Annotated in this window: 47 protein-coding genes, 1 pseudogene and 1 riboswitch (1 of these 49 only partly in view); of the genes and pseudogenes, 30 read left to right on the top strand and 18 right to left on the bottom strand. The window is 61.5% G+C overall.

Annotated features, from left to right (window positions below; all coding sequences use genetic code 11):
• Positions 1 to 407: 407 nt before the first annotated feature.
• Together Q7F16_RS11405 and Q7F16_RS11400 are read right to left on the bottom strand one after the other, a co-directional pair.
• Positions 408 to 1,511 carry a GlxA family transcriptional regulator gene (locus Q7F16_RS11405; RefSeq protein WP_013694424.1) on the bottom strand — a complete coding sequence of 368 codons (1,104 nt, stop codon included), beginning with the start codon at positions 1,509 to 1,511 and terminating at the stop codon, positions 408 to 410.
• A gap of 516 nt (positions 1,512 to 2,027) precedes the next feature.
• Positions 2,028 to 3,404, bottom strand: coding sequence for an L-serine ammonia-lyase (locus Q7F16_RS11400; protein ID WP_409555800.1), 1,377 nt, complete (start codon positions 3,402 to 3,404; stop codon positions 2,028 to 2,030).
• A gap of 423 nt (positions 3,405 to 3,827) precedes the next feature.
• On the opposite strand from Q7F16_RS11400, the gene Q7F16_RS11395 reads away from it, so the two are divergent.
• The 12 genes from Q7F16_RS11395 to yccS all read left to right on the top strand — a co-directional run bounded on the left by Q7F16_RS11395 (position 3,828) and on the right by yccS (position 21,073).
• A complete protein-coding gene (locus tag Q7F16_RS11395; protein ID WP_018612347.1) occupies positions 3,828 to 4,775 on the top strand; it encodes a choline ABC transporter substrate-binding protein in 948 nt (315 codons plus the stop codon).
• A gap of 70 nt (positions 4,776 to 4,845) precedes the next feature.
• On the top strand, positions 4,846 to 5,691 hold the full coding sequence (choW, locus tag Q7F16_RS11390; protein ID WP_014340605.1) for a choline ABC transporter permease subunit: 846 nt from the start codon (positions 4,846 to 4,848) through the stop codon (positions 5,689 to 5,691).
• Entirely contained in the window at positions 5,688 to 6,866 is a 1,179-nt protein-coding gene (gene choV, locus Q7F16_RS11385; protein WP_409555799.1) for a choline ABC transporter ATP-binding protein, read from the top strand. The genes choW and choV overlap by 4 nt, the downstream gene beginning before the upstream one ends.
• A gap of 269 nt (positions 6,867 to 7,135) precedes the next feature.
• Entirely contained in the window at positions 7,136 to 7,756 is a 621-nt protein-coding gene (gene betI, locus Q7F16_RS11380) for a transcriptional regulator BetI (RefSeq protein ID WP_014340607.1), read from the top strand.
• Positions 7,757 to 7,836: 80 nt separating this feature from the next.
• On the top strand, positions 7,837 to 9,309 hold the full coding sequence (gene betB / locus Q7F16_RS11375) for a betaine-aldehyde dehydrogenase (protein WP_204127293.1): 1,473 nt from the start codon (positions 7,837 to 7,839) through the stop codon (positions 9,307 to 9,309).
• A 148-nt stretch (positions 9,310 to 9,457) separates the two neighbouring features.
• Positions 9,458 to 11,161, top strand: coding sequence for a choline dehydrogenase (gene betA / locus Q7F16_RS11370; RefSeq protein ID WP_409555798.1), 1,704 nt, complete (start codon positions 9,458 to 9,460; stop codon positions 11,159 to 11,161).
• A gap of 160 nt (positions 11,162 to 11,321) precedes the next feature.
• Positions 11,322 to 12,764, top strand: coding sequence for a TldD/PmbA family protein (locus Q7F16_RS11365; RefSeq protein ID WP_409555797.1), 1,443 nt, complete (start codon positions 11,322 to 11,324; stop codon positions 12,762 to 12,764).
• A 1-nt stretch (position 12,765) separates the two neighbouring features.
• On the top strand, positions 12,766 to 14,103 hold the full coding sequence (locus Q7F16_RS11360) for a TldD/PmbA family protein (RefSeq protein WP_409555796.1): 1,338 nt from the start codon (positions 12,766 to 12,768) through the stop codon (positions 14,101 to 14,103).
• Positions 14,104 to 14,173: 70 nt separating this feature from the next.
• The gene (gene mdtD / locus Q7F16_RS11355) at positions 14,174 to 15,640 is read left to right on the top strand and encodes a multidrug transporter subunit MdtD (RefSeq protein ID WP_148272481.1); all 1,467 of its coding nucleotides are present in this window, start codon (positions 14,174 to 14,176) and stop codon (positions 15,638 to 15,640) included.
• A gap of 318 nt (positions 15,641 to 15,958) precedes the next feature.
• A complete protein-coding gene (gene dbpA, locus Q7F16_RS11350) occupies positions 15,959 to 17,296 on the top strand; it encodes an ATP-dependent RNA helicase DbpA (RefSeq protein ID WP_233903712.1) in 1,338 nt (445 codons plus the stop codon).
• A gap of 179 nt (positions 17,297 to 17,475) precedes the next feature.
• Positions 17,476 to 18,654 carry an NAD(P)/FAD-dependent oxidoreductase gene (locus Q7F16_RS11345; RefSeq protein WP_046063282.1) on the top strand — a complete coding sequence of 393 codons (1,179 nt, stop codon included), beginning with the start codon at positions 17,476 to 17,478 and terminating at the stop codon, positions 18,652 to 18,654.
• Between the two features lie 235 nt (positions 18,655 to 18,889).
• The gene (gene yccS, locus Q7F16_RS11340) at positions 18,890 to 21,073 is read left to right on the top strand and encodes a YccS family putative transporter (RefSeq protein ID WP_046063281.1); all 2,184 of its coding nucleotides are present in this window, start codon (positions 18,890 to 18,892) and stop codon (positions 21,071 to 21,073) included.
• Positions 21,074 to 21,208: 135 nt separating this feature from the next.
• Here the strand turns inward: yccS and Q7F16_RS11335 are convergent, their stop codons facing one another.
• Positions 21,209 to 21,946: a substrate-binding periplasmic protein gene (locus tag Q7F16_RS11335; RefSeq protein WP_409555795.1), complete on the bottom strand. Its 738-nt coding sequence runs from the start codon at positions 21,944 to 21,946 to the stop codon at positions 21,209 to 21,211.
• Between the two features lie 261 nt (positions 21,947 to 22,207).
• On the opposite strand from Q7F16_RS11335, the gene Q7F16_RS11330 reads away from it, so the two are divergent.
• Positions 22,208 to 22,660: a GNAT family N-acetyltransferase gene (locus Q7F16_RS11330; protein WP_014340616.1), complete on the top strand. Its 453-nt coding sequence runs from the start codon at positions 22,208 to 22,210 to the stop codon at positions 22,658 to 22,660.
• Positions 22,661 to 22,765: 105 nt separating this feature from the next.
• Here the strand turns inward: Q7F16_RS11330 and Q7F16_RS11325 are convergent, their stop codons facing one another.
• The 3 genes from Q7F16_RS11325 to Q7F16_RS11315 are packed head-to-tail and all read right to left on the bottom strand — an operon-like array spanning position 22,766 to position 25,736.
• Positions 22,766 to 23,062: a winged helix-turn-helix domain-containing protein gene (locus tag Q7F16_RS11325; protein ID WP_046063279.1), complete on the bottom strand. Its 297-nt coding sequence runs from the start codon at positions 23,060 to 23,062 to the stop codon at positions 22,766 to 22,768.
• A gap of 4 nt (positions 23,063 to 23,066) precedes the next feature.
• Positions 23,067 to 23,570: a M48 metallopeptidase family protein gene (locus tag Q7F16_RS11320; protein ID WP_024619094.1), complete on the bottom strand. Its 504-nt coding sequence runs from the start codon at positions 23,568 to 23,570 to the stop codon at positions 23,067 to 23,069.
• Between the two features lie 42 nt (positions 23,571 to 23,612).
• Positions 23,613 to 25,736, bottom strand: a complete 2,124-nt coding sequence (locus Q7F16_RS11315) for a putative bifunctional diguanylate cyclase/phosphodiesterase (RefSeq protein ID WP_014340618.1) — start codon at positions 25,734 to 25,736, stop codon at positions 23,613 to 23,615.
• Between the two features lie 323 nt (positions 25,737 to 26,059).
• Here Q7F16_RS11315 and Q7F16_RS11310 point away from each other — a divergent pair, with 323 nt between their 5' ends.
• The 4 genes from Q7F16_RS11310 (at position 26,060) to Q7F16_RS11295 (ending at position 29,427) form a co-directional block, all read left to right on the top strand.
• A complete protein-coding gene (locus tag Q7F16_RS11310) occupies positions 26,060 to 26,725 on the top strand; it encodes a polysaccharide lyase family 7 protein (RefSeq protein ID WP_046063278.1) in 666 nt (221 codons plus the stop codon).
• Between the two features lie 283 nt (positions 26,726 to 27,008).
• On the top strand, positions 27,009 to 27,680 hold the full coding sequence (locus Q7F16_RS11305) for a polysaccharide lyase family 7 protein (protein WP_046063277.1): 672 nt from the start codon (positions 27,009 to 27,011) through the stop codon (positions 27,678 to 27,680).
• 331 nt (positions 27,681 to 28,011) lie between these two features.
• On the top strand, positions 28,012 to 28,680 hold the full coding sequence (locus Q7F16_RS11300) for a polysaccharide lyase family 7 protein (protein ID WP_046063276.1): 669 nt from the start codon (positions 28,012 to 28,014) through the stop codon (positions 28,678 to 28,680).
• Between the two features lie 462 nt (positions 28,681 to 29,142).
• On the top strand, positions 29,143 to 29,427 hold the full coding sequence (locus Q7F16_RS11295) for a hypothetical protein (protein WP_046063275.1): 285 nt from the start codon (positions 29,143 to 29,145) through the stop codon (positions 29,425 to 29,427).
• Positions 29,428 to 30,533: 1,106 nt separating this feature from the next.
• On the opposite strand, the gene fba is transcribed toward Q7F16_RS11295, so the two are convergent.
• From fba to tkt, 6 genes are all read right to left on the bottom strand, one after another.
• Positions 30,534 to 31,598 (bottom strand): class II fructose-bisphosphate aldolase, encoded by a 1,065-nt coding sequence (gene fba, locus Q7F16_RS11290; protein WP_003177554.1) that lies wholly within the window; start codon positions 31,596 to 31,598, stop codon positions 30,534 to 30,536.
• 269 nt (positions 31,599 to 31,867) lie between these two features.
• Positions 31,868 to 32,200: an MliC family protein gene (locus Q7F16_RS11285; protein WP_046063274.1), complete on the bottom strand. Its 333-nt coding sequence runs from the start codon at positions 32,198 to 32,200 to the stop codon at positions 31,868 to 31,870.
• A gap of 56 nt (positions 32,201 to 32,256) precedes the next feature.
• The gene (locus Q7F16_RS11280) at positions 32,257 to 32,481 is read right to left on the bottom strand and encodes a hypothetical protein (protein ID WP_046063273.1); all 225 of its coding nucleotides are present in this window, start codon (positions 32,479 to 32,481) and stop codon (positions 32,257 to 32,259) included.
• Positions 32,482 to 32,512: 31 nt separating this feature from the next.
• Positions 32,513 to 33,676 (bottom strand): phosphoglycerate kinase, encoded by a 1,164-nt coding sequence (locus Q7F16_RS11275; RefSeq protein WP_079302943.1) that lies wholly within the window; start codon positions 33,674 to 33,676, stop codon positions 32,513 to 32,515.
• A gap of 24 nt (positions 33,677 to 33,700) precedes the next feature.
• Positions 33,701 to 34,756 carry an erythrose-4-phosphate dehydrogenase gene (gene epd, locus Q7F16_RS11270; RefSeq protein WP_014340625.1) on the bottom strand — a complete coding sequence of 352 codons (1,056 nt, stop codon included), beginning with the start codon at positions 34,754 to 34,756 and terminating at the stop codon, positions 33,701 to 33,703.
• A gap of 146 nt (positions 34,757 to 34,902) precedes the next feature.
• Positions 34,903 to 36,900: a transketolase gene (tkt, locus tag Q7F16_RS11265; RefSeq protein ID WP_046063270.1), complete on the bottom strand. Its 1,998-nt coding sequence runs from the start codon at positions 36,898 to 36,900 to the stop codon at positions 34,903 to 34,905.
• Positions 36,901 to 36,930: 30 nt separating this feature from the next.
• On the opposite strand from tkt, the gene Q7F16_RS11260 reads away from it, so the two are divergent.
• Genes Q7F16_RS11260 through metK form a run of 3 tightly spaced genes read left to right on the top strand, consistent with a single transcriptional unit; the run spans position 36,931 to position 39,377 of the window.
• Positions 36,931 to 37,161 carry a hypothetical protein gene (locus Q7F16_RS11260; RefSeq protein WP_141248989.1) on the top strand — a complete coding sequence of 77 codons (231 nt, stop codon included), beginning with the start codon at positions 36,931 to 36,933 and terminating at the stop codon, positions 37,159 to 37,161.
• A gap of 10 nt (positions 37,162 to 37,171) precedes the next feature.
• The gene (locus tag Q7F16_RS11255) at positions 37,172 to 38,167 is read left to right on the top strand and encodes an ArsR/SmtB family transcription factor (protein ID WP_046063269.1); all 996 of its coding nucleotides are present in this window, start codon (positions 37,172 to 37,174) and stop codon (positions 38,165 to 38,167) included.
• Between the two features lie 19 nt (positions 38,168 to 38,186).
• Positions 38,187 to 39,377: a methionine adenosyltransferase gene (metK, locus tag Q7F16_RS11250; protein ID WP_014340628.1), complete on the top strand. Its 1,191-nt coding sequence runs from the start codon at positions 38,187 to 38,189 to the stop codon at positions 39,375 to 39,377.
• Positions 39,378 to 39,567: 190 nt separating this feature from the next.
• On the opposite strand, the gene Q7F16_RS11245 is transcribed toward metK, so the two are convergent.
• A complete protein-coding gene (locus Q7F16_RS11245) occupies positions 39,568 to 40,188 on the bottom strand; it encodes a LysE family translocator (RefSeq protein WP_046063268.1) in 621 nt (206 codons plus the stop codon).
• Between the two features lie 206 nt (positions 40,189 to 40,394).
• On the opposite strand from Q7F16_RS11245, the gene ligB reads away from it, so the two are divergent.
• Together ligB and Q7F16_RS11235 are read left to right on the top strand one after the other, a co-directional pair.
• Positions 40,395 to 42,068 (top strand): NAD-dependent DNA ligase LigB, encoded by a 1,674-nt coding sequence (gene ligB / locus Q7F16_RS11240; protein ID WP_046063267.1) that lies wholly within the window; start codon positions 40,395 to 40,397, stop codon positions 42,066 to 42,068.
• 90 nt (positions 42,069 to 42,158) lie between these two features.
• Positions 42,159 to 42,554, top strand: coding sequence for a DUF1090 domain-containing protein (locus tag Q7F16_RS11235; protein ID WP_014340631.1), 396 nt, complete (start codon positions 42,159 to 42,161; stop codon positions 42,552 to 42,554).
• Positions 42,555 to 42,639: 85 nt separating this feature from the next.
• On the opposite strand, the gene Q7F16_RS11230 is transcribed toward Q7F16_RS11235, so the two are convergent.
• Entirely contained in the window at positions 42,640 to 43,089 is a 450-nt protein-coding gene (locus Q7F16_RS11230) for a c-type cytochrome (protein WP_046063265.1), read from the bottom strand.
• A 125-nt stretch (positions 43,090 to 43,214) separates the two neighbouring features.
• Here Q7F16_RS11230 and mltA point away from each other — a divergent pair, with 125 nt between their 5' ends.
• A complete protein-coding gene (gene mltA / locus Q7F16_RS11225) occupies positions 43,215 to 44,402 on the top strand; it encodes a murein transglycosylase A (protein ID WP_046063264.1) in 1,188 nt (395 codons plus the stop codon).
• Between the two features lie 133 nt (positions 44,403 to 44,535).
• Here mltA and Q7F16_RS11220 read toward each other — a convergent pair whose 3' ends face one another.
• Both Q7F16_RS11220 and Q7F16_RS11215 read right to left on the bottom strand, forming a co-directional pair.
• Positions 44,536 to 44,919, bottom strand: coding sequence for an MAPEG family protein (locus Q7F16_RS11220; protein WP_014340634.1), 384 nt, complete (start codon positions 44,917 to 44,919; stop codon positions 44,536 to 44,538).
• A gap of 52 nt (positions 44,920 to 44,971) precedes the next feature.
• Positions 44,972 to 45,805 carry an EamA family transporter gene (locus Q7F16_RS11215; protein WP_046063263.1) on the bottom strand — a complete coding sequence of 278 codons (834 nt, stop codon included), beginning with the start codon at positions 45,803 to 45,805 and terminating at the stop codon, positions 44,972 to 44,974.
• A gap of 195 nt (positions 45,806 to 46,000) precedes the next feature.
• On the opposite strand from Q7F16_RS11215, the gene Q7F16_RS11210 reads away from it, so the two are divergent.
• Positions 46,001 to 47,161, top strand: a complete 1,161-nt coding sequence (locus Q7F16_RS11210) for an MFS transporter (RefSeq protein ID WP_409555794.1) — start codon at positions 46,001 to 46,003, stop codon at positions 47,159 to 47,161.
• A 405-nt stretch (positions 47,162 to 47,566) separates the two neighbouring features.
• Positions 47,567 to 49,330, top strand: a complete 1,764-nt coding sequence (locus Q7F16_RS11205; RefSeq protein ID WP_409555793.1) for a patatin-like phospholipase family protein — start codon at positions 47,567 to 47,569, stop codon at positions 49,328 to 49,330.
• 38 nt (positions 49,331 to 49,368) lie between these two features.
• On the opposite strand, the gene Q7F16_RS11200 is transcribed toward Q7F16_RS11205, so the two are convergent.
• Together Q7F16_RS11200 and Q7F16_RS11195 are read right to left on the bottom strand one after the other, a co-directional pair.
• Positions 49,369 to 50,250 carry a formate/nitrite transporter family protein gene (locus Q7F16_RS11200; protein WP_046063261.1) on the bottom strand — a complete coding sequence of 294 codons (882 nt, stop codon included), beginning with the start codon at positions 50,248 to 50,250 and terminating at the stop codon, positions 49,369 to 49,371.
• 117 nt (positions 50,251 to 50,367) lie between these two features.
• Positions 50,368 to 50,769, bottom strand: coding sequence for an acyl-CoA thioesterase (locus Q7F16_RS11195; RefSeq protein ID WP_014340639.1), 402 nt, complete (start codon positions 50,767 to 50,769; stop codon positions 50,368 to 50,370).
• Positions 50,770 to 50,958: 189 nt separating this feature from the next.
• A riboswitch (S-adenosyl-L-homocysteine riboswitch) is annotated at positions 50,959 to 51,065 on the top strand.
• Positions 51,066 to 51,088: 23 nt separating this feature from the next.
• Between Q7F16_RS11195 and ahcY the strand changes: the two genes are divergently transcribed.
• The 5 genes and pseudogenes from ahcY to Q7F16_RS11170 all read left to right on the top strand — a co-directional run.
• Positions 51,089 to 52,498, top strand: coding sequence for an adenosylhomocysteinase (ahcY, locus tag Q7F16_RS11190; protein ID WP_014340640.1), 1,410 nt, complete (start codon positions 51,089 to 51,091; stop codon positions 52,496 to 52,498).
• A gap of 184 nt (positions 52,499 to 52,682) precedes the next feature.
• Positions 52,683 to 53,528, top strand: a complete 846-nt coding sequence (gene metF / locus Q7F16_RS11185) for a methylenetetrahydrofolate reductase [NAD(P)H] (RefSeq protein ID WP_046063260.1) — start codon at positions 52,683 to 52,685, stop codon at positions 53,526 to 53,528.
• Between the two features lie 83 nt (positions 53,529 to 53,611).
• Positions 53,612 to 54,694, top strand: coding sequence for a hypothetical protein (locus tag Q7F16_RS11180; protein WP_046063259.1), 1,083 nt, complete (start codon positions 53,612 to 53,614; stop codon positions 54,692 to 54,694).
• An 89-nt stretch (positions 54,695 to 54,783) separates the two neighbouring features.
• Positions 54,784 to 55,594: pseudogene (locus tag Q7F16_RS11175) on the top strand (substrate-binding periplasmic protein); the annotation flags it as partial.
• A gap of 231 nt (positions 55,595 to 55,825) precedes the next feature.
• Positions 55,826 to 57,671 carry the 5' portion of a DEAD/DEAH box helicase gene (locus tag Q7F16_RS11170; protein WP_046063257.1) on the top strand. The gene runs 26 nt beyond the window's last position, so only the first 1,846 of its 1,872 coding nucleotides appear in the window; the start codon lies at positions 55,826 to 55,828; its stop codon lies beyond the right edge, outside the window.

The raw sequence follows: 57,671 nt of genomic DNA, 5'->3' as shown, positions 1-57,671 counted from the left end.
AAAAGCCCGGAAGCCGGCCCAGTCGAAAGTAACCAAAGCGCTTCTGCCCCACCACTCGGTGCCTCGCTTAGGCTCGGCATGCCCGAACGCAGGCATTGTTCCGTGGGCCCGCCGCGAAGGGCCATCCATGGCCCAGCGCGGCTAACCCGGCATCCATGCCGGGTTGCCCACTGCGCAATGCCTGCGTTCGGCCAGCGTGGTTAACGGGGCGCCGAGATCAACGTCCACCGCGAGGCGGCCTAGTAGCCGACCTGGCTCTCCCGGTCGTACACCCATCAGACTTGTTTGAGCAGGTCCTGTGGGAGCAAAGCTTGCTCGCGAGGCGGCCTGACAGCCGACCTGTCTCTCCAGCCAAACCCCAATCCAACTGTGGGAGCGAGCTTGCTCGCGATGAAGGCGCTACGGTCTCAGAGCCTCACACTGGCAAACGTCGACTCATTACGCGCCTGGCTCAACGCCGACAGCGGCCCGGACAATGGCGACAGCACCAGCGCTTGCGGCAGAGGCATCATCGCCACCTGTTGCGTGGTGTTGGAACCGACGCGCTCGTCCCGTGGTGGAATGCCGAAGTATTCGCGGTAGCACTTGGAGAAGTGCGGGGTGGAGACGAAGCCGCACACCGAGGCCACTTCGATGATCGACATCGGCGTCTGCTTGAGCAGTTGCCGTGCACGAATCAGCCGCAGTTTGAGGTAATAGCGCGATGGCGAGCAGTGCAGGTATTTCTGGAACAGCCGCTCCAACTGACGCCGGGACACGGCGACGTACACCGCCAGTTCGTCCAGGTCGATCGGCTCTTCGAGGTTGGCCTCCATCAGCGCGACGATTTCCTGCAGCTTCGGCTGGTTGGTGCCGAGCATGTGCTTGAGCGGTACACGCTGGTGATCCTGTTCGTTGCGGATACGCTCGTAGACAAACATTTCCGAGATCGCCGCCGACAGCTCACGCCCGTGATCGCGACTGATCAGGTGCAGCATCATGTCCAGCGGCGCGGTGCCGCCGGAGCTGGTGAAGCGGTTGCGGTCAAGGGTGAACAAACGGGTGCTCATCGACACCCGTGGGAAAGCTTCCTGCATTGCCGCCAGGCATTCCCAGTGCACGCTGCAATCGAAACCGTCCAGCAGGCCGGCGCAGGCCAGGGCCCAACTGCCGGTGCAGACCGCGCCGAGGCGACGGGATTGGCGGGCCTGGCCTTGCAGCCAAGACACGTGTTCGCGGGTCACGGTGCGCTGGATGCCGATGCCGCCACAAACGATGACAGTATCCAGGGCCGGCGCCTTGTGCATGGAGGCGTCGGGGGTGATCTGCAAGCCGTCGCTGGCCCAGACCTGGCCGCCATCGACTGTAAGGGTCGTCCAGCGATACAGCTCGCGACCGGAGAGTTGGTTGGCCATGCGTAGCGGTTCTACCGCGGACGCCAGGGAAATCAGCGTGAAATTGTCCAGCAGCAAAAAGCCGATGGATTGAGGCGCACGGTTCTGGGGTTGGGCCCCGGAGTTGGACGTCGTCATCGCGGTATCTCCTCACACAAAGCGGGTGATGGCCTCAGGCGGAGGCTCTTTTTATTGGTTATTGCCCTCGTTCTCACAAAGGAGCTGGGCTTTACAGCAATAGAGCAATTGCCATGCCTAAAATTGAATACGCGTTCAATAAATCCTGAAAACGACATCACGACCTGTCTATATAAGGCGTGCATCGACTACGGGTTATGAGCGCCATCAAGGGCGGCAGGCACCTGTCACAGCGGGCCGTGAGCAGTTCGGTAGCACTTGTGGGAACTGGGCTGCGCCGCTTGCGCAACGAGTATCACCACAGGTGCGGATGACGGACGGTCGAGCGTGATTCAGCGGCTGGCTCGACAACAGGGGGCTTGTCTGTTTGCGACGCGCTAAAAGGTGGCGCGTTCGCAGATCGGTGTTCATTTTACGAGCGGTTTTCGCTCTTGTGGATAAAGGGAATCATCTGTGGGAGCAAAGCTTGCTCCCACAGAAAACCCTCTTGCCACAGAGCGTTGTGCAAACAAGGTTTCAGCACTCCACCGCACTGACCGCCAAGCCGCCGCGCGAGGTTTCTTTATATTTGTCATGCATGTCGGCACCGGTATCACGCATGGTGCGGATCACCCGGTCCAGGGAGATGAAATGCTGGCCATCCCCGCGCAAGGCCATTTGGGCGGCGTTGATGGCCTTGACCGCGGCGATCGCGTTGCGCTCGATGCACGGCACCTGCACCAGGCCGCCCACTGGGTCGCACGTCAGGCCGAGGTTGTGTTCCAAGCCGATTTCCGCCGCGTTGCACAGTTGTTCCGGCGTGGCCCCGAGGATCTCCGCCAGACCGGCCGCCGCCATGGCGCAAGCCGATCCCACCTCGCCCTGGCAACCGACTTCGGCGCCGGAAATCGATGCGTTCTTCTTGCACAGGATCCCGACGGCCGCCGCGCCGAGGAAGTAATCCACGACGTTGGCGTCGGTGACCGCTTCGCTGAACTTCATGAAGTAATGCAGCACCGCCGGAATGATCCCCGCCGCGCCATTGGTCGGCGCCGTGACCATGCGCCCGCCGGCGGCGTTCTCTTCGTTGACCGCCAGGGCGAACAGGTTGACCCACTCCATGGCACTGAGGGTCGAGCCGATGACATTGGGTTTGTTCAATTCTTGCAAGCTGCGATGCAACTTGGCCGCCCGCCGACGCACATTCAAACCGCCCGGCAGGATGCCTTCATGCTTGAGCCCCTGCTCGACGCAATCCTGCATGGCCCGCCAGAGCTTCATCAGGCCGCTGCGAATCTCGTCTTCCGAACGCCAGACCTTTTCGTTGGCCATCATCAAGTCGGCCACCCGCAGGTTGTGGCTGCGGCACAACTGGAGCAACTCTTCGGCACTGGAAAAATCGTAAGGCAGTTCGGTGCGATCCAGGTCCACTACACCGCTGGTGGCCTGGGCCTGATCGACAACGAAACCACCGCCGACCGAGTAATAGGTATCACGGTGCAGCTCGCCGTTGGCGGCCTCGGCCACCAGCGTCATTGCATTGGGATGGAACGGCAGGTTCTCGTCGATCAGGCGCATGTCCCGGGACCAGATGAACGGCACCGACAGGCGACCGTCGAGCAGCAGGGCCTGGGTTTCACGCAGCCGCTCGATGCACGGGCCGATCTGCGACGGGTCGATTGCATCCGGCCACTCGCCCATCAAGCCCATGATCACCGCGTTATCGCTGCCATGGCCGATGCCAGTGGCCGAAAGCGACCCGTAGAGCTGAACTTCCACCCGCGCTACTTGTTCCAAAAGTCCTCGCTCACGCAAACCTTGCACGAACAATGCGGCGGCACGCATGGGGCCCACGGTGTGTGAGCTGGACGGGCCGATACCGATTTTGAACAGGTCGAAAACGCTGATTGCCATTGCCGAGAACCTCCAGAACAGGCACATCCGGGCGCAGGAGCGTCCGGTGACGGAGCTGCTACGCTCAACGCCGGGATGGCCGCATCATCCGGTTTTTGTCATGGCGCCCGACGTCTGACACCGACGCAATCATGCCCAGCAGCGCCGCCCCGTCCTGCCCCCGGCTTTGCGGCGTTTTTCTGCGTATCAGGGGCCCATCAGGGGCGGAAAAAATCTGTAAACGACGTCACCAACACTGGATGCGACCCTCCCTGTACTGGATACGACCCACCCTGTAGGCGTCAGATTTGCACTGGTACATGATCGGTTACGGCTCGTTTGCAAGGCCGCGTGTCAGAGAGTGCCCACGCGCCACCAACCGCAACATCCCATAAGCGCGGCGTCCTGACCGGACACCGCCGATAAAACACCAGGAGTCCACCCATGAAAGGTTCCACATCGTTGTTGTTGGCCGCCATGCTGAGTCTTCCGATGCTGGCCAACGCTGCTGAACCCGAACAGTGCAGCACCGTCAACTTCTCCGACGTCGGCTGGACCGACATCACTGTGACCACCGCCACCACCAGCGTGGTGCTCGACGCCCTCGGCTACAAGACCAAGACCACCATGATTTCCGTGCCCGTGACCTACAAGTCCCTGGCCGACGGCAAGAACATGGACGTGTTCCTCGGCAACTGGATGCCGACCATGGAAAACGACATCAAGTCGTACCGCGAAGCCGGCACCGTGGAAACCGTGCGCACCAACCTCAAGGGCGCCAAGTACACCCTCGCCGTCCCCCAGGGTTTGTATGACAAAGGCCTGCACGACTTCGCCGATATCCCCAAATTCAAGAAAGAGCTGGACGGCAAGATCTACGGGATCGAGCCTGGCAACGACGGCAATCGCCTGATCCAGAGCATGATCGAAAAGAACGCCTTCGGCCTGAAGGACGCGGGCTTCAAAGTCGTCGAGTCGAGTGAAGCCGGCATGCTCTCGCAGGTCGACCGCGCCGCCAAGCGCGGCACCGACGTGGTGTTCCTCGGCTGGGCGCCACATCCGATGAACACCCGCTTCAAAATCCAATACCTGACCGGCGGCGACGACTTCTTCGGCCCCGACTTCGGTGCCGCAACCGTGGCGACCAACACCCGCAAGGGCTACAGCCAGGAATGCAGCAACGTTGGCCAGCTGTTGAAAAACCTGGAGTTCACCGTCGATATGGAAAGCACACTGATGGGCAACGTGCTCGACGACAAGATGAAGCCTGAGGCCGCCGCCAAGGCCTGGCTGAAGAAAAACCCACAGGTACTCGATACCTGGCTGGCTGGCGTGACCACCATTGACGGTAAACCTGGCCTGGAAGCCGTGAAAGCCAAGCTCGCGCAATAACTGTTTATGTTATGCCGGGCGGGTTCGCTCGCCCGGGCTGTTTATCCCTTGCATGCGGACGTTCACTACCATGCTCATTGATCAGAAAATACCCTTGGGCCAGTACATCGCGGGCTTTGTCGAATGGTTGACGCAAAACGGCGCCAACACCTTCGACGCAATCGCGCTGTTCCTGGAAACGATGATTCACGGCGTGACGTTTGCGCTGACCTGGTTCAACCCCCTGGCCCTGATCGGCCTCATCGCGCTATTGGCGCACTTCATCCAGCGCAAATGGGGCCTGACCGTATTCGTCATCGCGTCCTTCCTGCTGATTCTCAATTTGGGTTACTGGCAGGAGACCATGGAAACCCTCGCCCAGGTGCTGTTCGCGACCCTGGTCTGTGTTCTGATCGGCGTGCCGCTGGGCATTGTTGCCGCGCACAAGCCGATGTTCTACACAATGATGCGTCCGGTGCTCGATCTGATGCAGACCGTACCGACCTTCGTCTACCTCATTCCTACCCTGACCCTTTTCGGTCTGGGTGTGGTCCCGGGCCTGATCTCCACGGTGGTATTCGCGATTGCCGCGCCCATCCGCCTGACCTACCTGGGCATCCGCGACGTACCGGACGAACTGATGGACGCCGGCAAAGCCTTCGGCTGCTCCCGTCGCCAGCTCCTGTCGCGCATTGAACTGCCCCATGCGATGCCGAGCATCGCCGCCGGTATCACCCAGTGCATCATGCTGTCGTTGTCGATGGTGGTGATCGCCGCGCTGGTGGGTGCCGATGGCCTGGGCAAACCCGTGGTCAACGCACTGAACACCGCCGATATCGCCCTGGGCTTCGAAGCCGGCCTGGCGATCGTCCTGCTGGCAATCATGCTCGACCGAATCTGCAAACAACCCGACGCCAAAGTAGGGGGTGACGCATGAGCATAATTCGTTTTGAAGACGTCGATGTGATCTTCGCCAGGGATCCACGCGAAGCGCTCAAGCTGCTCGACCAGGGCATGACTCGCAACGAAATCCTGAAGAAAACCGGGCAAATCGTCGGCGTGGAAAAAGCCAGCCTGGACATCGAGAAAGGCGAAATCTGTGTCTTGATGGGCCTGTCCGGCTCCGGCAAATCCAGCCTGCTGCGCTGCATCAACGGCCTGAACACCGTCAGCCGCGGCAAGCTGTTCGTCGAACACGAAGGCCGGCAGATCGACATCGCCTCCTGCACCCCCGCCGAACTGAAGATGATGCGCACCAAGCGCATCGCCATGGTGTTCCAGAAGTTCGCCCTGATGCCTTGGCTGACGGTGCGCGAGAACATCAGCTTCGGTCTGGAAATGCAGGGCCGTCCTGAGAAAGAACGCCGCAAGCTGGTGGATGAGAAGCTGGAGCTGGTGGGCCTGACCCAATGGCGCAACAAGAAGCCCGACGAGTTGTCCGGCGGCATGCAGCAACGGGTCGGCCTGGCCCGCGCCCTGGCAATGGACGCCGACATCCTGTTGATGGATGAACCGTTCTCGGCCCTCGACCCGCTGATCCGCCAGGGCCTGCAAGACGAACTGCTGGAACTGCAACGCAAGCTGAGCAAGACCATCGTGTTCGTCAGCCACGACCTCGACGAAGCCCTGAAGCTGGGCAGCCGTATCGCGATCATGAAAGACGGCCGGATCATCCAGTACAGCAAGCCGGAAGAAATCGTGCTGAACCCGGCGGACGACTACGTGCGCACCTTCGTTGCCCACACCAACCCGCTCAACGTCCTGTGCGGTCGCAGCCTGATGCGCACCCTGGACAACTGCAAGCGCATCAACGGTTCTGTGTGCCTGGATCCGGGCGGCGACTCCTGGCTCGACCTGGCCGAAGGCAACACCATCAAGGGCGCCCGGCAGAACGGCACGGCACTGGACCTGCAAAACTGGGTACCGGGGCAAGCCGTCGAAGAGCTGGGCCGGCGTCCGACCCTGGTGGACTCCAACATCGGCATGCGCGACGCGCTGCAGATTCGCTACCAGACCGGCAACAAACTGGTGCTTCACGATAACCAGCAAGTCGTCGGGATCCTGGGCGACAGCGAGCTGTACCACGCACTGCTGGGCAAGAACCTGGGCTAAGCCAACGCCAGCAAAAACGCCGCGAGATGAACGCGGCGTTTTTGTTTGAGTGGTTCTGAACGGTATTCCAGCTATCAAGCGCATTTGGCCTACATGCCAACCGACGAGTGTTATAAAGACATCCCCAAAAGTCCTCGCCCCGGCAAATAGCGACGACTTGTCATAGAACTTATTTTTTGTTGATTGAACGTTCAATCAAAACAAAATAGACTGGCTTTCGTTCCGGCAGACGACATTCGTGCGCCGGATGGCCTAAGGAGATGTGCTAGATGCCCAAGGTCGGTATGCAACCCATCCGCCGCCAACAACTGATCGAAGCCACGTTGCAAGCGGTCGATCAAGTCGGCATGGGGGACGCCAGCATTGCGCTGATCGCCCGTTTGGCCGGTGTCTCCAACGGCATCATCAGTCACTACTTTCAGGACAAGAATGGCCTGATCGCGGCCACGGCCCAGTACCTGATGACTGTCCTGAGCGAGAACGTCACCGCGCGCCGCCAGGCGCTGGAGGACACAAGCCCCCGGGCTCACCTCAAGGTGATCATCGAAGGCAACTTCGACGCCAGCCAGGTCAATGGCCCGGCAATGAAAACCTGGCTGGCCTTCTGGGCCACCAGCATGCACCACCCGTCTTTGCACAGGTTGCAGCGGATCAACGATCACCGTCTGTATTCCAACCTGTGTTGCCAGTTCCGCCGCGTGTTGCCCGTTGATCAGGCGCGCAGCGCAGCACGGGGCCTGGCCGCGCTGATTGACGGTTTGTGGCTGCGCGGAGCGCTGTCGGGAGACGCGTTCGATACCGCCCAGGCGCACCAGATCGCTTACGAATACATGGATTTCCAACTGGCCAAAGCAGGGGCACCAGAGCACACAGAACCGCTCGACTCCTGAACCGCCGCCGAACCGCGTAGTCAGCTATAAACGACACGCTCCGGTGGTCAGCCAACCACTTATGCACTTGCGAGGACTTTATGGCCCGTTTCGAACTGCAAAAACTCTACATCGATGGCGCGTACAGCGATGCCAGCGGCGACGCCACTTTCGAAGCCATCAACCCTGCCAACGGTGAAGTTCTTGCCCAAGTGCAGCGTGCGACGTTCGAGGACGTCGAGCGCGCCGTGGTCAGCGCCGAAAAGGGCCAGAAAGTCTGGGCCGCCATGACCGCCATGCAGCGCTCGCGCATCCTGCGTCGCGCCGTGGACATCCTGCGCGAGCGCAACGATGAGTTGGCCGCCCTGGAAACCCTGGACACCGGCAAGGCCTACTCCGAAACCCGCTACGTCGACATCGTCACCGGTGCCGACGTGCTGGAATACTACGCCGGCCTGGTGCCGGCCATCGAAGGCGAACAGGTTCCGCTGCGCACCACTTCATTCGTCTACACCCGTCGCGAGCCCCTGGGCGTGGTGGCCGGTATCGGCGCGTGGAACTACCCGATCCAGATCGCCCTGTGGAAATCCGCCCCAGCCCTGGCGGCCGGTAACGCGATGATCTTCAAGCCGAGCGAAGTCACCTCGCTGACCACCCTGAAACTGGCCGAGATCTACACCGAGGCCGGTGTTCCAGCGGGTGTGTTCAACGTCCTGACCGGCAGCGGCCGTGAAGTCGGCACCTGGCTGACCGAGCACCCGCGCATCGAGAAAATCTCCTTTACCGGCGGCACCGACACCGGCAAGAAAGTCATGGCCAGCGCCTCGAGCTCTTCGCTCAAGGACGTGACCATGGAGCTGGGCGGCAAGTCGCCGCTGATCATCTTCGACGACGCCGACCTGGATCGCGCCGCCGACACCGCGATGATGGCCAACTTCTACAGCTCCGGCCAGGTCTGCACCAACGGCACTCGGGTGTTCGTGCCGAGCCACCTCAAGGCGGCCTTCGAAGCCAAGATCGCCGAGCGTGTGGCACGCATCCGCATCGGTAATCCTGAGGACGAAAACACCAACTTCGGCCCGCTGGTGAGCTTCGCCCACATGGAAAGCGTGCTGGGCTACATCGCGAAAGGTAAAGCCGAAGGCGCGCGCCTGCTGTGCGGTGGTAGTCGCCTGACCGACGGCGAATTGGCCAAGGGCGCGTTCGTCGCCCCGACCGTGTTCACCGATTGCACCGACGAGATGACCATCGTGCGTGAAGAAATCTTCGGCCCGGTGATGAGCATCCTCACCTATGACACCGAAGAAGAAGTGATCCGCCGCGCCAACGACACCGACTTCGGCCTGGCCGCCGGCGTCGTGACCCGCGACCTGAACCGCGCCCACCGTGTGATCCACCAGCTCGAAGCCGGCATCTGCTGGATCAACGCCTGGGGTGAGTCGGCGGCTGAAATGCCGGTCGGTGGCTACAAGCAATCAGGCGTGGGCCGTGAGAACGGTATCAGCTCGCTGAACAACTTCACCCGCATCAAATCGGTACAGGTCGAGTTGGGCGATTACACGTCGGTGTTCTGATCTGGCATTTGCTTCGCCGGCCAGGCCGCCATCGCGAGCAAGCTCGCTCCCACATTGGGATGAGATCTCCTGTGGGAGCGAGCTTGCTCGCGATCGAGTGCAAAGCACTCGCCAACCCTGAACCCAATTCCAGAAGAGGGTGCATTTCATGTCCCAAGAATTCGATTACATCATCATCGGCGCCGGTTCGGCCGGTAACACCCTGGCCACCCGCCTGACCGAAGACGAAGGCGTCACCGTCCTGCTGCTCGAAGCCGGCGGTCCGGACTATCGCCTGGACTTCCGCACGCAAATGCCTGCCGCCCTGGCGTTCCCGCTGCAAGGCCGGCGCTACAACTGGGCCTACGAAACCGACCCGGAGCCACACATGGATGGCCGCCGCATGGAATGCGGTCGCGGCAAGGGCCTGGGTGGTTCTTCGCTGATCAACGGCATGTGCTACATCCGCGGCAACGCCCTGGACTATGACAACTGGGCCAAGCTGCCGGGCCTGGAAGACTGGACCTACCTCGATTGCCTGCCGTATTTCCGTAAAGCCGAAACCCGCGACATCGGCCCGAACGATTACCACGGTGGCGACGGCCCGGTCAGCGTGACCACGCCCAAGGCCGGCAACAACCCGCTGTTCCACGCCATGGTCGAAGCCGGCGTGCAGGCCGGTTACCCGCGTACAGAAGACCTCAATGGTTACCAGCAGGAAGGTTTCGGCCCGATGGACCGGACCGTCACGCCCAACGGCCGTCGCGCCAGCACCGCGCGCGGTTACCTGGACGTCGCCAAGAAGCGCTCGACCCTGACCATCGTCACCCACGCCCTGACCGACAAGATCCTGTTCGAAGGCAAACGTGCAGTCGGCGTGCGTTACCTGGTGGGCGCCGCCGAAGAGCGCGTCGAAGCCCGGGCACGCAAGGAAGTGCTGCTGTGCTCCGGCGCCATCGCCTCGCCGCAGATCCTCCAGCGTTCCGGTGTCGGCCCAGCCAAGCTGCTGGAAAGCCTCGACATCCCGGTGGTTCACGATCTGCCAGGCGTCGGTGAAAACCTGCAGGACCACTTGGAGCTGTATCTGCAATACGCCTGCACCCAACCGGTTTCCCTGTATCCGTCGCTGCTCTGGTACAACCAGCCGGCCATCGGTGCCGAGTGGCTGTTCAACGGCACCGGGATTGGCGCCAGCAACCAGTTCGAGGCCGGCGGTTTCATCCGCACCCGTCCGGAATTCGATTGGCCGAACATCCAGTATCACTTCCTGCCGGTGGCGATTAACTACAACGGCAGCAACGGTGTGAAGGAACACGGTTTCCAGGCGCACATGGGTTCCATGCGCTCGCCAAGCCGTGGCCGGATCCAGGCCAAGTCCAAGGACCCACGCCAGCACCCGAGCATCCTGTTCAACTACATGGCGACCGAGCAGGACTGGCAGGAATTTCGCGATGGCATCCGCCTGACCCGCGAGATCATGCAGCAGCCGGCGCTCGATCCGTTCCGTGGCCGCGAGATCAGCCCGGGCATCGAGGTGCAGACGGACGAGCAGTTGGACCAGTTCATCCGCGAGCACGCCGAAACCGCGTTCCACCCATCCTGCTCGTGCAAGATGGGCACCGATGACATGGCGGTGGTGGACGGCGAAGGCCGTGTGCACGGCATGCAAGGGTTGCGCGTGGTGGATGCCTCGATCATGCCGATCATCACCACCGGCAACCTGAACGCGCCGACGATCATGATCGCCGAGAAAATCGCCGACAAAATCCGCGGCCGCAACCCCCTGCCACGCAGCACCGCATCGTACTTCGTGGCCGGCGATGCGCCGGTGCGTGGCAAGCCAATGCGTGAAGTGGGGCCTAACGCCCAGTAAGCCTCAGGGCCGCCATCGCGAGCCTGCTCGCGATGGCGGCCAACCTGACACCCCAAAACTCCCATCTGCCTTGATCCCTCCCCCGCCCCAGGCCTACTCTAGAGCCACCGCGTCAACACGCCGCACCTCGCAGCATCGTCACTCCAGACAAGGAGGTTCCATGTTCGACTTCCACCCCCAGCTCAAGCAGCGTTTTGCTGCCTTGCGCACGGGCGCTGAATTCTTTTCCCTGCGTTACGTGCGCGAGTCCGGCCAGCATTTGTCGGTGCGCAAGAATGTCGCCGAACCGCCCAGCCTGGGCCGTGATGAAGGGGCGATGCTCACCGTGCGGGTCAACGGGGTCGAGGCGTATGCCGCTACCAACGACCTGTCCCAGGCCGGCCTGCAAGCGGCACTGGAACGCGCCGAGCAACATGCGCGCGGGCTCAAGCCCCATGCCCTGCTGGACCTGCGCGAGCAAGCGGTGTCCAGCGACCGCGCCGATTACTTCTCGCCGAATTTCGACCAGGCCTTCCCGCCACTGAGCGATTGCTACCAATTGCTCGGCGACGAATCAGCCGCAGTGCCCCAGGACGAGCGCCTGGTGAACTGGCAAGCCAGCATCGGCCTGACCCAGGTCGAGCAGATCTACCTCAACAGTGCCGGCGCTGAACTGCGCCAGGCCCAACGCTTCATCTACCCGGCTCTGGAAGTCACCGCCTTCGACGGCAACGACAGCCAGACCCGTACCCTGGGCCGGGAAAATTTCGGCCAGCAAGGCGGCTTCGATGTAATCAGCCGCAGCGGCCTGATCGGCGCCGGCCGGAAAATCGCCGACCAGGCCCTGCAACTGCTGCTGGCGCCAAACACACCACAAGGCCCCCGCGACCTGCTGCTGATGCCCGACCAGATGATGCTGCAGATCCACGAGTCCATCGGTCATCCGCTGGAACTGGACCGCATCCTCGGGGACGAGCGCAATTACGCCGGCACCAGCTTCGTCAAGGCCAGCGATTTCGGCCACCTGCAATATGGCTCCAGCCTGTTGAACGTGACCTTCGACCCGGACATTCCCGAAGAACTGGCGAGCTACAGCCATGATGACGACGGCAGCGCCGCCAGCAAGCAGTTCCTGATTCGTGAAGGCCTGTTGCTGCGTCCATTGGGCGGCGCGCTGTCACAGTTCCGCGCCGGCCTCGACGGTGTCGCCAACAGCCGCGCCTGCGGCTGGAATCGTCCGCCCATCGACCGCATGGCGAACCTGAACATCGAACCCGGCGACCAGTCCCTGGAACAACTGATCCAAGGCACCGAGCACGGCGTGCTGATGCGCACCAACCGCTCCTGGTCCATTGACGACGCCCGCAACAAATTCCAGTTCGGCTGCGAGTGGGGCCAGTTGATCGAGAACGGCGAGCTCAAGGGCGTGGTGAAGAACCCCAACTACCGGGGTATTTCCGCGCAATTCTGGAAGAGCCTGCGCGCCGTGGGCGATGCCTGTACCTCCCGGGTCCTGGGCACGCCGAACTGTGGCAAGGGCGAACCGAACCAGGTCATCCGCGTCGGCCATGCGTCGCCGGCCTGTGTGTTCAGCAACGTGGATGTGTTTGGGGGGGATGCCTGATATGAGCACCGTCAATAATCAGGCCGAGGCATTCAAGGTGTTGGTCGACTGGCTGCGCGATGCCCTGCATGAGCAGGAACAGTTCACCTTGGGTTATGCCGCCGAGTCCTCGGCCTTCGTGCGTTTCAACCACGCCAAGGTGCGCCAGGCCGGGCAGGTGCAGCAGGCCAATGTCAGTTTCAAATTGATCGACGACGGGCGTCACGCCGACCTGCAGATCACCTTGTCCGGCGACACCGAGACCGACCTGCAACGCCTGTCCGAGGGCCTGCAACAGCTGCGCGAAACCTTGCCGCTGCTGCCTCGCGATCCGTATCTGTTGCTCAACCCCGACCATTGGCAGAGCCATAACGTGCAGGACCATCCGTTGCCTGACACCGAGCAGGCCGTGGCGCAAATCACCCGCGCCGCCGAAGGCCTGGACCTGGTGGGGTTCTATGCGGCCGGGCCCATCAGCCGGGGTTTCGCCAGTTCATCGGGAGGATTCGGCTGGCATCAGGCCAACAGCTTCAACTTCGATTTCAGCCTGTTCCATGAAAACGGCCAGGCGGTAAAAGCCAGCTACGCCGGGCATGCGTGGAGCAGCGAAGGATTTGCCCGGCGCTTCGAGCAGGCCCGCGAGCAACTGGCGTTCCTCGGCCGTCCGCTGCGCACATTGCCGCCCGGCGAATACCGCGCCTACCTGGCGCCGGCCGCTCTGGAAGAGATCATGGGCATGCTCAGTTGGGGTGGGTTCTCGGCCCGGGCGATTGCCAGCAAGCAGAGCCCGTTGCAGAAGTTCTACGCCAACGAAGCAAGCCTGAGCCCCAACGTGTGGCTGAGCGAGCAGGTCAGTGGCTCCTTGAGCCCGGCGTTTTCCGACGAAGGTTATCCCCGCGATGACCTGGCGCTGATCGCCAAAGGCACGGCCAATGCGCAGTTGGTCAACTCCCGCAGCGCAGCCGAATACGGCCTCGCCGCCAACGGCGCCAGCAGCTACGAATACCCCACGGCGCTGGACATGCAGGGCGGACAACTGGAGCAAAAATACATCCTCGAGCAACTTGGCACCGGGCTGTACATCAGCAACCTCTGGTACCTGAACTACTCGGACCAACCGGCCGCCCGCCTGACCGGCATGACCCGCTTCGCCACGTTCTGGGTCGAGAACGGCCAGATCGTGGCGCCGGTCAGCACCATGCGTTTCGACGACAGCGTCTACAGCCTGCTCGGCTCGCAACTCGAAGCCCTGACCCGGGAGCGGGAACTGCTGCTCTCGGCCAGCACCTACAGCCAGCGGGCCACGGCCTCGATGCTGTTGCCGGGGGCGCTGGTCAAGCGGTTGACTTTGACGCTGTAAAAAAGCATCGCGGGCAAGCCTTGCTCCCACAGGATGTGCGCCGTACGTGTGGGAGCAAGGCTTGCCCGCGATGAAGCCAACAGACACCCGAACACAAACAAGAGGTCCCATGCCCAACCGTGCACCGCTCGACGCCGTCACCGCCCGCTGGCTTCCGTGGGTGGTGGCGATTGCCTTCTTCATGCAGTCCCTGGACGGGACCATCCTCAACACCGCCCTGCCCGCCATGGCCAGCGACCTGGCGGAAAACCCGCTGCGCATGCAGGGCGTGATCATTGCCTACATGCTCACCGTGGCGTTGCTGATCCCGGCCTCGGGCTGGATTGCCGACCGCTTCGGCACCAAGAAGATTTTCTTCGGGGCGATCCTGCTGTTCAGCTTCGGCTCGTTGCTGTGTGCCTTGTCCAGTTCGTTGAGCATGCTGATCGGCGCCAGGGTCATCCAGGGCCTGGGCGGAGCGCTGATGCTGCCGGTGGGCAGGCTGGTGGTGCTGCGGGCGTATCCGCGCTCGGAACTGGTGCGGATCATGGGCTTCATCACCATCCCCGGCCTGCTCGGCCCGCTGATCGGGCCGACCATGGGTGGCTGGATGGTCGAATACCTGACCTGGCACTGGATCTTCATCATCAACCTGCCGGTGGGCGTGATCGGCTGTTATGCCGTGTGGAAGTTCATCCCCGACCTGCGGGGCAGCGAGCGCACGCGGTTCGATGGGTTGGGGTTCCTGCTGTTCGGCGCGGCGATGGTGCTGATCACCATCGCCATGGAGGGCCTGGGTGAACTGCACCTGCCGCACCTGCGCGTGATGCTGCTGCTGTTCGGCGGCATGGCCTGCCTGGCGGCCTATTGGCTGCGGGCCGGGCACGTCGAAAACGCGCTGTTCCCGCCATCACTGTTCAAGACCCGGACCTTCGCCGTGGGCATTCTTGGCAACCTGTTCGCGCGCCTGGGCAGCGGCGCCCTGCCGTTCCTGGTGCCGTTGCTGCTGCAAGTCGCCCTGGGTTATTCACCGTCCCAGGCAGGGATGAGCATGCTGCCCCTGGCGGCGGCGGCCATGGTCGCCAAGTCCGTGGCCCGGCCGTTGATCGAACGCCTGGGCTATCGCATCGTCCTGACCGGCAACACCCTGGCCCTGGGCCTGATGCTGGCAAGCATGGGCCTGGTCAGTGAACAGACGCCGTACTGGCTGCTGCTGGCGCAACTGGCGGTGCTGGGGGCGATCAACTCGCTGCAATTCACCGCGATGAACACCGTGACCCTGATCGACCTGGACGACGCCAGCGCCAGCAGCGGCAACAGCCTGCTGTCGGTGGTGGCGCAGCTGTCCCTGAGCCTCGGCGTGGCCTGCGCCGGCGCCTTGCTCGGCGGCTTTACCGCCCAGGTAGGCAACGACGGGGTGGAAACCGTACTGGGGGCGTTCCAGCTGACGTTCGTGACGGTGGGGATCATGGCGATGCTGGCGGCGACGATTTTTTCCCAACTGTCGAAGCAGGATGGGCGACGGGACAAGCGGCCGGATGAGCATATCGAGCATTAGACCGTAGCCTCTGTGGTGAGCAAGACACTTGTGGGAGCAAGGCTTGCCCGCGATACAGGCGACTCGGTGTTTCTGGGGGAAATGCATCGCCTGCATCGCGAGCAAGCTTTGCTCCCACAGTTTCACAGTTTCAGAGCTCCAGAGCTCCCACAGTTCTGGAATTGCCAGCCCCCCAGGGCAGGCCCTGCCCTCACAGCTCGTCCAGAACTTTCGAAGAAAGTGGCACGAGGCTGCTACACTGCGCGACATTTTGTTTTGCAGGCCAGTCCCGTGACCACCATTGCCACCGCTTTTAATACTTTGCCGCTGTCCGCCGCCATGCTGGCTAACCTCGAATCACTCGGTTATGCCCAGATGACGCCGATCCAGGCGCAAAGCTTGCCGGTGATCCTCAAGGGCATGGACCTGATCGCCCAGGCCAAGACCGGCAGCGGCAAGACCGCCGCCTTCGGCATCGGCCTGCTGAACCCGATCAACCCACGCTTCTTCGGTTGCCAGGCGCTGGTGATGTGCCCAACCCGTGAGCTGGCCGACCAGGTCGCCAAGGAAATCCGGCGCCTGGCCCGCGCCGAAGACAACATCAAGGTCCTGACCCTGTGCGGCGGCGTGTCCTTCGGCCCGCAGATCGCCTCCCTGGAACACGGCGCCCACATCATCGTCGGCACCCCTGGACGCATCCAGCAGCACCTGCGCAAGGGCTCGCTGGTTCTGGATGGCCTCAACACGCTGATCCTCGACGAAGCCGACCGCATGCTCGACATGGGTTTCTACGACGCCATCGAAGACATCATCCAGCAGACCCCGGAACGCCGCCAGACGCTGCTGTTCTCCGCCACCTACCCGGTCGGCATCAAGCAACTGTCGTCCAAGTTCATGCGTAACCCGCAGCAAGTGAAGGCCGAAGCGTTCCACTCCGATGCGCAGATCGAGCAGCGCTTCTACGAGATCTCCCCCGAGGAGCGCATGGACGCAGTGGTCAAGGTCCTGGCGCATTTCCGCCCGGCCTCTTGCGTGGCGTTCTGCTTCACCAAGCAGCAGGTCCAGGAAACCGTCGACCACTTGACGGCCAAGGGCATCTCGGCCGTCGGCCTGCACGGCGACCTGGAACAGCGCGACCGCGACCAGGTGCTGGCGATGTTCGCCAACCGCAGCACCTCGGTGCTGGTCGCCACCGACGTGGCGGCCCGCGGCCTGGACATCGATGCACTGGACATGGTGATCAACGTCGAACTGGCCCGGGACTCGGAAATCCACATCCACCGCGTCGGCCGCACTGGCCGCGCCGGTGAGAAAGGCATCGCCATCAGCTTGGTGGCGCCATCCGAAGCCCACCGCGCCCAGGCCATCGAGCAACTGCAGAAGTCGCCGCTGAGCTGGGACCAACTGGACAACCTCAAGTCCCAAGGCGGCGGCCCGCTGTTGCCGGCCATGAGCACCCTGTGCATCGGTGCCGGTCGCAAGGACAAGGTCCGCCCCGGCGACATCCTCGGCGCCCTGACCGGCGAGGCCGGCATCCCCGGCGCCCAGGTCGGCAAGATCGCGATCTTCGATTTCCAGGCCTACGTGGCCGTGGAACGCGGCATCGCCAAACAGGCCCTGCAACGCCTGAACGATGGCAAGATCAAGGGCCGCTCGTTGCGGGTGCGGATCCTGTAACCGATCGCCTGACGAACAGAGATCAAACTGTGGGAGCGAGCTGTGTGGGAGCAAGGCTTGCCCGCGATGAAAACGCCGCGGTCTCTTGAGGACCGCAGCGCCTGGATCGCGAGCAAGCTTTGCTCCCACACAGCTCGCTCCCACATTCAGTTATGTGGGAAAGCTGAGAGGACACCGTTTTGCGCTCTACCGAAGTCGTGATCATTGGCGCTGGCGCCGCGGGGTTGATGTGCGCGCTGACCGCGGCCGCGCGCGGGCGGCAGGTGATGTTGCTGGACCACGCCAACAAGGCCGGCAAGAAGATCCTCATGTCGGGCGGTGGGCGCTGCAATTTCACCAACATGTACACCGAGCCGGGCAATTTCCTTTCGCAGAACCCGCACTTCTGCAAGTCGGCCCTGGCCCGCTACACCCAGTGGGATTTCATCGCCCTGGTGGCCAAGCACGGCGTGCCCTATCACGAGAAAAAGCTCGGCCAGTTGTTCTGCGATAACAAATCCAGCGACATCCTCGGCCTGCTGTTGGATGAATGCGACCAGGCCGGCGTCAGCCTGCATCTGGACACCTCGATCACGCAGATCGAAAAAACCGACAGCGGCTACCTGCTGCAAACCACCCTCGGCGCCATCGCCTGCCAGTCCCTGGTGATCGCCACGGGCGGGCTGTCGATCCCGACCCTGGGGGCGACCGGTTTCGGCTATCAGGTGGCAAAACAGTTTGGCCATGAACTGCTGCCGACTCGCGCCGGCCTGGTGCCGTTCACCATCACCGACCAGCTCAAGACCCTCTGCACCGAACTGTCGGGCACCTCGGTGGATTGCCTGGTGAGCTGCAACGACCAGAGCTTTCGCGAGAACATCCTGTTCACCCACCGCGGCCTGAGCGGTCCGGCGATCCTGCAGATTTCCTCGTTCTGGGAACCGGGGGACACGGTGCAGATCAACCTGCTGCCCGACCACGATGTGCCGCAATGGCTGCAACAGCAGCAGGCCGAACGCCCCAACAGCGAACTCAAGACGTTGCTGGGCGAGTTGTTCACCAAGAAAATGGCCAACCTGCTGGCGGACACCTGGTTCGTGTCCAAACCCATGAAGCAGTACACCCATGCGGAGCTGGCAGACATCGCCGAGAAACTGGCGAGCTGGAACGTCGTCCCCGCCGGCACCGAAGGCTACCGCACCGCCGAAGTCACCCTGGGCGGCGTCGATACCCGGGAAGTCTCGTCCAAGACCATGGAATCGCTGAAAAGCCCCGGGCTGTATTTCATCGGCGAAGTGCTCGACGTCACCGGGCACCTGGGCGGGTTCAACTTCCAGTGGGCGTGGGCGTCGGGTTATGCGGCGGCGCAGTACGTCTGACACAACACGATTCGAATGTGGGCAATAACCCTGTGGGAGCGAGCTTGCTCGCGATGGCGGCAGTTCTGTCACATTGATGTTGACTGAACCTTCGCTATCGCGAGCAAGCTCGCTCCCACAGGGGCTCAGCGGTATACGTCGGAACACTTTTTGCTGTCAGATGTGATCGCCGCCATTGCGTCGGCGTCATTACTGCCTCAACTTAGCGTCATTGCCCGTCAGGCCCGTGCACTTCATGTCAGCGAACTCGTTTAGTCAGTCTTTGCGTCGCCTTTGGGCGTTGGATAAGTTCAGTTATAGCGTGCGGGTCTTCATCGCCCTGACCGGCAGCATGGGGCTGTGCTGGTACCTGGATGAAATGGCGCTGCTGATTCCCTTGTTCCTGGGCATCATCGCCAGCGCCCTGGCCGAGACGGACGACAGTTGGCAGGGCCGCCTCAACGCGCTGGCCGTGACCCTGGTGTGCTTCACCGTCGCGGCGTTGTCGGTGGAGCTGCTGTTCCCCTACCCCGTCCTGTTCATCATCGCCCTGGCCCTGGCGGCCTTTGGCCTGACCATGCTGGGCGCCCTGGGTGAGCGCTATGGCGCCATCGCCTCGGCCACGCTGATTCTTTCGGTCTACACCATGATCGGCGTGGACCAGCGCGGCGGCGCCGTCAACGATTTCTGGCATGAACCCCTGCTGCTGGTCGCCGGTGCCGCGTGGTACGGCTTGCTGTCGGTGTTGTGGCAGGCGTTGTTTTCCAACCAACCGGTGCAACAAAGCCTGGCGCGGCTGTTTCGCGAACTGGGGCGCTACCTGAAACTCAAATCGTCGCTCCTGGAGCCGATCCGCCAACTGGACGTCGAAGCCCGCCGCCTGGAACTGGCCCAGCAAAACGGCCGGGTGGTCGCTGCACTCAACAGCGCCAAGGAAATCATCCTGCACCGCGTGGGCAATGGCCGCCCCGGCTCGAAAGTCAGCCGGTACCTGAAGCTGTACTTCCTGGCCCAGGACATCCACGAACGCGCCAGCTCTTCTCACTACCCCTACAACGCCCTGGCCGAGGCCTTCTTCCACAGCGACGTGCTGTTCCGCTGCCAGCGCCTGCTGCGTCAGCAAGGCAAGGCCTGCCAGGCACTGGCAGAGTCGATCCAACTGCGTCAGCCGTTCGTCTACGACGCCACCTTTGCCGAGGCCCTCAACGACCTGCACGCCTCCCTCGAACACCTGCGCATCCAGAGCAACCCGGCCTGGCGCGGCTTGCTGCGTTCGTTGCGGGCACTGTCGGTGAACCTTGCCACCATGGACCGCCTGCTCAGCGACGCGAGCAACCCCGACGCCCTGGCCGACGCCACCGACAGCAGCCTGCTCGACCGTTCGCCGCGTAACCTCAAGGATGTCTGGCTGCGCTTGCGTACGCAGCTCACGCCCACCTCGCTGCTGTTCCGGCATGCCCTGCGCTTGCCCCTGGCCCTGAGTGTCGGCTACGCCATGGTGCATCTGATCCACCCGTCCCAGGGCTATTGGATCATCCTCACCACGCTGTTCGTGTGCCAACCCAACTACGGCGCCACCCGGCGCAAGCTCGGCCAGCGGATCATCGGCACCGCCATCGGCCTGACGGTGGCCTGGGCATTGTTCGATCTGTTTCCCAACCCGCTGGTGCAATCGAGCTTCGCCATTGCCGCCGGGGTGGTGTTCTTTACCAACCGCACCACCCGCTACACCCTGGCGACAGCGGGGATCACCATCATGGTGCTGTTCTGCTTCAACCAGGTGGGCGACGGCTACGGGCTGCTGTTGCCGCGGCTGTTCGATACCTTGCTCGGCAGCCTGATTGCCGGGCTGGCGGTCTTCCTGTTCCTGCCCGACTGGCAGGGCCGTCGGCTGAACAAGGTGCTGGCCAATACGCTGACCTGCAACAGCATCTACCTGCGCCAGATCATGCAGCAGTACGCCGCCGGCAAAAGCGACGACCTGGCCTATCGCCTGGCCCGACGCAACGCCCACAACGCCGATGCCGCGTTGTCCACCACCCTGGCCAACATGCTGATGGAACCGGGGCATTTCCGTAAGGAAGCCGATGTAGGGTTCCGTTTCCTGGTGCTGTCCCACACCCTGCTCAGCTACCTGTCGGGCCTGGGCGCCCACCGGGGCACCGAACTGCCGGCGCAGGTGCGCGAGCAACTGATCGATGGTGCGGGGGTGAAGCTGGCAACGAGCATCGACGAAATCGCCCAGGGCCTGGCGAGTAAAACGCCGATTGTGGTCCAAAGCGACGAGGAGGAGGCCCTGGCCAATGAGCTTGAGCAGATGCCCGATGAGATCGACGAAGGCCAGCGGTTGGTGCAGACGCAATTGGGGTTGATCTGCCGTCAGCTCGGTCCGTTGCGCACATTGGCGGCGCATTTGGTCAAGGACACCAGCGAGGCTTGAGGGTTGTGGTGTTTACACTATTGCCATCGCGAGCAAGCTCGCTCCCACAGTGGATTTGCTGTGCACACAGACTTTGCATCACAGCAGGCCCAATGTGGGAGCGAGCTTGCTCGCGATGAGGCCGGTCCAGGCATCCTACATTCCGTGGGCCTTCAATAACCGCGCATAACTCCCATCCGCCTTCATCGCCGCGATCTCCCGGTCAAACCCCGCCACGATCTGCTCGTGCTCCGGGTTCTTCAAGCTGACCAGGATGTGCAAGCTGTTTTCACTCAATGCCTTGGGCATGAATTCCACGGTGCTGCGCACCTTGGCCGATTCGCGGGCCAGGTAATAGCGGGCGACGTACTCGTCTTCCAGGGTCAACTTCACGCGGTCCGCAGCCAGCATGCGCACAGCCATCGCGAAGTTATGCACAGGGATTTTCTGCATTTTCGGGTCTTCGTCGAAGTCCTTGGAGTAGGCGTAACCGCGAACCACGGCGATGGGATAGGTCCGCAGCTGTTGCAGGCTGTCAAACTGGATCGCCTCGTCCTTGCGCTTGATGAAGCGCACGCGGTTGAGCAGGTACTCGGCCGAGAACTGACCGATGTGGGTGCGCTCCTCGCTGTACCAGGCGTTGACCAGCACGTCATACCGGCCCTCGCCGATGCCCAGCATCGCCCGGGCCCAGGGCACCTGTTCGAAGTCCGTGGCATAGCCGGCCCGCGCCAGGGCCGTGCTGACGATATCAGTCGCCAGGCCACCATTGATCAACGTGGAATCGGTAAAGGGCGGCCAGGCATCGGCGACCAGGCGCAGCTTTTGCGCGCAAGCCTCGTAGCTCAGCAACAGCAACCCGATCAACGCAAGAGCTCGATGCAATCGCGGCATGCCAAACATCCTTGACGGGTTCAAAGCCCGGTTTGTTTTTAGCCGAAACTCAACGGACATCCTCAGACATCCGGTCCTAACATTAGCTCATTGGAACCGCGGCGCAGCGCTGTCACGAAGATTACACAAAGAAGACAACCCCGCGACAGAGGAATGATGGCATTTTGGTCTTTGTCACAGATTTTCCAGTCGACCGAGAAAGAGACTTCCGGGCCCAGCACGCTTAATATCGGCATCAGGTTCTTAAGGAAATTCAAAAAAATGGATATCGAGTGGGTCTGTAAACATCACAGTGACCTGAGCAAGGAACAGCTGTATGCCATCCTCAAATTGCGTGCCGAAGTGTTCGTTGTCGAGCAGAACTGCGCCTACCCGGACGTTGACGGCCTGGATCTTGAAGGCGACACCTGCCATTTGATGGCCTGGCAGGACAACCACCTGGTGGCCTACCTGCGTTTGCTCGACCCGCACTCGCAAAACAGTGACGTGGTGATCGGGCGCGTGGTCATCGCGCCGCAAGCACGCGGCCAGGGGCTAGGCCACACGTTGATGGAACAGGCGCTCAAACAGGCCGAGAAGCATTGGCCCGGGACGTCGATCTCATTGTCGGCCCAGGCGCATTTGCAGGGGTACTACGGGCGGTACGGGTTTGAAGTGGTGGGGGTGGAATACATGGAGGATGGGATTCCACACATCGGTATGCATCGGCCCTGAGGACGCCATCGCGAGCAAGCTCGCTCCCACAGGGATCTTCAGTGAACAACGATCAAATGTGGGAGCGAGCTTGCTCGCGATTGGGCCAGCCCAGGCACCGAAAAATCAGGGATACTCCAGCACCGCCTTGATCCGCAGCAAATTCCCCTCGATCCACCCCCGATCGATCGCCCCCCAATCGCGAATCCGATAACGCCCGGCATGATTGCGCGCGCCGTCCTCTTGCTCGAACTCACAAACGATATCCAGGTCAGCCAGCGCGGCAATGGTGTCCTGGGCCGTACGCCGGGGCATGCCGGTGGCTTCGGTGAGGGCCGGGACGTTGCTGGCGCCGCCACTGTCGATCAGGTAAGCCACGTACAAGCGACGATAGAAGCTGGTCTTGGTCTTGCTGACATCCATTCGGTCATTCCTTGTGGGGTTGCAGGTCCCGCCAGGTCAGGTACACCCGCAGGTCGAATTCCAACTGGTGATACCCCGGCAGCATGTGCTCGCAGAGTTGGTAGAACGCCTTGTTGTGGTCCGACTCCTTGAAGTGCGCCAGCTCGTGCACCACGATCATGTTCAGGAACTCGGGCGCCGCGTCCTTGAATAGCGCAGCGATGCGGATTTCCTTCTTGGCCTTGAGCTTGCCGCCCTGTACCCGCGACACCGCCGTGTGCAGGCCGAGGGCGCGGTGGGTCAGGTCCAGGCGACTGTCGAACAGCACCTTGTCGATGGCTGGCGCGTTACGCAGGTATTGCTGCTTGAGGTCCAGCGCATAACCGTACAGGGCCTTGTCGCTCTGGATCGGATGCCGGCCCGGGTAGCGCTGCTGCAGGTAATCGCCCAGTCGGTCCTGGGCGATCAATTGCTGCACTTGGGCTTGCAGGGCGGCGGGGTAGGCCTGGAGGTATTTGAGCGCGGTCATCAAGGGGCAACACAGTCACAAGAGGTCGCCAGTGTAGCGAATTCAGGCCTGCACCGCGCTCCAGTCGAACGGTGTGGCGAAGGCATTGGTGTCTTCGGCCATCAAGGGCCGCGCCACGAGGAACCCCTGCACGTACTCACAGCCATGGGCCTGCAGCCACTCATATTGCTCGCGGGTCTCCACCCCTTCGGCGATCACCCGCAAGCCCAGTTGCGTACACAGGTCGATCACCGAAGCGGCCAACGCGGCATCCCGGGGCGACCCCGGCAGGCGGGCGATCAAGTGCCGGTCGAGTTTGAGGGTATCGAGTTCAAGATCGCGCAGATGCGTCAGCGAACAGGGCCCCGAACCGAAGTCATCCAACGCCACGCGCACCCCGAGGTGGCGCAGCAGGCGCAATTGCTTTTGGGTTTCATCGGGATTGCGCATCAGCGCATCCTCGGTCACCTCGACCTCCAGCTGCCGAGGCTTCAAGGCATGGCGCTCCAGGACCTGGCGCAACTCGGTCACCAGGTTGGGCATGCCGAACTGGGTGCTGCTCAGGCTCACCCCCAACACCAGGTCATCAGCGAACAGGCGTTCCCAGACTTTACGCTGGGCTGCGCTGCGATGATAAATCCAGCTGCCCAGCCGGCTGATCAATCGTGCCTCTTCCAGCAAGGGCAGGAACAGGCCCGGCGGAACATCACCGACGCTGGGGTGCTGCCAGCGCAACAGCGCTTCGAACCCGCGGATCCGCCCGTCGACGATGCTCACCTGCGGCTGGTAGACCATATTGAAATCGCGGTTCTCGATGGCCGAGCGCACGCTCTCTTCCAGCATCAGCCGTGAACGGGCTCGACCGTTCATTTCATGATCGTAAAAACGGTATTGCTGGCGGCCGGCACGCTTGGCTTCGTACATGGCGATGTCGGACGCCCGCAACAACCCATCGAGATTGGCGCCACAGTCCGGGTACGTCGCGATGCCGATGCTGGCCCCCAGGGCCACGTCCATGCCTTCGATCTGCTGGCAGATCGCGACGCGCTCGATGAGTTTCTCGGCGATCTTGGCCGCCTGCTCGGGAAACTCCAGGTCCAACAGCGCCGTGAACTCGTCACCGCCCAGCCGTGCCAGAATGTCAAATGGGCGCAGGCAGGCCTTCAACTGCTCCGACACCCAGCGCAACACCCGGTCCCCGGCGTCGTGTCCCAGCGAGTCATTGACCCGCTTGAAGCCATCGAGGTCCAGGTACAGCAACACCCAGTTGCTTTCCAGTCGCTCGCTGCGCATCAACAGGTTTTCCGCGGTCTGGTAGAACCCCCGGCGGTTGAGCAACCCGGTCAGCGGGTCCGTGACAGCCTGATATTCGAGTTGCTGGTGCAAGTGGCGAACCACGGACATGTCCTGCAGCGTCACCACCATCGCCTTCTGCTCCGAGGGCAACGGCGCACAGGACAAGGCCACCGACACCTGCTGGCCAGGCGCCGTGCGCAGGACCGCGTCATGCAATCGCCAGGTTTCACCGCGACGATAGGCGTTGTGGATATCGGAATCGACCCACTCGGGAATGTGCGGTTTCTGCAGGAAATCCAGGAACGGCATGCCTTGCAATTGCTCGGCGGTGGCATTGAGCAAGCGGCAGGTAGAGGGGTTGGCGAAACGGATACAGCCATTCTCATCCACCACCAGGATGCCTTCGGCGGCGTTGTCCAGCACCGAGGCATTGAAGGCCCTGGCCGCTTCGAGATCCTGGCTCAGGCGCTGCAAGGCCCGGCGATTGCGCTGGTGCTCGAGCAACGCCTGGACCTTGGGCTTGAGGATTTGCGGGTCGAAGGGTTTGAACAGGTAATCCACGGCGCCACTGGCGTAGCCCTTGATGACCGCATCCTGGGATTGCTCGTTGGCCGTCAGGAAAATGATCGGCGTGAGCCGCGTGCGCTGGCTGCCGCGCATCAGGCGCGCCACTTCGAAACCGTCCATGTCGGGCATCTGCACATCCAGCAGAACCAGGTCGATGTCGTGTTCGAGCAAAAGGTTAAGCGCCTCGACACCCGAGGCTGCGGTCATGACTCGCCAATCCTGACGCTGCAACAAGGCTCGCATGCTGAGCAGGTTTTCAGGGTAATCATCAACAATCAAAAGGACAGAGCTGTCTTCGCCGAGCGGTGGTTGCGCGCATTCCATGCTGCTTCTCTTATCGGGCGCCACGTCCGTTTTTACGTAGCAAAGCGGACAAATACTGTCCCCTCACTCTAGACCGGGATTGTGAAAAGCAGTAGGTGTCAACGCGCCATCATCCAGGCAAAGCCCGAAATAGCCGACTAACGGTCACCCTCCTCGGGCACAAAAGCTGCACAGACAACTTCGACGGACAATTGACGTCAGCCATCCGCCGAAAGGTTGCCAGCCAGTTTCTTCCGTCGCTCACCCGTACGCCCCGAAAAGACCGGCCTAGAGCCTTGCTTTGTGGTGTGCAGCTTTTTCATCGAGTGACATAGGATCCCACCATGATCGATCTCTCAACCTGGAACCTGAGCATTCCCGAAGGCAGCCCTCCTGCCACCATCGAAACCTCTCAACTCGTGCAAGGGTTCCAGGACCAGTATTTCCACTCTGACTCCGGCACGGTGTTTTTCTGGGCACCGGTGACTGGCGCCACGACCACTAATGCTATTTATCCGCGCAGTGAACTTCGTGAAACCTACAGCAACGGCACCTTGCGCAATTGGCTGTACCCGGCGGCGGACAACAAGCTGGCTGCCACCCTGGCCGTCAGCCAAGTGCCCAGCACCGGCAAGATCGTGATTGGTCAGATCCATGCCAAGGACAGCACCCGTCCCATGGTGAAGCTGGAATACCAATATAAAACCTACAGTTCCACCGGCAACATTGTCGCCAAGGTGCGCATGCGCCCGGACGACGAAACAGGCCAGGTCATCACCATCGCCACGGGCATCAAACTGAATCAATCCTTCTCTTACCTGATCCATCTCAGCCCCGCCGGCGTCCTGACCATCAATGGCGCGGGTTACCAGTGGAGCTCCCCCATCAGCTCCACTTGGAGCGACAAGCCGCTGTACTTCAAGGCGGGCGTGTACGTGCAGGACAACACCGGTTATCCCACCGAAGGCGGAACCGTGACGTTCAGCTTGCTGGATATCGATCACCTCTAGGCACTTTGCGTTGGCGCCAGGGCAGCAACGGAATGCTGCCCGCCAAACCCGACACTATCGATGCGCCATAGTTCAGGTCTAGCTCGAAACTACCGACTAACGGTTACCCATCCAGGCATAGATGCTGCAATTGACATATTCGACGGACAATTGACGTCAAGCATCCGCCGGATGGTTACTCAAAAAAGCCCCCTCCTGCGTGATCAACACACTCCAAATGCTCGGAGTAGAGCCTCCCGCTTTGGTACTCAGCACTTTTACGCCCGTGACGCAGGAACCGACCATGATCGATCTCAATACTTGGAACTTGAGCATTCCCGAAGGCAGCCCCGCCATCACTATCGAAACACCTCGGCTGGCCCAGGGGTTCAAGGATGAATACTTCCACTCCGACACCGGCACGCTGTTCTTCTGGGCGCCGGTGACCGGCACCAAGACTGCAAACGCGATCTACCCACGCAGCGAACTGCGCGAAACCTACAGCGACGGCACCCTGCGCAACTGGTTGTACCCGGCGGCGGACAACACCCTGCGTGCCGCCGTAACCGTCAACCAGGTGCCCAGCAGCGGCAAGCTCGTGATCGGTCAGATCCACGCCAAAGACAGCACCAGCCCCATGGTGAAACTGGAGTACCAGTACAAAACCTATAGCTCCACCGGCAACATCGTCGCCAAGGTGCGCATCCGTCCCGACGACGAAACCGGCCAGGTCATCACCATCGCCACCGGCGTGAAGCTCGACCAACGCTTTACCTACATGATCCACCTCAGCCCGAAGGGCGCACTGGGCATCAGTGCGGCGGGCTACAACTGGAGAACCACTGTCGACCCGTCCTGGAAAGTCAAACCGCTGTATTTCAAAGCAGGCGTCTACGTCCAGGACAACACCGGCTACACCACCGAAGGCGGCAAAGCGACGTTCAGCCTGCTGGAAATCAAACACACCACCCTTTGAGCGCTCCCCCCGCCCGCATTAGCAGCATGGAACGCTGCTATCGACCTACCTTCGAAGCACCCATTTAGGGTGTTTTTTTTGTTCGCGCGTAGCGAAAGAATCAAATGGCCATCGCACAAGGTTCCGAAAAAAATCGGAATAGCCGACCAATGGTCGTTTGTCTCGGGCACCAAAGCGGCAAACGCAACTCTGACGGACTGTTGACGCCAACCCTCCGCCGGACGACCGTGCCAAATACTCGTCCGCGCACCCTTCTGGCCTCAGCAAAAGCGCGTCTTAGAGCCTCCGGCTGTGGCGTAAATCATTTCTTCTTCTCAGAAAGGATCCGAACATGGTCGATCTTGCAACCTGGAACCTGAGCATTCCCGAAGGCAGTCCGCCAAAAACCATCGAAACCCCTCGGCTGGTGGATGGGTTCCAGGACAAATATTTCAACTCCGAAGGCAGCACGGTGTATTTCTGGTCACCGGTGACCGGCACCAAGACTGAAAACGCGATCTACCCGCGCAGCGAATTGCGCGAGACCTATAAAGACGGCACCTTGCGCAACTGGCTGTACCCCGATGCCGACAACCAATTGCGTGCGAAACTGGTCGTCAGCCAGGTGCCCAGTAGCGGCAAGATCGTGATCGGTCAGATCCATGCCAAGGACAGCAGCAAACCCTTGGTGAAGTTGGAATACCAATACAAAGAGGACAGCTCCACCGGCAACATCGTCGCCAAGGTCCGCATGCGCCCCGATGACGACGAAGGCCGGGTCATCACCGTCGCCTCCGGCGTGAAACTCAATCAGTCCTTCAGTTACCGGATCCACCTTGATCGCACCGGTGACCTGGGCATTACTGCGGCGGGTCGTAGCTGGTACACCACCATCAGCTCCACTTGGCGGGTCAAGCCGTTGTACTTCAAGGCTGGGGTGTACGTGCAGGACAACACTGGCTACACCAGTGAAGGCGGGAAAGTGACGTTCAGCGTGCTGGATATCGATCACAACACCTGAAATTTCACTTCCGATAATCTCGTAGGAAACCCCCTCTTGTGGCGAGGGGATTTATCCCCGCTGGGCTGCGAAGCAGCCCCCTCTTTCCGTCAGCCCCACCGCATGTGCCGACTTTACGGCGGCTGCGCCCCCGAGCGGGAGCAAGCTCCCTCGCCACAGGGGGGAGGTGCGTCCTACAGGTCGATTTTGGTCTCGAAAATCTCCTCTATAGTTCGGTTTGTCCGCTGGCTTTGGTCAGTGGGCAAGGGTTTCGCAGCCCTGGTGAGTTAGAATCACGACCGTCAAAAATCGACATAGGCGAATCCTGCCTACGTTCGGCTTTTCATGGCGGCTGTGTGTGGGAGATCTTCGGGTCTGCCGGGTTTCTCTAACTCCTCGGTCTGCGAACCCGCACATGGCTGCCACCCAATTTGTTTCGCAGCGAACGGTGGCGAGTACTTTTTCTTGAGTTAGAGGTTTGTCATGAAAACTGAACAATCGCTTAGCCGCTTCAGCCCACTCACTCCGATCGCTACCACACAACCCATACTGTTCATCGACAGCACCGCTCCACTGACTGAACTCCACGCCTGCGCCAGTGAACGCCTACACGCCACCCTCGACTACCTGACACTCATGGCCTGCGCCACCCTGCGCGATTCGGCCGCCAGCGACTTCAATACCCTCACCAATGTTGCCCGGATCCTGGTTCAGGATGTCACCGACGTGTTCGGCGTCATTGAACAACGCGGCCTCGAAGACCAATAAAGCCTCCCGGCGGGAGATGATCCCCTGTGGGAGCGAGCTTGCTCGCGATAGCGCTGGGGCATTGGCAAGGATGTTGGCTGACACAGCGGGGTTGGTGTGTATATCCATTTCTGCGGTAACGGCCACTTAGGGTTCCGCCCTGACGGCGGCTCACTTTTGAAGAGCGCAAAAGTAAGCAAAACGCTCCTGCCCCACCACTCGGCACCTCGCCTAGGCTCGGTGTGCCCTCACTCCGGCATTGCTCCGTGGGCCCGCCGCGAAGGGCCATCCATGGCCCAGCGCGGCTAACCCGGCATCCATGCCGGGTTGCCCACTGCGCAATGCCTGCGTTCGGCCAGCGTGGTTAACGGGGCGCCGAGATCAAGGTCCTTTCCGAGGCGGCCTAGTAGCCGACCTGGCTCTCCCGGTCGTACACCCATCAGCTCTGTTTGAGCAGGACCGGGGGCCTGTGAGAGCAAAGCTTGCTCGCGAGGCGGCCTGACAGCCGACCCGGCTCTCCCGGTCGCACACCCATCAGCTCTGTTTGAGCAGGACCGGGGGCCTGTGGGAGCAAAGCTTGCTCGCGAGGCGGCCTGACAGCCGACCTGACTCTCCGACCGTGCCCCGATCCAACTGTGGGAGCGGGCTTGCTCGCGAAGAGGCCGGCACAACCAACATCACCGCAAACTGACACACCGCCTTCGCGAGCAAGCTTTGCTCCCACACATACCTGTTCCCACAGGAGAAACGCAGTCCCACCAAGAACCAGGTCGGCTATAAGGCCGCCTCGCGGTGGACGTTGATCTCGGGCGCCCCGTTAACCACGCTGGCCGAACGCAGGCATTGCGCAGTGGGCATCCCGGCATGGATGCCGGGATAGCCGCGCTGGGCCATGGATGGCCCTTCGCGGCGGGCCCACGGAGCAATGCCTTCGTTCGGGCATGCCGAGCCTAAGCGAGGCACCGAGTGGTGGGGCAGAAGCGCTTTGGTTACTTTCGCGCTTTTCGAAAGTGACCCGCTGTAAGAGCGGAACCATAAGCCGCCGCCACCCAAAAAACGGATATACCCCCAAATCCCAAACATAAAAAAACCCGCATCACTGCGGGCTTTCTAACAACGCTAAAACATCAATTAACCTTAGCGTTCAACTCACCTTTCAAATACCGCTGATACATAGCCTCCAGAGAGATCGGCTTGATCTTGGAAGCATTACCCGCAGTACCAAACGCCTCATAACGCGCAATACACACATCACGCATCGCCGTCACGGTCGCACCGAAGAACTTACGCGGATCAAACTCACTCGGGTTGGTCGCCATCAAACGACGCATCGCACCAGTAGAAGCCAGACGCAGATCGGTATCGATGTTGACCTTGCGCACGCCGTACTTGATGCCTTCGACGATTTCTTCAACCGGCACGCCGTAGGTCTCTTTGATGTCGCCACCGTACTGGTTGATGATCGCCAGCCACTCTTGTGGAACCGAGGAAGAACCGTGCATCACCAGGTGGGTGTTGGGGATGCGCTTGTGGATTTCCTTGATGCGGTCGATCGCCAGCACGTCGCCGGTTGGCGGCTTGGTGAACTTGTAGGCGCCGTGGCTGGTGCCGATGGCGATGGCCAGGGCGTCGACCTGGGTCTTCTTGACGAAGTCCGCCGCTTCTTCCGGATCGGTCAGCATCTGGCTGTGGTCCAGCACGCCTTCGGCGCCGATGCCGTCTTCTTCACCGGCCATGCCGGTTTCCAGCGAACCCAGGCAACCCAACTCACCTTCCACCGACACGCCGCAGGCGTGGGCCATGGCCACGGTCTGTTGGGTGACGCGTACGTTGTATTCGTAGTCGGTCGGGGTCTTGCCGTCTTCGCCGAGGGAACCGTCCATCATCACCGAGCTGAAGCCCAGCTGGATGGAGCGCTGGCAGACGTCCGGGCTGGTGCCGTGGTCCTGGTGCATGCACACCGGGATATGCGGGAACTCTTCGATCGCTGCCAGGATCAGGTGACGCAGGAACGGCGCGCCAGCGTATTTGCGGGCACCGGCCGAAGCCTGGACGATCACCGGAGAGTCAGTCTTGTCAGCGGCTTCCATGATGGCGCGCATCTGCTCAAGGTTGTTGACGTTAAAGGCTGGAACGCCGTAGCCGAACTCGGCTGCGTGGTCCAGCATCTGACGCATGCTGATAAGTGCCATTGTGTCTCTCTCCCGGTCGAGGGTCGTTAATCGTGCCAGCCTGCCGGAGCGGCGGCGGCTATTCAAGTCATTGCGGATCGGGGGTCGGCCCGAGCTGCGTGTTCGGTATCGCTAAACCCAAATACTGACGCAATACCTGTGGGAGCGAGCTTGCTCGCGATGAGGGCGGCACATGCAACATCACTGTCGCCTGATACACCGCTATCGCGAGCAAGCTCGCTCCCGCATGGGTCCTGTTCCAGCCTCTGGATCCGTGTGGATCAATCTTGTCACTCGGCCTTGCAGCCACGCCCGATCAAATCATTGGTGGCGACCCAATACACCAGGCCTTCCTCACCCTTGACGTGAAACGCCAGCATGTCATCGCTGTACAGTGAACCTTCAGCACCCGGCTCAAGCTTGAGGCGATAAACCTTATCGGCGCCGCCCAGGCGTACATCGACTTCCTTGTGGGCGGCATCGGTGTAGCGCCAGAGCACTTTGGCCTCGCTGTCACAGGTCCAGGTCGTCCAACCTTCAACAGGCTCGGAGGCGTGCAAAAAGTCCAACTGCGCACAACCGCCCAGCAATGCCAACGCCACGACGGCGATCAAGCCTTTCATCCGTGTTCCTCGACGGACGGCACACGCCGCCAGCCATGAGTTAAGAGTCAGACCCGTCAAGGACAACCATGTTCCTTGGCCGGGGTTTGCGTCTCGTATTTGTCCAGGCCGTCCGGTCCGGAACGCTTGTTCAGCACCGGGTTGGTCTCGGCCTGCCAGTCGGCCTGGTAACAGCCGTCTTCAGGCGCCGGCGCGCCGGGTTGCGGGGCCGGAGCCTGCGGGCTGCTTGAGCAGGCCACCAGCATCGTCGCCGCCAACAGCAACGGGATCGTCTTGACCATCAGAACACTCCTTTGCCTGGTCAATGGTGCTTCAGGCCTTGGCCCGGCTTTCCAGGACTTCCACGGCAGGCAACACCTTGCCTTCGACGAACTCGAGGAATGCGCCGCCACCGGTAGAAATGTAGGAGATCTGCGAGGCCACGCCATATTTGTCGATGGCCGCCAGGGTGTCACCGCCACCGGCGATGGAGAACGCAGCGCTGTCGGCGATGGCCTGGGCCAGCACCTTGGTGCCGTTGCCGAACTGGTCGAACTCGAACACACCGACCGGACCGTTCCACAGGATCGTCTTGGAAGATTTCAGCAGTTCGGCGAAGTTGGCTGCGGTTTGCGGGCCGATATCGAGAATCATGTCGTCTTCGGCGACGTCATCGATCAGCTTGACGGTGGCGGTGGCGCTTTCTGCGAATTCCTTGGCCACAACCACGTCCACCGGCAACGGTACGCTGACCTTGGCGGCGATTTCCCGGGCGGTGTCCAGCAGGTCCGGTTCGTACAGGGATTTGCCGACCGGGTGACCCGCAGCAGCGAGGAAGGTGTTGGCGATGCCGCCGCCGACGATCAACTGGTTGCAGACCTGGCTCAGGCTGTTGAGCACGTCCAGCTTGGTGGAGACCTTGGAGCCGGCAACGATGGCAGCCATCGGCTGGGCCGGCGAGCCCAGGGCCTTGCCCAGTGCGTCCAGCTCAGCAGCCAGCAACGGGCCTGCGGCGGCGACTTTGGCGAACTTCGCCACGCCATGGGTCGAACCCTCGGCGCGGTGGGCGGTGCCGAAGGCGTCCATCACGAACACGTCGCACAGGGCGGCGTATTGCTGGGCCAGTTCGTCAGCGTTCTTTTTCTCGCCCTTGTTGAAGCGCACGTTTTCGAACAGCACGACATCGCCGGCCTTCACGTCCACGCCGCCCAGGTAGTCAGCAACCAATGGCACGTCACGGCCCAAGGCCTTGCTCAGGTAATCGGCCACAGGCTTGAGGCTGTTTTCCGCCGAGAACTCGCCTTCGGTCGGACGGCCCAGGTGGGAGCAGACCATCACGGCCGCGCCTTTTTCCAGGGCCAGCTTGATGGTCGGCAGCGAAGCCAGGATACGCGCGTCGCTGGTGACAACACCGTCCTTGACGGGGACGTTGAGGTCTTCGCGGATCAGTACGCGCTTACCTTGCAGATCGAGGTCGGACATCTTCAACACGGTCATGGGTCGCAATTCCTGGGTAACTGTTTAGAGAGCAGGTTTTTTAGAAGCGGTTTGCAGGTAATGCTCGGCAACGTCCAGCATTCGGTTGGCAAACCCCCATTCGTTGTCGAACCAGGCCAGGATGTTCACAAGCCGAGGCCCGGAAACACGGGTCTGACTGGCATCGACGATGGCCGAATGCGGGTCATGGTTAAAATCACAACTGGCATGAGGCAACTCGGTGTAGGCCAGAAGGCCTTTGAGCGGACCGCTGGTGGCGGCTTCGCGCAGGATCCGGTTGACCTCGGTGGCGTCGGTATCGCTCACGGTCTGCATCGTAATGTCGAGGCAGGACACGTTGACCGTCGGCACCCGCACGGCTTTGGCCTGAATTCGCCCCGCAAGTTCCGGCAGCAGCCGTTCGATGCCACGCGCCAGACCAGTGGACACCGGAATCACCGATTGGAACGCCGAACGGGTGCGGCGCAAGTCCTCATGGTGGTAGGCGTCGATCACCGGCTGGTCGTTCATCGCCGAGTGGATGGTGGTGATCGACACGTACTCCAGGCCAATGGCCTGGTCCAGCAAGCGCAACAGCGGCACGCCGCAGTTGGTGGTGCAAGACGCGTTGGACACCAGCAGCTCTTCGCCGGTCAGGCAATCCTGGTTCACGCCGTAGACAATGGTGGCGTCCACGTCCGCCTCACTGGCCATCGGCTGGGAGAACAGCACCCGTGGCGCGCCGGCAGCGAGAAAACGCTGGCCGTCTTCGCGGGTGTGGTAGGCGCCGGAGCACTCGAGCACCAGATCGACATCCAGGGACGCCCAATCGATGCCTTCGGGGGTGGCACTGCGCAAGACCTTCACGCAGTCGCCGTTAATATGCAGACAATCGCCCTCGACCCGCACTTCGCCAGGAAACCGGCCGTGGGTGGAGTCAAAGCGTGTCAGGTATTCGATACTGGCCATGTCGGCCAGGTCATTGATCGCCACAATCTCGAAACCGGCCTTGGCCCCTCGTTCGAACAACGCACGCAGGACGCAACGACCTATCCGGCCGTAGCCGTTGAGTGCAACTTTGTAGGGACGCGGTTGGGGCATGGGGTTCTCGATTAGCGGGGTGAATCCTTCAGTCCAGTATTGCCTGAGCCTCCGCTATCGCGAGCAAGCTCGCTCCCACAGGGTCGGTGGAGATCCTTGTGGGAGCGAGCTTGCTCGCGATGGCAGAACAGACAACCCAGTGCGGATCAGTCTTCCAGCAGCTCTTCAGCCTGACCCAGGATGTTTTCCAGGGTGAAGCCGAATTCCTCGAACAGCGCCGGCGCAGGTGCCGATTCGCCGTAGGTGGTCATGCCGATCACGCGGCCTTCCAGGCCCACGTACTTGTACCAGTAATCGGCGTGGGCAGCCTCGATGGCGATCCGCGCACTGACCTGCAGCGGCAACACCGCTTGCTTGTAGCCGGCATCCTGGGCGTCGAACACGCTGGTGCACGGCATGGACACTACGCGCACGTTGCGGCCCTGCTCGGTCAGCTTGTCGTAGGCCTGAACGGCCAGGCCGACTTCCGAACCGGTGGCGATCAGGATCAGCTCCGGCTCGCCGATGCAGTCCTTGAGCACGTAGCCGCCGCGAGCGATATCGCCGATCTGGTCGGCATCGCGGTTCTGGTGCTGCAGGTTCTGGCGGGAGAAGATCAGCGCCGATGGACCGTCGTTGCGCTCGATGGCGTGTTTCCAGGCCACCGCCGACTCCACGGCATCGCAAGGGCGCCAGGTGTCCAGGTTCGGCGTGCAACGCAGGCTCGCCAGTTGCTCGATCGGCTGGTGAGTCGGGCCGTCTTCGCCCAGGCCGATGGAATCGTGGGTGAACACATACAGGATGCGTTTTTTCATCAGCGCCGACATGCGCACTGCGTTGCGGGCATATTCCATGAACATCAGGAAGGTCGCGCCGTAAGGCACCAGGCCGCCGTGCAGCGCCACACCGTTCATGATCGCGCTCATGCCGAACTCGCGAACGCCGTAGTACATGTAGTTGCCGCTGGCATCTTCAGCGCTGACGCCTTTGCAGCCTTTCCACAGGGTCAGGTTGGAACCGGCCAGGTCGGCCGAACCGCCCAGCAGTTCCGGCAGCAATGGGCCGAAGGCGTTCAAGGTGTTCTGGCTGGCCTTGCGGCTGGCGATGGTTTCGCCCTTGGCGGCGACTTCAGCGATGTACGCCGAGGCTTTTTCGGCGAAGTCGGCCGGCAGCTCGCCACTGAGGCGACGCACCAGCTCGTTGGCCAGTTCAGGGAATTCGGCGGAATACGCGGCGAAACGCTGATCCCATTCGGCTTCGAGCGCGCGGCCTTTTTCCTTGGCATCCCACTCGGCGTAAATGTCGGCCGGGATTTCGAACGGGCCATGGTCCCACTTCAGCGCGGCGCGGGTCAGGGCGATTTCCTCGGCACCCAATGGCGCGCCGTGGCAGTCTTCCTTGCCTTGCTTGTTCGGCGAGCCGAAACCGATGGTGGTCTTGCAGCAGATCAGGGTCGGCTGGGCGCTTTTGCGGGCCGTCTCGATGGCAGTCTTGATCTCTTCCGGATCGTGACCGTCGACATTGCGGATCACCAGCCAGTTGTAGGCTTCGAAGCGCTTGGGAGTGTCGTCGGTGAACCAGCCTTCGACTTCGCCATCGATGGAGATGCCGTTGTCGTCATAGAAAGCGATCAGCTTGTCCAGGCCCAGGGTGCCGGCCAGGGAGGCGACTTCGTGGGAAATGCCTTCCATCATGCAGCCATCACCCAGGAATACATAGGTGTGGTGATCGACGACGTTATGGCCGGGGCGGTTGAACTGCGCGGCCAGGACTTTTTCTGCCAGTGCAAAACCCACGGCGTTGGCCAGGCCCTGGCCCAATGGACCGGTGGTGGTTTCCACGCCTGGGGTGTAGCCGTATTCCGGGTGGCCCGGGGTGCGGCTGTGCAGTTGACGGAAACTCTTCAGGTCATCGATCGACAAGTCGTAGCCGGTCAGGTGCAGCAGCGAGTAGATCAACATCGAGCCGTGACCATTGGACAGCACGAAGCGGTCACGGTCGGCGAAGGCTGGGTTGCTCGGGCTGTGCTTGAGGTAGTCGCGCCAAAGCACCTCGGCGATATCCGCCATACCCATGGGGGCACCGGGATGGCCGCTGTTGGCTTTCTGCACGGCATCCATGCTGAGGGCACGAATGGCATTGGCACGCTCACGACGGCTGGGCATCGCTGTTCTCCTGCGGGTATTGAATCGAGAATGAATAAAATGGAACTGAAAAAAGGCGAGCATTTTCCCTCACCCACCCACCCCGGGGCAATGACAGATAGTCATCCTTGGGCGTTTTTCCGGTGGATAAAGCCGCATTCACCAGGTGAAACCTTTCCGCTGATGGTTTGTAGAGTCAAGCACAGGTTGGGAAGTGCCATTTATCCACCAATATCAAAACTTTTTGATATTGAACTTGCAGGGTTCCAGTCCCCTCACTAGACTGCCGCACATGAACTTACCTGCACCTTCCATTCGCCATGACGACTGCGATGAGCTGGCGGCCCTTTGCAAGGCCGGCGGCGATCCGTTGCGGCTCAATGTATTGCGCGCCCTGGCCAATGACTCGTTCGGCGTACTGGAGCTGGCGCAGATATTCGGCATCGGTCAGTCCGGGATGAGCCACCACCTCAAGGTCCTGGCCCAGGCGGACCTGGTGGCGACCCGCCGGGAAGGCAACGCCATTTTCTATCGCCGCGCCCTGCCCCACACCGACCTGCTGGGCGGCAAGCTGCACACGGCGCTGCTGGACGAAGTGGACGCGCTGAACCTGCCGATCGACGTGCAGGCCCGCATCGCCCAGGTACACGGGCAACGGGCCGCCGCCAGCCAGGACTTCTTCGCACGGGTCGCCGAGAAATTTCGCGCCCAGCAAGACCTGATCGCCGGCTTGCCGCAATACCGCGAAAGCGTCGTGGCGCTGCTCGACAAACTAAGCTTCGAAGCCACGGCCACGGCGATCGAAGTCGGCCCCGGCGACGGTGCTTTTCTGCCGGAACTGGCGCGACGCTTCAGCCAGGTGACGGCGCTGGACAACAGCCCGGCCATGCTCGAATTGGCGCGCCAGGTGTGTGAACGCGAGGCGCTGGCTAACGTCAGCCTGCAACTGGCCGATGCCCTGGATGGCATGAGCCTGCAGGCCGACTGCGTGGTATTGAACATGGTGCTTCATCATTTCGCCGCGCCAGCCGATGCACTCAGGCATATGGCCGGCCTGCTGCAACCGGGCGGCAGCCTGCTGGTGACCGAGTTATGCAGCCACAACCAGAGCTGGGCCAGGGAGGCCTGTGGCGATCTCTGGCTCGGATTTGAACAGGACGACCTGGCCCGCTGGGCCACCGCTGCGGGCCTCGTGCCCGGGGAAAGCCTTTATGTAGGCTTACGTAATGGTTTCCAGATCCAGGTCCGCCACTTTCAGCGGCCGACTGGCGACACTCACCAACGGTAACTTGTAGGAAAACATCGAGATGAGCGAATACTCCCTTTTCACCTCCGAGTCCGTGTCTGAAGGGCATCCGGACAAAATCGCCGACCAGATTTCTGATGCGGTGCTGGACGCCATCATTGCTGAAGACAAGTTCGCCCGCGTGGCGTGCGAGACTCTGGTGAAAACGGGCGTGGCGATCATCGCTGGCGAAGTCACTACTTCGGCCTGGGTCGACCTGGAACAGATCGTCCGCGACGTAATCCTGGGCATTGGCTACAACAGCTCCGACGTCGGCTTCGACGGCGCGACCTGCGGCGTGATGAACATCATTGGCAAGCAGTCCCCCGACATCAACCAAGGCGTTGATCGGGCCAAGCCTGAAGACCAGGGCGCCGGCGACCAGGGCCTGATGTTCGGCTACGCCAGCAACGAGACCGACGTGCTGATGCCGGCCCCGATCACCTTCTCGCACCAGTTGGTTCAACGCCAGGCCGAGGCCCGTAAATCCGGCCTGCTGCCTTGGCTGCGCCCGGACGCCAAGTCCCAGGTGACCTGCCGTTACGAAGGCGGCAAGGTGGTCGGTATCGATGCCGTCGTCCTGTCGACCCAGCACAACCCCGATGTGTCCTACAAAGACCTGCGCGAAGGCGTGATGGAACTGATCGTCAAGCACGTACTGCCTGCCGAGTTGCTGTCCAAGGACACCCAGTTCCACATCAACCCGACCGGCCAGTTCATCATCGGCGGCCCGGTGGGCGACTGCGGCCTGACCGGTCGCAAGATCATCGTCGACAGCTACGGCGGCATGGCCCGTCATGGCGGCGGCGCGTTCTCCGGCAAGGACCCATCGAAGGTTGACCGTTCGGCGGCCTACGCCGGCCGTTATGTCGCCAAGAACATCGTCGCCGCCGGCCTGGCCGAGCGCTGCGAGATCCAGGTGTCCTACGCCATTGGCGTGGCCCAGCCTACGTCGATCTCGCTGAACACCTTCGGCACCGGCAAGATCGGCGATGACAAGATCATCAACCTGGTCCGTGAAGTGTTCGACCTGCGTCCATACGCCATCACCACCATGCTCGACCTGCTGCACCCGATGTACCAGGACACTGCAGCCTATGGCCACTTCGGTCGCACGCCGCAGATCAAAACCGTGGGTGACGATACCTTCACCACCTTCACCTGGGAAAAAACCGACCGCGCCGACGCCTTGCGCGCCGCTGCTGGCCTGTAACACCCGCGTGTAAAGAAAAGCCCCTGGCGACTGGGTCGTCAGGGGCTTTTTCATGCCGGGCTCTTGAGGCGAGAGAATTTATCTGTGGGAGCAAGGCTTGCCCGTGATGAGGACAACGCGGCCCCTGCGGTAACGAGGCGCCTGTATCGCGGGCAAGCCTTGCTCCCACAAAACGCCCTCGCCATGGCGCTCAAGCCCGCCGTGCCACCAGCAAAAACGAAGCCGCACTGGCCAGCAGCCCAGCACACATCCGATTGAACAGGCGCTTGCCACTAGGCCGGGCGAACAGCCGTCGCGCGTAAATGCCCATGTAGCAATACAGGCCGATGGCGATGCACTCCAGTGCCAGGAACAAACCTCCCAGCACGGCGAACTGTTGGGTGACGGTACCTGTTCGGTCGACGAATTGCGGCAGGAACGCGGTGAACAACAGGATCGCCTTCGGATTGCCAATCGCCACCAGGAACTCCTGGCGCGCCAGGCCAGCCCGGCTCATCGACGCGACCGCGGCTTCACTGCCGGCCTCAGGCTGGGCCCGCCACAATTGCACAGCCAAATAGAACAGGTAAGCGGCACCGACGAGCTTGATCCCCAGGAATAGCAACTCCGAGGTGTGCAGCACGGCGGTAAGCCCCACCGCTGCCAGGGCGATCATGATCGCAAACGCCAGTAGCCGACCGATGCCGCCGCTGCACGCCCGGACGAAGCCATAACGCGAGGCGTTACTGATGGACAGCAGGTTGTTCGGCCCCGGCGCCATGTTCAGCGCAAAGCAGGCCGGGATGAAAACAGCGAGCGTCGACAGTTCCATCGAGAGCATTCCAGGCAGCGGCGAATCGAAAGCCCATTCTGCGCCGGCCGTTGACGAGGACAAGGCACAGTTGCACGGCTAAATCGCCTCGCACTGTACCGCCGCGATTTTGCCACCAGGCCCCGCAAAATCCGGTAACGCTCCGGGCCTCGCAACTTCCGGGACGGTGACTAGCCTTCAGTGCTCAACCAAGCAAGGATGCTTCGATGCCACCGTTTTTGTATGCACTCGCCTGTCTTGTCTTCATTGTCACTCCTGCGATTGCCGCGCCCTGTCCCGACTGGCCCACTGAACGCGCCCGGACCGAGATCACCGCGCTGCAACAGCAAATCGACACCTGGGACGACAGTTATCACCGCCTCGGCCAATCGCTGGTGGCCGACGAATTGTATGATCAATCCCGCACACAGTTGGGCCAGTGGCGCCGCTGCTTCAACCTCGCAGCGCCCGACGATCCGCTGCGCTCAACGGGCGGGAAGGTACCGCACCCCGTGGTCCATACCGGCCTGGAAAAGCTGAAGGACGCCGACGCCGTGGGGGCCTGGCTGCACGGTCGGGAGGACGTCTGGGCCCAGCCGAAAGTCGACGGCGTGGCGGTAACCCTGGTCTATCGCAAGGGTCGCCTGCATCAGGCAATCAGCCGTGGCGATGGCGTCCTCGGACATGACTGGACCACCAATGCGCGCAAGATCGGCGCCATCCCGCAACAACTGCGCCAGCCCGTAGACCTGGTCGTCCAGGGCGAGTTGTACTGGCGCCTGGAGGCACATATCCAAGCCAGCAGCGGCAGCGTGAACGCCCGCGGGACCATGGCAGGCTTGATGGCACGCAGCAATTTGACGGTGCACGATGGGGTGTATATCGGCCTGTTTGTCTGGGACTGGCCGGAAGGGCCGGAGACCCTGCCCGAGCGAATGGCCGCGCTGGACGCGTTGGGCTTCGCTGACACCCTCGACTACAGCCAACCTGTGCGGACATTGGTCGATGCCGAGCAGTGGCGCGATCACTGGTACCGCACACCGCTGCCATTCGCCAGCGACGGGATCGTCCTGCACCAGAGCCGCCGCCCACCCGCCGACCGCTGGCAGGCCAGGGCGCCATTCTGGAGCGTGGCCTGGAAATACCCGTATGCCCAGGCGCTGGCCGAAGTGCGCAAAGTGCACTTCAAGGTCGGGCGTACCGGGCGCATCACTCCTGTATTGGAGCTTGAACGCATCCGGCTCGACGACCGGTGGATTCGCCGGGTAAGTGTCAGTTCCCTCAAGCGTTGGGAGGAGATGGACATTCGCCCCGGCGACCGGGTCGCTATCAGTCTGGCCGGGCTGACCATCCCGCGGCTCGACAGCGTTGTGCTGCGCAGCGTCGAGCGGCAGGACCTCAACGTCCCTGCGGCAAGCGATCATCACTTCCTGAGTTGCTGGCAAGCGACGCCCGGCTGTGAAAGCCAGTTCCTCGCACGCCTGAACTGGCTCAGCGGCAAGCACGGGCTCGCCCTGCCCCATGTCGGCCCCGGCACCTGGGAAAAACTCCTGGCTGCCGGTCGACTCCACGGATTGCTGGATTGGTTGACCCTTGATGCCGCCGAGCTTGCTAACATTGACGGCTTCGGCGAACGCAGTAGCAACCGCCTGCTCGCCAGCCTGGACAGCGCCCGGCAACGCCCTTTCGGGCAATGGCTCAAGGCCCTGGGCCTGCCGCCCGCTGGTGAGGCCCGGCTGGAAGGGCCGTGGCAGGTGCTGGCCGAGCGCAATACTGAACAATGGCAAGCCGAGGCCGGCATCGGACCGGGACGCGCCGCGCAACTGAGCGCATTTTTTCGCGACCCGCAGGTGCTGGCCTTGAGTGACGAACTACGCTCCGCCGGGGTCGACGGTTTTTAATCCGGGCCCTGTGTGGTTGAACCCAAGGGGCAAGCATGCGTTCCAACAGCGCATCTGTACCGACCGCTCGCGATTTTTTACGGAGTTGCTATGAATTTCCTGTCCCCCGTTGCCCTGCTGGTTTTATGCAGCGCCATGGCCGCCCCTTTGATGGCGGACGAGCAAACCCCCGAGCTCACTGGCTGCGCGGCCAAGCGCCAGGGCATCATCAACCAGATCGAACTGGCCAAGTCCCGTGGCAACCAGGACCAGCAGGCAGGCCTGGAAACCGCGTTGAGTGAAGTCACCAGCCATTGCACCGATGCATCCCTGCGCAAGGAGCGTGAAAACAAGGTGCTTGATGCCAAGCACGAGGTCAGCCGGCGTCAGGCCGACCTGGAAAAGGCCATGAAGAAAGGCGACGCCGAGCGGATCAACAAACGCAAGGACAAGCTGGCGGCCTCCCGCAAGGAACTGCAGGAAGCGGTGGATGAGTTGGATAAGTGAACATTGAAAAGATCGCGGGCTCCTACAGGTTGAATGCGACCCCCTGTAATTGGAGCTGGCGAAGCCTGCGATCTTTCAAGACATGTCAATGATCCCGAAACTCCTTGTGACAGGCACTGCACGCATCCTCGACCTTTTGCACCGCCGGCCCCAAGTAACTGGCCTTGTAGGGTTGGATGTTGCTGGCAATCACCAACTCACCGGTAGCGGCTTCAAGGTTGCGGGCCAGCTCCTGGAAACGCGCCTGCTTTTGCCAGACATCATCCAGGGCGCTGGTGTGGTCTTGTTCGCGCACCTGCGGGAAGTGTTTCCACGGTTCATGGGAGAGTTGATCCAGTTGCGTCGCTCCCTCGGCGAATCGTGCGCCATCGAACGGGACTCGACCGCGCAACATGCCGCCCAACTCTTCGTTGGTCTTGAGCATCTGCTTGAAGATCGCCTTGCGCTGGCCAAGGGGAGAATTGGGATCGACGCCGCCACAGGCGGACAACATCAGGCAGGCCAGCACGGCCATGGAAAATCGTTTTACAAACATCTTGGCCTCGGGACAGGAAACGGCAGTTAGTATCCTCGGGTCATCGGTAAAGACCAATGCCCCTATCAACAATACGGGTTGTTCGAGCGCCTGACAGCGTCCGGATGACTGCAAAGGAAATCTTCATGAACAGCCGCATCAAGACCTGGCACAAAGGCCTGGCATTGACCCTACCGCTGATCGCACTGTTGGCCGGTTGTAATCGCGGCGAAAAGGTCGAGGCACCTCAGACCCACGCCCTCGCCACCTATGTCAGCGCACCATGGGAGGCGCTGCCGTCGGTGTCCGATGAAGACCTGCTGGCCGGTTTCGGCTCCTGGCGCAGTGCCTGCACCCGGCTCAAGGCCGATGCGACCTGGGGCCCGACCTGCGCGGCAGCGGCCAATGTGCCGCAAACCCCACAGGATGTACGCAACTTCCTGAAACAGAACCTGGACGTCTATGGCCTGCGCTCGGGGGACAACAGCCCCAACGGCCTGATTACCGGTTACTACGAGCCGGTCTACCCCGGCAGCCTCACCCAGACCGCCACGGCGAATATCCCGGTCTACGGTGTGCCGGAGGACATGATCATTGTGTCGCTGGACAGCATTTATCCTGAGCTCAAGGGCAAACGCCTGCGTGGCCGCCTCGAAGGCCGGGTGCTCAAGCCATACGACGACGCGGCCACCATCGAAACCAACGGGGTGAAGGCGCCGGTCATCGCCTGGCTGACCGACCCCATGAACCTGCAGTTCCTGCAAATCCAGGGTTCGGGGCGTATCCGACTCGCCGATGGCCGCCAACTGCGCATCGGTTATGCCGACCAGAACGGCCACCCTTACCGCCCCATCGGGCGCTGGCTGGTTGAACAGGGCGAGCTGAAGAAAGAAGACGTGACCATGGGCACCATCAGTGCCTGGGCCAAGGCCAACCCGAACCGTATTCCCGAATTGCTGGGCAGCAACCCCAGCTACGTGTTCTTCAACCGTAACCCCGACAGCAACGAAGGCCCGCGAGGCTCGCTGAATGTTCCGCTGACCGCAGGCTACAGCGTGGCGGTGGACCGCAAGGTGATTCCGCTGGGCAGCCTGCTGTGGCTATCCACCACGCGCCCTGACGGCAGCACCTTGAACCGGCCCGTCGCCGCCCAGGACACCGGTGGTGCAATTGCCGGCGAAGTGCGGGCGGACCTGTTCTGGGGCACGGGCGAGGCGGCCGGACAACTGGCCGGGGACATGAAGCAACAGGGCCAGATCTGGATGCTCTGGCCCAAGGGCATGGCGTTGCCGCAAGTACCGCAGGTGGCGAATGCGGTTACCGCCAATCCCTAGGGTCCCAATCGCGAGCAAGCTCGCTCCCACATTGGATCGGTGTGTACACAAAATATGTATTCACTGAGATCAACTGTGGGAGCTAGCTTGCTCGCGATGAGGCCAGCAAAAACACCGAAACCCGAAACCAGGCTCAGACCGAAACAAAGAAGAAACTCAAGACCAACCCCACCCCCACGAACCACACCAGCGAACGCAGGATCGCCCAGTCCGCCAGATAGCAAATGATGTAGAGCAGGCGACTGGTGATGAACAGCACTGCCAGCACATTGATGGTCACCAGCTCGGCATTGCCGGCCAGGTGCGCGACGATCACGGCGGCGGCGAAAAACGGGCTGATTTCAAAGCTGTTCAGTTGCGCAGCGTAGGCGCGCCGGGGAGCACCTTCGAGTGAGTCGAGAAAATCCCGGGGGTCGTGGTTATCCCGCAACCGGTATCTGCCACCGGCCTTGGCGATCCCGACACACAGGTAAGGCAGGAGAAAGGCAATCAAAATACACCACAGGGCAACCGTCATTGACGCAGTTCCTTCTTTGAGTTTTATAGAAAATCGCGAGTCCAGACACCGGTCAGAACTTCATCACCAGCATGCCAACCAACACCAGCCCGCAGGCTAAGAGCCGCGGCAAGCCGAAAGGTTCTTTCAGGTAACGCATGCCGAACAGCACCACCAGGATCACGCTGATCTCCCGCAGCGCCGCCGCTTCGGCGATCGAGCCCAGTTGCATGGCCCACAGCACCAGAGCGTAGCTGAACAATACACAGAATCCGACTGCCAACCCCAACCACCACTGCTCACGCCAGAACCGCATGAAGGCCGGCCGCTTGCTCACCAGCGCCAGCAACGGGAAAGGCCAAGCACTGAGCAACGTGACCCAGACCAGGTAATCCAGCGGATGGGGCCAACGCCGCAAGGCGTGGCCGTCGATAAAGGTGTAGCAACCGATGCACAGGCCGATCAGCGCCACCACCGGCAACATCGACCAGGGCAGCCGCTCGCCACCACCGCCCTGCCACAACAGGCAAAGCATGCCGAACGGAATCAGCAAAATGCCGATGACCTGCTGGGTCGTCAGCGCCTCACCGGCAAAAATAAACGTCAGGGCCAGCACCACCAGCGGTGACAGGCCACGCATCAGCGGATAGACCAGCCCCAGGTCACCGACCCGATACGCCTGGATCAGCAAATAGCGATAGAGCAGCTCGAACGCCGCCGACGCGAGGATCCACGGCCATATATCCAACGGCGGCAAGGCCACGAAACCCAGTGCCAACGCGACGAACAGCAACGCGACGCTGTCCATGCACGCCACCACCAGCAAACGCTCGCCACTGAACTTGATCAGCGTATTCCACGCCGCATGCAACAGCGCCGCGACCAACACCAAGGCCGTTGCAAGCACGGCACGCTCCTTATTTCATCCAGAGAATTGATTCGCCATCCATCAGCAGCCGTTTATACTGCAAGCCGACCACGCCGCACTCAGTTGCGCATACACCTATTCCAATAATCTCGCTGTTGTCCCGTTCACTCGAATGGGGTGCCGGCATGCGTATGCCTGATCAGAGCGTCAAGACTACAGACAGAGACCTTGCGCATGCCACTCGCCTTGCTTGCTTTGGCCGTCGCCGCCTTCGGCATCGGCACGACTGAATTCGTCATCATGGGCCTGTTGCCCGATGTCGCCCGTGACCTGGCCGTGAGCATCCCCCAGGCCGGGCTGCTGATCACTGGCTACGCCCTGGGCGTGGTCTTTGGCGCGCCGATCCTGGCGATTGGCACCGCCAACATGCCGCGCAAGGCCACGCTGCTGGGCATGACCCTGATGTTCATCCTCGGCAACGTGCTCTGCGCCCTGGCGCCGAACTACGCCACGCTGATGGCCGCCCGGGTCATTACTGCGCTGTGCCACGGAGCGTTCTTTGGCATCGGTTCGGTGGTGGCGGCCGGGCTGGTGGCGCCCAACAAACGGGCCCAGGCGATTGCCATGATGTTCACCGGCCTGACCCTGGCAAACGTGCTGGGCGTGCCGCTGGGCACGGCTTTGGGGCAATACGCCGGGTGGCGTTCGACGTTCTGGGCGGTATCGGTGATCGGCGTGATCGCCGCCATCGCCCAATGGGTCTGGCTGCCCAAGGAGATCCCCATGGAGAGGGCCAACCTGGCCAGCGAGTTCAAGGTGCTGGGCAAGGTCAACGTGTTGCTCGCCTTGGGCATGAGCGTACTGGCCTCCACCAGTTTGTTCAGCGTGTTCACCTACATCGCGCCAATCCTGCAGGACATCACCGGTGTCAGCCCCCACGGCATCACCGTCATGCTGCTGTTGTTCGGTGTCGGCCTGACGGCGGGCAGTTTCCTCGGCGGACGCCTGGCGGACCGGCGCCTGCTGCCTGCGCTGATGGCCATGGCCCTGGCCGTGGTGCTGGTGCTGGCCGCGTTCAGCCAGACCAGTCGGTCGGTGATTCCGGCGGCAATCACCCTGGTGCTGTGGGGCATCTTCGCCTTCGCCCTGTGCCCGATCCTGCAACTGCTGATCATCGACCAGGCCTTTGAGGCGCCGAACCTCGGCTCGACCCTGAACCAGAGTGCCTTCAACCTCGGCAACGCAGCCGGGGCGTGGATTGGTGGGTTGGTCGTCGCCAGTGGTGCCGACCTGGCGGATTTGCCGTGGACCGGAGCATTCGTCGGCGGCCTCACGGTATTGACCGCCCTGTTCTTTATCCAACGACAACGACGTGCGGCGGCAGTCACTGTTTGATGGCCTGAGAAATCGGCCCTGCCTGTGAGCGAATAAGCGACGCTTTCAGTAAGACTTTGTCCCCATCCGCGCGGGTTGTTTTTACCTGTCGTCCAGAAGCCTTGTTCCAGGGCGCTTTCATTGAAATCCGCCGGATGCTGTTTGCAGCCGGCGGATGTTTTTCCAGTTGAGTCGAAATGCAATCAGCCTGCAGATTTTGCTTAGAGTTCGGTCCCCCACAGGTACAACGAACGAACCAGAATGCCAACCCTAATCTCGCGACAAACCCTTCCCCATTGCTCTTTTGAGAACACTTACCAGATCACAAAACAAGCAAACACTGAACATCCCAACCCATTGGTATGCGGTGTGACAGACCGGTCGATATCCATGGTTCGATATGGTGACGCTAGTGTCAAAGTCACCATGAATCGTCCCCCCATTACAGACCTGATCCTGAGTGGCGGTGGCGCCAAGGGGGTGGCTTATTCTGGGTTCGTCGACACACTCGAAACCACCGGTGCCATGGACCTTATCCGGACGATTTCTGGCTCCTCCGCAGGCGCCATATCGGCCGCTTTGCTCGCCAGCGGCATGAATCATGCGGGCTTCGACAGGATCTCTGACGACATTTCCCTCGTTTCCTTGCTCAACAGCACCGATCCTGACGCTTCGAAAAAGCAGGACGGGTGGTCGAAGCTGGGCGAGAAACTGAAAAAACTTCCGCTGGCACAATTGCTGTGTGATTTGCTGCCACGCCTGGGCTCCAAGGGGATGCCACTGGAGGAGCTGATCAGGAAAGAATCCTGCGCGGCACTTTTGCAGCGTTGCGCCGAAGCAGAGGCGACACTTTCCGGGGAGGCCCGACAGGTCGTTGACAATGTACAAGAGAAAGGATTGGTCACCTTTGCCGACCTGGCGGTCCTGAGCAAGGAAATCCCGCAGATCAAGACAGTGGAAATCACCGGCACCGCCATGTTCGAGGACGGGGCGCAATTGGTGGTCTTCAGCGCAGACCTGACCCCTGATATGGACATTGCCGTGGCAGCCCACATCTCCGCGTCGCTGCCGATCGTCTTCAGCAAACCGACCCAGCAAGGGCTGCCATTCCAACAGAACGACGAGAAACGCATTGAAACCACGGCATTTGCCGATGGCGGCATCCTGAACAACACGCCGATACCTGACCTCTACAACCCGATCACGTCCATGAGCCCGATCCCGGACAGGGAGAGCTTGATCCTGATATTCGAGGCTGAAGAGTCCACTCAGAAAAACCAGCGAGGCACGGGAATATCGGCGTTGACCGACAAATTCCTCAAGGCGCCTCATACGGCTCTTTCTGCGCTGAATACCGAAGAAATGAAACGCTTTGCCGACCAGATCGTCATCGTGCCGCTGAACACCAAAGAAGGCGATTACCGTGGCCTGTTGAGTGGAACAGTCAATTTCGGCATGCACAAGGACATCAAAAATCATCTCCAGGTCGAACTGAGCAAGACTGTTCGAACCCATCTGGACAAGCGTAATGCCACCCAGCAAACCTTCTGGTTTGCCTCGACCGAGGCCGCCCTGTTGGCGTTGGACGACAAAGCATTCGAGCAACTAAGCGCAAAACTGGAGAGCGACGAAGCCTGTGCCGAGGTGATTGCCTTCAGGCGCCAGGCACAACAGGCGCTGCCGCAATTGAAACAAGCGATCCAGGAAGCCAACAAAACGTTTACCGCGCTTGAACCCACCCCGCAGATGCATATGGCCATTTGGGCCCTCGACCAGCTGGCGGATCAGCCCGGCAAGCAGGAATGGTTGGCAAAACGCCTCAATCACGACAATGACCCGCACTTCGTGCAGTTCCTGCAGGCCGCCGCCCGCTGGGATAAAGGCGCATCCTCCGGGATCTCCGAGGTAACCCATCACGCCGTCGAGGAAATGAACCAGCGGGACATTGCCACGCGTATCGATAACGTCCTGCGGTACGTGCTGTATCCCTCACTCTTTCGTGGCGGCCAGCCCGGTTCAAACATCAAGCTGATCCAAGGTGCCATCCGGGAGCTGAAGGAGGCGCGCAGCCAAAAGGCGTTCAACGACGCACTTGAGCGGGTCATCGCGAACTACAGATCGCGCTACACGGGGATGCTTGGGCCCAAGTCGAAAACCCTTGAGGCACTGCACAACATGCAGTTCAAATAACCGCCACTCACGCCGGGAGCCTGGGATCAGGTTCCCGCCTACTCCGAGTCGATGCGCTGCGCTGTCTTATCCGAGTGCTTATCTTGGGGCTGGCCGACTTCGCTGCGGATCTGCGCGTGACTGATCAAGGCGAAGATGAAGCTCCCGCCGACGATATTGCCTGCCAACGTCGGCCCGGCGAACACCATCCAGAAATCCTCCCAGGACAACTGGCCGGCGAACACCAGGTACGACACTTCGGCCGAGCCGACGACGATGTGAGTGAAATCCCCGAGCGCCATGAGATAGGTGATCAGGATAATGATCCACATCTTGGCGCTTTCCATGGACGGGATCATCCAGACCATGGTGGCGATCATCCAGCCAGAGATGATGCCCTTGGCGAACATCTGGCCGGTGTCGTTTTCCATGACCTTGCGACCGATTTCCAGGAAAGCCTGGTCGGTGCGCTGATCGAAGATCGGCAGGTGCAACATGACGTAGGCCACCAGCAAGGTGCCGCACAGGTTACCCACCAGCACCACGCCCCAGAGCCGCAACAGCCGGCCGAAGTTGCCCAGCGTGGGCTTGCTCATGATCGGCAACACGGCGGTCAGGGTGTTTTCGGTGAACAACTGCTGGCGGGCCAGGATCACCGCGAGAAAGCCGGCGCAGTAACCGAAACTGGCAATCACCTTGAAGGCTTCGCCCTCCGGCAATCGGGCATTGAGCAGCCCCATCGCCATCAGCGACAGGCCCATGGTCAAACCCGCCGCCAGGGCCGACCACCAGAGCGCGGCGATACTGCGCTCCAGCTCCTGATTGCCCTGGGTGCGGATGATTTCGTGCAGCACCGCAGCTCGCGGTGGCTGGTTGCGGTCGACTTCGTGCTGTTCCTGAGCCGAAAGGTCAGGGGTCTTGCCTTCTTCATGAGTGTCCATACAGCTCCTGAACCCGTGGCGTGATGTACCTACGACACGCGGCGATCAGCGCTGTTCAGTGGCGACCTGGACATACATGTGGGAGCGAGCTTGCTCGCGATGGCAGCGCCGCCGATCTCACTTGACCACATCATCCTTGAACTGATCCTTGACGTATGTGATCTCGGTCCGTCCATGGGGCGCGGGCAAGCCGTCTTCGCCAAGGTTGACGAAGACCATCTTCTCCACGGTCAGGATGCTCTTGCGGGTGATTTTGTTGCGCACCTCGCAGGTCAGCGTGATGGAAGTACGGCCAAACTCGGTGGCGGTGATGCCCAGCTCGATGATGTCGCCCTGGCGCGAAGCGCTGACGAAATTGATTTCCGAGATGTACTTGGTGACCACGCGCTGGTTGCCGAGCTGGACGATGGCGTAGATCGCCGCCTCCTCGTCGATCCAGCGCAACAGACTGCCGCCGAACAGCGTGCCGTTGGGGTTGAGGTCTTCGGGCTTGACCCATTTGCGGGTGTGGAAATTCATGATCACTCCTGAGTGTCTGGCCGTTGGATCGCTGCATCATGGCAGACCGCACGGCCAGGCTCTACGTCGCGGCCCCTATAACGGTCATCGGCAATTTCGATTTGCCGACAGAAACCCTTTTGGAAGATCCGATTAGCCCGTTATAATCGCCACCGCTTTACCGGTCCACGCTTTGGACCGTCCCGCCACCTGTCCGAGGGGCGCTGCAGCAGGCTCGACCTGTCAGGCTCGGATGGGGCGTTGTTTGTACGGGGCTACCCGCACGGACACTAAACGCACAACGGCGCCCATTCGCATACATTACGAATGGAGGCTCTTCATGAGCGCTGTTATCACGCCTGCCGCTTTTACCGACTACAAAGTCGCCGACATGTCCCTGGCTGCCTGGGGCCGTCGCGAAATCATCATCGCCGAATCCGAAATGCCAGCCCTGATGGGCCTGCGCCGCAAGTACTCTGGCGAACAGCCATTGAAGGGCGCAAAAATCCTCGGCTGCATCCACATGACCATCCAGACCGCCGTGCTGATCGAAACCCTGGTTGCCCTGGGTGCCGAAGTGCGCTGGTCGTCCTGCAACATCTTCTCGACCCAGGACCAGGCCGCTGCCGCCATCGCCGCCGCCGGCATCCCGGTATTCGCCTGGAAAGGCGAGACCGAGCAAGAGTACGAGTGGTGCCTGGAGCAGACCATCCTCAAGGATGGCCAGCCGTGGGACACCAACATGATCCTCGACGACGGCGGCGACCTGACCGAGTTGCTGCACAAGAAGTACGCAGCCGTGCTGGAAAACGTCCACGGCGTGACCGAAGAGACCACCACTGGCGTGCACCGCCTGCTGGACATGCTGGCCAAGGGCGAACTGAAGATCCCGGCCATCAACGTCAACGACTCGGTGACCAAGAGCAAGAACGACAACAAGTACGGCTGCCGTCACAGCCTCAACGACGCCATCAAGCGCGGCACCGACCACCTGTTGTCTGGCAAGCAGGCGCTGGTGATCGGCTACGGTGACGTGGGCAAGGGCTCGGCCCAGTCCCTGCGTCAGGAAGGCATGATCGTCAAGGTCTCCGAAGTCGATCCGATCTGCGCCATGCAGGCTTGCATGGACGGTTTCGAACTGGTTTCGCCGTTCATCGACGGGATCAACGACGGCACCGAGGGCAGCATCGACAAAGCCCTGCTGGGCAAGATCGACCTGATCGTGACCACCACCGGCAACGTCAATGTTTGCGATGCCAACATGCTCAAGGCCCTGAAGAAGCGCGCCGTGGTCTGCAACATCGGTCACTTCGACAATGAAATCGACACCGCTTTCATGCGCAAGAACTGGGCATGGGAAGAAGTGAAGCCGCAGGTCCACAAGGTGCACCGCACCGGCACTGGCAGCTTCGACCCACAAAACGACGACTACCTGATCCTGCTGGCCGAAGGCCGCCTGGTTAACCTGGGCAACGCCACTGGCCACCCAAGCCGCATCATGGATGGTTCGTTCGCCAACCAGGTCCTGGCCCAGATCTTCCTGTTCGGCCAGAAATACGCCGACCTGTCGCCGGCCCAGAAAGCCGAGCGCCTGACCGTGGAAGTACTGCCCAAGAAACTCGACGAAGAAGTGGCCCTGGAAATGGTCCGCGGTTTCGGCGGCGTGGTCACCCAGCTGACCAAGCAACAGGCTGACTACATCGGCGTCACCGTCGAAGGCCCGTTCAAGCCGCACGCTTACCGCTACTGATCGGCGCTGCTCCCCCTGCGGGAGCGGGCTCTCTTGTGGGAGCGAGCTTGCTCGCGATGCAGACACCTCGACTCAGCTGTCAGACCGAGGCGATGCCAATCGCGAGCAAGCTCGCTCCCACACAAGCCCGCCTCTCAAGGTCTGTGCAGGCTTCTCCGGCTTACGAGTTTCCAAGGATATGACCATGTCCCAAGACCGTCGCTACAGCTTCGAGTTCTTCCCGACAAAGACCGATGCTGGGCATGAAAAACTGATCGCCACTGCCCGTCAGTTGGCCAGCTACAACCCCGACTTCTTCTCCTGCACCTATGGCGCTGGCGGTTCTACCCGTGACCGCACCCTGAACACCGTGTTGCAGCTCGAAAGCGAAGTCAAAGTCCCGGCCGCCCCCCACCTGTCTTGCGTGGGCGACAGCAAGGACGATCTGCGCAGCCTGCTGACCCAGTACAAGGCCGCTGGCATCAAGCGCATCGTTGCCCTGCGCGGCGACCTGCCGTCAGGCATGGGCATGGCCAGCGGCGAGCTGCGCCACGCCAACGAACTGGTGAGCTTCATTCGTGAAGAAACCGGCGAGCATTTCCACATCGAAGTGGCTGCGTATCCGGAAATGCACCCCCAGGCGCGCAATTTCGAAGACGATCTGCGCAACTTCGTGCGCAAGGCCAACGCTGGCGCCAGCAGCGCGATCACCCAGTACTTCTTCAACGCCGACAGCTACTTCTACTTCGTCGAGCGCATACGCAAGTTGGGCGTCGACATTCCTGTGGTGCCGGGCATCATGCCGATCACCAACTACAGCAAGCTGGCGCGCTTCTCCGACGCGTGCGGTGCAGAGATCCCACGCTGGATCCGCAAGCAGCTGGAAGCCTACGGCGACGACTCCTCCAGCATCCAAAGCTTTGGCGAGGAAGTCATCACGCAAATGTGTGAGCGTTTGTTACAAGGTGGTGCACCGGGGCTGCATTTCTATACCCTTAACCAGGCCGAACCCAGCCTCGCGGTATGGAACAACCTCAAGCTGCCGCGCTGAATGACTTGATGCGGTGGTACAAAGAGGCCTTGGCGAACACCAAGGCCTTTTTTTAAGCAAGGAAATCCGGAGGATTGCAATAGATGCCTAATGGTCACAGGCTAACGACCCCACAACTCATTTACCTGGTCTACGGGGCCGAAACCTATCACCAGGAAGCGTTGTTCAGCATCGCCAGCGCGGTGGCGGGTCTGCGCAAGACGCCGGACGAAGCATTGGACATCCAGGTATTCACCGACAATCCTGCGCCGTACGAAGGGCTGCCGGTGCGTTTGCGCCCGTTGGACAACGAGACCCGCCAGGCCTGGATCGAACCCTACGGTTATCACTTCCGTGCCAAGCATGTGGTGATGCAGAAAGTCCTTGAAGAAGCCGAAGTGGCGCTGCTGATCGACACCGACACTTTTTTCCACTGCTCGCCCCTCGAACTGTTCCGCCGTGTGCAGCCTGGCACGCTGCTGTGCAACGCCTTCGGCATGAATTATGGCACCAACAAGGACGCTGGGCTGTACCTGACACTGGCCGACACGCTGCGTCAGCGACAATTGGCAGACGACGACATGCCCTTGTTGAACTCGGGGGTCATTGGCCTCAACTGCGCGGATGCGTCAGTCCTGGATCGCTCGATCGCCCTGATGGATGAACTGTATCCATTGGCGCAGGGTGCCTACACACTCGAAGAGTTCTGCCTTTCGGTGGCAGCCTATCGCTCGGTGCAGGTGCGCGAATGCCCGGATCTGATCCACCATTACTGGAGCCGCAAGCAACTGTTCCGCGCCAAGACCAAAGCCTGGCTCGACAAGCATCATGCCGCGCCGATTTGCCAACAGGCCCTGGATGAAACCGGCCAAGTCACCGCCACCCTGCCCCGGCCACCGACCTTCCAGCGCCTGGCCTACAAGTTCATCACCCTGGCGCTGCCCAGTCATAAACGCCAGTTCATGCGCGAGATCCTCTACGGCTGCTACCGCCACACCAACCAGTTCGATCAAGCCTGTGCCCCGGTCTGGTGGGAAAAAGCCCTGGAGAACGTCGAACACCGCCTGGAAAAGCCTTTGCAAGACCATGAGCTCAAACGTTGGCTCAATCATCCGCTGATTCGCCTGGTGCTGGGTGAGCGCCGCGAAGCCATCTATGAGCACCTGATGCAGGCAAAAGGCAATTAGTGGTCTGTGTGGTTAGTTCGTTAGTTGCCACTAGGGCGCAGGCCAGAGCGCTCTAGCTATTTGATGAGCTCTCGTCGTAACCTCAGGCCATGCCCGTCATTGTCCAGCTGCTGACCGCCCTTCTTCTCTTGTGCCTGAGCATGACTGCCCGGGCCGAGAAGTTGCGTATTGTCACCGAACCCTGGGCCCCGTACGTCTACGAAGAAAACGGCAAAGTGCTGGGCCTGGACTACGAAACCACGGCCATTGTGTTCAAGCGCCTGGGTATCGATGTGGAATGGCAGTTCCTGCCGTGGAAGCGCTGCCTGGCGATGCTGGAGCAAGGGTTGGCGGACGGTGCGCTGGACATTTTCCACAGCAATGAACGCGATTCCATGCTGCTTTACCCCAGCGAACCGCTGTCGGACGTGGAGTTCGTGATGTTCTATGCCAATGCCCGGCCCCACCCGTTTCGCACGCTCGATGACCTGGGCGGCCTGACCGTCGGCACCTCGCCCGGCTATCTGTACAGCCAGGCCTTCAGTGAGTCGACGCTGTTCACCCGTGAAACCGCGCCCACCCACGAAGCCAATTTCGGCAAGCTGCAACTGGGTCGGATCGACCTGCTCATCACCGACCGCAGGGTCGGCCGACATGTGCTCGAACAAATGCAGTTGGGCGACCAGATCACCGAAAACCCGATGGTCGTGAGCCGTCAAAGCCAGTATCTGGCGGTGCGGCGCAGTGCTGGGATGGATTTGCTGGTGCAACGCTTCAGCGCCGAACTCAAGCGCTTCAAGCGCGAACCGGCCTATGCCGAACTGAGCGCTCGCTACGGCGCCGGGCCGATTGCCAAGGTCACCTCACCCGGCCAGGTCAACGTTGAAATAAACCGTTGAGCAGCAGGAAAGCGGCGCGCGGCGTTTGCTCTGTTATACTCCGGCCTTCCCGCCAGGCTCACGCCCGGACGCCCGGTCTTGCAAAAGGCATCCCGACACCGCTACAGCGCCGCCTACAGCCCGCGCGAGCCTTGTCCGGACCCGCCTTCGAGGCCCGGCAGGACCGGACGGGATGACGTCTTTTGGTTGAACGTCATTCGCGCCCGGCAAGACTATCCCATTGGGCCAGGCCCTCACTAAAACAGGATTACTCATGTCCTTTGCTTCCCTCGGTCTCTCCGAGGCTTTAGTCGGCGCCATCGAAGCCGCCGGCTATACCCAGCCTACCCCGGTGCAACAGCGGGCCATTCCCGCCGTGTTGCAAGGTCGCGACCTGATGGTCGCGGCGCAGACAGGTACTGGTAAAACCGGCGGTTTCGCCCTTCCGATCCTGGAGCGGTTGTTTCCCAACGGTCACCCAGACAAATCCCAGCGTCATGGCCCGCGCCAACCGCGCGTACTGGTCCTGACCCCAACCCGCGAACTGGCGGCCCAGGTCCACGAGAGCTTCAAGGTCTACGCTCGCGACCTGAAGTTCGTGAGCGCCTGCATTTTTGGCGGCGTGGGCATGAACCCCCAGGTCCAGGCCATGTCCCGCGGCGTCGATGTACTGGTCGCCTGCCCCGGTCGCTTGCTGGACCTGGCTGGCCAGGGCAGCGTCGACTTGTCCCACGTTGAAATCCTCGTGCTGGACGAAGCCGACCGCATGCTCGACATGGGCTTCGTCCATGACGTGAAGAAAGTCCTCGCCCGCCTGCCCGCCAAGCGCCAGAACCTGCTGTTTTCAGCGACGTTCTCCAAGGACATCACCGACCTGGCCGGCAAGCTGCTGCACAACCCGGAGCGCATCGAAGTCACGCCACCGAACACCACGGTCGAGCGCATCGAGCAACGCGTTTTCCGCCTGCCAGCCAGCCACAAGCGTGCCCTGCTCGCGCACCTGATTACCGCCGGTGCCTGGGAACAGGTCCTGGTGTTCACCCGCACCAAGCACGGCGCCAACCGCCTGGCCGAGTACCTGGACAAGCACGGCCTGCCGGCTGTGGCGATCCACGGTAACAAGAGCCAGAATGCCCGCACCAAGGCCCTCGCCGACTTCAAGGCCGGCGAAGTACGCATCCTGGTGGCCACTGATATCGCCGCCCGTGGCCTGGACATCGACCAGTTGCCTCACGTGGTCAACTTCGAGCTGCCAAACGTCGATGAAGACTACGTGCACCGTATCGGCCGTACTGGCCGGGCCGGTCGTTCGGGCGAAGCGATCTCGCTGGTCGCGCCGGACGAAGAAAAGCTGCTCAAAAGCATCGAACGCATGACCAAGCAGAAAATTGCCGACGGCGACCTGATGGGCTTCGATGCCAGCACCATCGAGGCCGAGAAGCCTGAAGTACGCGAACGTCCGGACGTGCGCAATCCGCGCAATGCCCGCGGCCCACGCGGCGACGGTCCGAATGGCGGCGGCGGTGGTGGCGGCGGCCGCAAAGACAAAGGCAAGGACAAGGGCAAGGAAAAATCGGCCAGCAACAGCAATGGCCGCGGCGAACGCCCTGCCCGCGAGCAGAAGCCCCGCGAAGGCACACCGGCCCGTGAACAGCAGCGTCCAGCCCCACGCGCCGCAGCCGATCGCGCCCCGGACGAGTTCCTGGACGACGACGTCGACAACTTCGGTAACCGCGTCGACTACGTGCCGCAACAGAAACCGGCCCAGGGCCGTGGTCGTCGCCCGGGTGCCCCGGCACAGGGTGCAGCTGCAGGCGCGCCGCGCAGCGGCCAGCCACAAGGCCGCCAGAACGGTCCGCGCAACAGCAACGGCTCGTCCACCGGTACGCCACCGGCCAAGCGCAGCGGCCCACGCAACGGTGCCCCGCGTGACGGCCAGGCTCGTCGCGATGACACCCGCCCGCGCCGCCCGGCCCATGACGACCAGCCTCGTCAGGAACCCGCCGTGCAGAACCCGCGCGGCAACCAGCCGAAGATCATGCACAAGGAGTCGAAAGCCGATCGCTTCCCGACGCCTGAGCAACTGGATCAACTGCCAAGCCGTCCACGGGGCGAAAAAC

This window comes from Pseudomonas sp. Lb2C2, from assembly GCF_052112205.1.
GTDB classification, from domain to species: Bacteria; Pseudomonadota; Gammaproteobacteria; order Pseudomonadales; family Pseudomonadaceae; genus Aquipseudomonas; species Aquipseudomonas kilonensis.
This window is presented reverse-complemented; position numbering and strand designations above follow the sequence as displayed.

Coding starts and splice junctions, on each gene's coding strand:
- Q7F16_RS11300 (WP_046063276.1), top strand. CDS start 28,012: ATGGTCGATCTTGCAACCTGGAACCTGAGCATTCCCGAAGGCAGTCCG.
- Q7F16_RS11235 (WP_014340631.1), top strand. CDS start 42,159: ATGAATTTCCTGTCCCCCGTTGCCCTGCTGGTTTTATGCAGCGCCATG.
- dbpA (WP_233903712.1), top strand. CDS start 15,959: ATGCTGGCTAACCTCGAATCACTCGGTTATGCCCAGATGACGCCGATC.
- metK (WP_014340628.1), top strand. CDS start 38,187: ATGAGCGAATACTCCCTTTTCACCTCCGAGTCCGTGTCTGAAGGGCAT.
- Q7F16_RS11365 (WP_409555797.1), top strand. CDS start 11,322: ATGTTCGACTTCCACCCCCAGCTCAAGCAGCGTTTTGCTGCCTTGCGC.
- metF (WP_046063260.1), top strand. CDS start 52,683: ATGTCCCAAGACCGTCGCTACAGCTTCGAGTTCTTCCCGACAAAGACC.
- Q7F16_RS11255 (WP_046063269.1), top strand. CDS start 37,172: ATGAACTTACCTGCACCTTCCATTCGCCATGACGACTGCGATGAGCTG.
- Q7F16_RS11405 (WP_013694424.1), bottom strand. CDS start 1,511: ATGACGACGTCCAACTCCGGGGCCCAACCCCAGAACCGTGCGCCTCAA.
- betA (WP_409555798.1), top strand. CDS start 9,458: ATGTCCCAAGAATTCGATTACATCATCATCGGCGCCGGTTCGGCCGGT.
- Q7F16_RS11320 (WP_024619094.1), bottom strand. CDS start 23,570: ATGACCGCGCTCAAATACCTCCAGGCCTACCCCGCCGCCCTGCAAGCC.
- Q7F16_RS11325 (WP_046063279.1), bottom strand. CDS start 23,062: ATGGATGTCAGCAAGACCAAGACCAGCTTCTATCGTCGCTTGTACGTG.
- epd (WP_014340625.1), bottom strand. CDS start 34,756: ATGCCCCAACCGCGTCCCTACAAAGTTGCACTCAACGGCTACGGCCGG.
- Q7F16_RS11180 (WP_046063259.1), top strand. CDS start 53,612: ATGCCTAATGGTCACAGGCTAACGACCCCACAACTCATTTACCTGGTC.
- Q7F16_RS11285 (WP_046063274.1), bottom strand. CDS start 32,200: ATGAAAGGCTTGATCGCCGTCGTGGCGTTGGCATTGCTGGGCGGTTGT.
- Q7F16_RS11305 (WP_046063277.1), top strand. CDS start 27,009: ATGATCGATCTCAATACTTGGAACTTGAGCATTCCCGAAGGCAGCCCC.
- Q7F16_RS11230 (WP_046063265.1), bottom strand. CDS start 43,089: ATGTTTGTAAAACGATTTTCCATGGCCGTGCTGGCCTGCCTGATGTTG.
- ahcY (WP_014340640.1), top strand. CDS start 51,089: ATGAGCGCTGTTATCACGCCTGCCGCTTTTACCGACTACAAAGTCGCC.
- Q7F16_RS11335 (WP_409555795.1), bottom strand. CDS start 21,946: ATGCCGCGATTGCATCGAGCTCTTGCGTTGATCGGGTTGCTGTTGCTG.
- Q7F16_RS11310 (WP_046063278.1), top strand. CDS start 26,060: ATGATCGATCTCTCAACCTGGAACCTGAGCATTCCCGAAGGCAGCCCT.
- Q7F16_RS11360 (WP_409555796.1), top strand. CDS start 12,766: ATGAGCACCGTCAATAATCAGGCCGAGGCATTCAAGGTGTTGGTCGAC.
- Q7F16_RS11395 (WP_018612347.1), top strand. CDS start 3,828: ATGAAAGGTTCCACATCGTTGTTGTTGGCCGCCATGCTGAGTCTTCCG.
- Q7F16_RS11210 (WP_409555794.1), top strand. CDS start 46,001: ATGCCACTCGCCTTGCTTGCTTTGGCCGTCGCCGCCTTCGGCATCGGC.
- Q7F16_RS11400 (WP_409555800.1), bottom strand. CDS start 3,404: ATGGCAATCAGCGTTTTCGACCTGTTCAAAATCGGTATCGGCCCGTCC.
- Q7F16_RS11205 (WP_409555793.1), top strand. CDS start 47,567: ATGAATCGTCCCCCCATTACAGACCTGATCCTGAGTGGCGGTGGCGCC.
- yccS (WP_046063281.1), top strand. CDS start 18,890: ATGTCAGCGAACTCGTTTAGTCAGTCTTTGCGTCGCCTTTGGGCGTTG.
- Q7F16_RS11195 (WP_014340639.1), bottom strand. CDS start 50,769: ATGAATTTCCACACCCGCAAATGGGTCAAGCCCGAAGACCTCAACCCC.
- Q7F16_RS11315 (WP_014340618.1), bottom strand. CDS start 25,736: ATGGAATGCGCGCAACCACCGCTCGGCGAAGACAGCTCTGTCCTTTTG.
- fba (WP_003177554.1), bottom strand. CDS start 31,598: ATGGCACTTATCAGCATGCGTCAGATGCTGGACCACGCAGCCGAGTTC.
- Q7F16_RS11220 (WP_014340634.1), bottom strand. CDS start 44,919: ATGACGGTTGCCCTGTGGTGTATTTTGATTGCCTTTCTCCTGCCTTAC.
- Q7F16_RS11245 (WP_046063268.1), bottom strand. CDS start 40,188: ATGGAACTGTCGACGCTCGCTGTTTTCATCCCGGCCTGCTTTGCGCTG.
- betB (WP_204127293.1), top strand. CDS start 7,837: ATGGCCCGTTTCGAACTGCAAAAACTCTACATCGATGGCGCGTACAGC.
- Q7F16_RS11200 (WP_046063261.1), bottom strand. CDS start 50,250: ATGGACACTCATGAAGAAGGCAAGACCCCTGACCTTTCGGCTCAGGAA.
- tkt (WP_046063270.1), bottom strand. CDS start 36,900: ATGCCCAGCCGTCGTGAGCGTGCCAATGCCATTCGTGCCCTCAGCATG.
- ligB (WP_046063267.1), top strand. CDS start 40,395: ATGCCACCGTTTTTGTATGCACTCGCCTGTCTTGTCTTCATTGTCACT.
- mltA (WP_046063264.1), top strand. CDS start 43,215: ATGAACAGCCGCATCAAGACCTGGCACAAAGGCCTGGCATTGACCCTA.
- choW (WP_014340605.1), top strand. CDS start 4,846: ATGCTCATTGATCAGAAAATACCCTTGGGCCAGTACATCGCGGGCTTT.
- Q7F16_RS11260 (WP_141248989.1), top strand. CDS start 36,931: ATGAATAAAATGGAACTGAAAAAAGGCGAGCATTTTCCCTCACCCACC.
- choV (WP_409555799.1), top strand. CDS start 5,688: ATGAGCATAATTCGTTTTGAAGACGTCGATGTGATCTTCGCCAGGGAT.
- Q7F16_RS11275 (WP_079302943.1), bottom strand. CDS start 33,676: ATGACCGTGTTGAAGATGTCCGACCTCGATCTGCAAGGTAAGCGCGTA.
- Q7F16_RS11280 (WP_046063273.1), bottom strand. CDS start 32,481: ATGGTCAAGACGATCCCGTTGCTGTTGGCGGCGACGATGCTGGTGGCC.
- Q7F16_RS11295 (WP_046063275.1), top strand. CDS start 29,143: ATGAAAACTGAACAATCGCTTAGCCGCTTCAGCCCACTCACTCCGATC.
- Q7F16_RS11330 (WP_014340616.1), top strand. CDS start 22,208: ATGGATATCGAGTGGGTCTGTAAACATCACAGTGACCTGAGCAAGGAA.
- mdtD (WP_148272481.1), top strand. CDS start 14,174: ATGAAGCCAACAGACACCCGAACACAAACAAGAGGTCCCATGCCCAAC.
- betI (WP_014340607.1), top strand. CDS start 7,136: ATGCCCAAGGTCGGTATGCAACCCATCCGCCGCCAACAACTGATCGAA.